The organism is Devosia sp. 63-57 (assembly GCF_001899045.1).
Classification (GTDB): Bacteria; Pseudomonadota; Alphaproteobacteria; order Rhizobiales; family Devosiaceae; genus Devosia; species Devosia equisanguinis.
The window spans coordinates 1,874,225-1,931,895 of record NZ_MKUY01000005.1; the positions used below are offsets into that span (position 1 = coordinate 1,874,225).

At 63.9% G+C, this 57,671-nt stretch carries 46 protein-coding genes (2 of these 46 running past the window's edge); 17 read left to right on the forward strand and 29 right to left on the reverse strand.

Features of this window, described 5'->3' with window-relative positions; genetic code table 11:
• A protein-coding gene (locus BGO80_RS17260) for an MFS transporter (RefSeq protein ID WP_126151943.1) crosses the window boundary here: on the reverse strand, window positions 1–1,180 show its 5' portion. Its footprint begins 215 nt before the window's first position; 1,180 of the gene's 1,395 nt are visible here — the first part of the coding sequence; its start codon is at window positions 1,178–1,180; its stop codon lies beyond the left edge, outside the window.
• A 275-nt stretch (window positions 1,181–1,455) separates the two neighbouring features.
• Between BGO80_RS17260 and guaB the strand changes: the two genes are divergently transcribed.
• From guaB to guaA, 7 genes are all read left to right on the forward strand, one after another.
• Window positions 1,456–2,958: an IMP dehydrogenase gene (gene guaB / locus BGO80_RS17265; protein ID WP_126151944.1), complete on the forward strand. Its 1,503-nt coding sequence runs from the start codon at window positions 1,456–1,458 to the stop codon at window positions 2,956–2,958.
• Window positions 2,959–3,061: 103 nt separating this feature from the next.
• Window positions 3,062–3,481 (forward strand): hypothetical protein, encoded by a 420-nt coding sequence (locus tag BGO80_RS17270; RefSeq protein WP_286722577.1) that lies wholly within the window; start codon window positions 3,062–3,064, stop codon window positions 3,479–3,481.
• A gap of 136 nt (window positions 3,482–3,617) precedes the next feature.
• Window positions 3,618–4,112 (forward strand): cytochrome b, encoded by a 495-nt coding sequence (locus BGO80_RS17275; protein WP_286722579.1) that lies wholly within the window; start codon window positions 3,618–3,620, stop codon window positions 4,110–4,112.
• A 289-nt stretch (window positions 4,113–4,401) separates the two neighbouring features.
• Window positions 4,402–4,836: an MAPEG family protein gene (locus BGO80_RS17280; RefSeq protein WP_286722581.1), complete on the forward strand. Its 435-nt coding sequence runs from the start codon at window positions 4,402–4,404 to the stop codon at window positions 4,834–4,836.
• 3 nt (window positions 4,837–4,839) lie between these two features.
• Window positions 4,840–6,126 carry an RsmB/NOP family class I SAM-dependent RNA methyltransferase gene (locus BGO80_RS17285; protein ID WP_286722582.1) on the forward strand — a complete coding sequence of 429 codons (1,287 nt, stop codon included), beginning with the start codon at window positions 4,840–4,842 and terminating at the stop codon, window positions 6,124–6,126.
• A 91-nt stretch (window positions 6,127–6,217) separates the two neighbouring features.
• Window positions 6,218–6,709 (forward strand): TspO/MBR family protein, encoded by a 492-nt coding sequence (locus BGO80_RS17290; protein ID WP_286722583.1) that lies wholly within the window; start codon window positions 6,218–6,220, stop codon window positions 6,707–6,709.
• Window positions 6,710–6,765: 56 nt separating this feature from the next.
• A complete protein-coding gene (guaA, locus tag BGO80_RS17295; RefSeq protein ID WP_286722584.1) occupies window positions 6,766–8,337 on the forward strand; it encodes a glutamine-hydrolyzing GMP synthase in 1,572 nt (523 codons plus the stop codon).
• Window positions 8,338–8,394: 57 nt separating this feature from the next.
• Here the strand turns inward: guaA and BGO80_RS17300 are convergent, their stop codons facing one another.
• The 8 genes from BGO80_RS17300 to BGO80_RS17335 all read right to left on the reverse strand — a co-directional run bounded on the left by BGO80_RS17300 (window position 8,395) and on the right by BGO80_RS17335 (window position 17,707).
• Window positions 8,395–8,784, reverse strand: coding sequence for a RidA family protein (locus tag BGO80_RS17300; RefSeq protein WP_126151223.1), 390 nt, complete (start codon window positions 8,782–8,784; stop codon window positions 8,395–8,397).
• Window positions 8,785–8,848: 64 nt separating this feature from the next.
• Window positions 8,849–9,574: a GntR family transcriptional regulator gene (locus BGO80_RS17305; RefSeq protein ID WP_126151224.1), complete on the reverse strand. Its 726-nt coding sequence runs from the start codon at window positions 9,572–9,574 to the stop codon at window positions 8,849–8,851.
• 85 nt (window positions 9,575–9,659) lie between these two features.
• Entirely contained in the window at window positions 9,660–10,826 is a 1,167-nt protein-coding gene (locus tag BGO80_RS17310) for a pyridoxal phosphate-dependent aminotransferase (RefSeq protein ID WP_286722587.1), read from the reverse strand.
• 43 nt (window positions 10,827–10,869) lie between these two features.
• Window positions 10,870–12,153, reverse strand: coding sequence for an NAD(P)/FAD-dependent oxidoreductase (locus tag BGO80_RS17315; RefSeq protein ID WP_286722589.1), 1,284 nt, complete (start codon window positions 12,151–12,153; stop codon window positions 10,870–10,872).
• 2 nt (window positions 12,154–12,155) lie between these two features.
• Window positions 12,156–13,112: an ABC transporter permease gene (locus BGO80_RS17320; protein ID WP_126151227.1), complete on the reverse strand. Its 957-nt coding sequence runs from the start codon at window positions 13,110–13,112 to the stop codon at window positions 12,156–12,158.
• Entirely contained in the window at window positions 13,109–14,047 is a 939-nt protein-coding gene (locus BGO80_RS17325) for an ABC transporter permease (RefSeq protein WP_126151228.1), read from the reverse strand. Before BGO80_RS17325 ends, BGO80_RS17320 begins: the two co-directional genes overlap by 4 nt.
• Complete coding sequence (locus BGO80_RS17330) at window positions 14,044–15,891, reverse strand: dipeptide ABC transporter ATP-binding protein (protein ID WP_286722592.1); 1,848 nt, start codon at window positions 15,889–15,891, stop codon at window positions 14,044–14,046. The genes BGO80_RS17325 and BGO80_RS17330 overlap by 4 nt, the downstream gene beginning before the upstream one ends.
• Window positions 15,892–15,967: 76 nt before the next feature.
• Entirely contained in the window at window positions 15,968–17,707 is a 1,740-nt protein-coding gene (locus tag BGO80_RS17335; RefSeq protein ID WP_286722594.1) for an ABC transporter substrate-binding protein, read from the reverse strand.
• A 309-nt stretch (window positions 17,708–18,016) separates the two neighbouring features.
• Between BGO80_RS17335 and BGO80_RS17340 the strand changes: the two genes are divergently transcribed.
• Both BGO80_RS17340 and BGO80_RS17345 read left to right on the forward strand, forming a co-directional pair.
• Window positions 18,017–19,264 carry a metal-dependent hydrolase family protein gene (locus BGO80_RS17340; RefSeq protein ID WP_286722596.1) on the forward strand — a complete coding sequence of 416 codons (1,248 nt, stop codon included), beginning with the start codon at window positions 18,017–18,019 and terminating at the stop codon, window positions 19,262–19,264.
• 37 nt (window positions 19,265–19,301) lie between these two features.
• Entirely contained in the window at window positions 19,302–21,368 is a 2,067-nt protein-coding gene (locus tag BGO80_RS17345; RefSeq protein WP_286722598.1) for a S9 family peptidase, read from the forward strand.
• Window positions 21,369–21,389: 21 nt separating this feature from the next.
• On the opposite strand, the gene BGO80_RS17350 is transcribed toward BGO80_RS17345, so the two are convergent.
• The 9 genes from BGO80_RS17350 to BGO80_RS17390 form a co-directional block, all read right to left on the reverse strand.
• Window positions 21,390–22,778 (reverse strand): amidase, encoded by a 1,389-nt coding sequence (locus tag BGO80_RS17350; protein WP_286722600.1) that lies wholly within the window; start codon window positions 22,776–22,778, stop codon window positions 21,390–21,392.
• Window positions 22,775–24,286, reverse strand: a complete 1,512-nt coding sequence (locus tag BGO80_RS17355; RefSeq protein WP_286722602.1) for an aldehyde dehydrogenase family protein — start codon at window positions 24,284–24,286, stop codon at window positions 22,775–22,777. The genes BGO80_RS17350 and BGO80_RS17355 overlap by 4 nt, the downstream gene beginning before the upstream one ends.
• 104 nt (window positions 24,287–24,390) lie before the next feature.
• Window positions 24,391–25,437: an AraC family transcriptional regulator gene (locus tag BGO80_RS17360; protein ID WP_126151234.1), complete on the reverse strand. Its 1,047-nt coding sequence runs from the start codon at window positions 25,435–25,437 to the stop codon at window positions 24,391–24,393.
• 59 nt (window positions 25,438–25,496) lie between these two features.
• On the reverse strand, window positions 25,497–26,489 hold the full coding sequence (locus tag BGO80_RS17365) for a sugar ABC transporter substrate-binding protein (protein WP_286722605.1): 993 nt from the start codon (window positions 26,487–26,489) through the stop codon (window positions 25,497–25,499).
• Between the two features lie 90 nt (window positions 26,490–26,579).
• On the reverse strand, window positions 26,580–27,611 hold the full coding sequence (locus BGO80_RS17370) for an ABC transporter permease (RefSeq protein WP_286722607.1): 1,032 nt from the start codon (window positions 27,609–27,611) through the stop codon (window positions 26,580–26,582).
• The gene (locus BGO80_RS17375) at window positions 27,608–29,152 is read right to left on the reverse strand and encodes a sugar ABC transporter ATP-binding protein (RefSeq protein WP_286722610.1); all 1,545 of its coding nucleotides are present in this window, start codon (window positions 29,150–29,152) and stop codon (window positions 27,608–27,610) included. The genes BGO80_RS17370 and BGO80_RS17375 overlap by 4 nt, the downstream gene beginning before the upstream one ends.
• Window positions 29,149–30,798: a GMC family oxidoreductase gene (locus BGO80_RS17380; protein ID WP_286722611.1), complete on the reverse strand. Its 1,650-nt coding sequence runs from the start codon at window positions 30,796–30,798 to the stop codon at window positions 29,149–29,151. The genes BGO80_RS17375 and BGO80_RS17380 overlap by 4 nt, the downstream gene beginning before the upstream one ends.
• A 131-nt stretch (window positions 30,799–30,929) precedes the next feature.
• Window positions 30,930–32,543, reverse strand: a complete 1,614-nt coding sequence (locus BGO80_RS17385; RefSeq protein WP_286722613.1) for a GMC family oxidoreductase — start codon at window positions 32,541–32,543, stop codon at window positions 30,930–30,932.
• A 13-nt stretch (window positions 32,544–32,556) separates the two neighbouring features.
• Window positions 32,557–34,038, reverse strand: a complete 1,482-nt coding sequence (locus BGO80_RS17390) for an aldehyde dehydrogenase family protein (RefSeq protein WP_286722615.1) — start codon at window positions 34,036–34,038, stop codon at window positions 32,557–32,559.
• Between the two features lie 170 nt (window positions 34,039–34,208).
• On the opposite strand from BGO80_RS17390, the gene BGO80_RS17395 reads away from it, so the two are divergent.
• The 6 genes from BGO80_RS17395 to BGO80_RS17420 all read left to right on the forward strand — a co-directional run bounded on the left by BGO80_RS17395 (window position 34,209) and on the right by BGO80_RS17420 (window position 41,782).
• Complete coding sequence (locus tag BGO80_RS17395; RefSeq protein WP_286722617.1) at window positions 34,209–35,120, forward strand: LysR substrate-binding domain-containing protein; 912 nt, start codon at window positions 34,209–34,211, stop codon at window positions 35,118–35,120.
• 95 nt (window positions 35,121–35,215) lie between these two features.
• Window positions 35,216–36,403, forward strand: a complete 1,188-nt coding sequence (locus BGO80_RS17400; RefSeq protein ID WP_286722619.1) for a thiolase family protein — start codon at window positions 35,216–35,218, stop codon at window positions 36,401–36,403.
• Window positions 36,400–37,641: an SDR family oxidoreductase gene (locus BGO80_RS17405; RefSeq protein WP_286722622.1), complete on the forward strand. Its 1,242-nt coding sequence runs from the start codon at window positions 36,400–36,402 to the stop codon at window positions 37,639–37,641. The genes BGO80_RS17400 and BGO80_RS17405 overlap by 4 nt, the downstream gene beginning before the upstream one ends.
• A 2-nt stretch (window positions 37,642–37,643) precedes the next feature.
• A complete protein-coding gene (locus BGO80_RS17410) occupies window positions 37,644–38,429 on the forward strand; it encodes a cyclase family protein (protein ID WP_126151243.1) in 786 nt (261 codons plus the stop codon).
• 2 nt (window positions 38,430–38,431) lie between these two features.
• Complete coding sequence (locus tag BGO80_RS17415; protein ID WP_286722624.1) at window positions 38,432–40,105, forward strand: AMP-binding protein; 1,674 nt, start codon at window positions 38,432–38,434, stop codon at window positions 40,103–40,105.
• Between the two features lie 45 nt (window positions 40,106–40,150).
• The gene (locus BGO80_RS17420; protein WP_286722626.1) at window positions 40,151–41,782 is read left to right on the forward strand and encodes an AMP-binding protein; all 1,632 of its coding nucleotides are present in this window, start codon (window positions 40,151–40,153) and stop codon (window positions 41,780–41,782) included.
• A gap of 87 nt (window positions 41,783–41,869) precedes the next feature.
• Here BGO80_RS17420 and BGO80_RS17425 read toward each other — a convergent pair whose 3' ends face one another.
• From BGO80_RS17425 to BGO80_RS17435, 3 genes are read right to left on the reverse strand one after another with little or no spacing between them, the layout of a single operon-like run.
• Entirely contained in the window at window positions 41,870–43,048 is a 1,179-nt protein-coding gene (locus BGO80_RS17425) for an amidohydrolase (RefSeq protein WP_286722628.1), read from the reverse strand.
• A gap of 28 nt (window positions 43,049–43,076) precedes the next feature.
• Window positions 43,077–43,358 carry a hypothetical protein gene (locus tag BGO80_RS17430; RefSeq protein ID WP_286722630.1) on the reverse strand — a complete coding sequence of 94 codons (282 nt, stop codon included), beginning with the start codon at window positions 43,356–43,358 and terminating at the stop codon, window positions 43,077–43,079.
• Between the two features lie 48 nt (window positions 43,359–43,406).
• On the reverse strand, window positions 43,407–45,410 hold the full coding sequence (locus BGO80_RS17435; RefSeq protein WP_286722632.1) for a primary-amine oxidase: 2,004 nt from the start codon (window positions 45,408–45,410) through the stop codon (window positions 43,407–43,409).
• A 216-nt stretch (window positions 45,411–45,626) separates the two neighbouring features.
• Between BGO80_RS17435 and BGO80_RS17440 the strand changes: the two genes are divergently transcribed.
• Window positions 45,627–46,595 carry an MBL fold metallo-hydrolase gene (locus BGO80_RS17440; RefSeq protein WP_286722634.1) on the forward strand — a complete coding sequence of 323 codons (969 nt, stop codon included), beginning with the start codon at window positions 45,627–45,629 and terminating at the stop codon, window positions 46,593–46,595.
• A 2-nt stretch (window positions 46,596–46,597) separates the two neighbouring features.
• Here the strand turns inward: BGO80_RS17440 and BGO80_RS17445 are convergent, their stop codons facing one another.
• From BGO80_RS17445 to BGO80_RS17470, 6 genes are all read right to left on the reverse strand, one after another.
• Window positions 46,598–47,641, reverse strand: a complete 1,044-nt coding sequence (locus tag BGO80_RS17445) for an AraC family transcriptional regulator (protein WP_286722636.1) — start codon at window positions 47,639–47,641, stop codon at window positions 46,598–46,600.
• 215 nt (window positions 47,642–47,856) lie between these two features.
• Entirely contained in the window at window positions 47,857–49,242 is a 1,386-nt protein-coding gene (locus tag BGO80_RS17450; RefSeq protein WP_286722637.1) for an ADP-ribosylglycohydrolase family protein, read from the reverse strand.
• A 19-nt stretch (window positions 49,243–49,261) separates the two neighbouring features.
• Window positions 49,262–50,185, reverse strand: coding sequence for an ABC transporter permease (locus tag BGO80_RS17455; RefSeq protein ID WP_286722638.1), 924 nt, complete (start codon window positions 50,183–50,185; stop codon window positions 49,262–49,264).
• Window positions 50,182–51,246: an ABC transporter permease gene (locus BGO80_RS17460; RefSeq protein ID WP_286723074.1), complete on the reverse strand. Its 1,065-nt coding sequence runs from the start codon at window positions 51,244–51,246 to the stop codon at window positions 50,182–50,184. The genes BGO80_RS17455 and BGO80_RS17460 overlap by 4 nt, the downstream gene beginning before the upstream one ends.
• A complete protein-coding gene (locus BGO80_RS17465; RefSeq protein ID WP_286722640.1) occupies window positions 51,246–52,775 on the reverse strand; it encodes an ABC transporter ATP-binding protein in 1,530 nt (509 codons plus the stop codon). The genes BGO80_RS17460 and BGO80_RS17465 overlap by 1 nt, the downstream gene beginning before the upstream one ends.
• Before the next feature lie 18 nt (window positions 52,776–52,793).
• Window positions 52,794–53,903, reverse strand: coding sequence for a BMP family ABC transporter substrate-binding protein (locus tag BGO80_RS17470; RefSeq protein ID WP_353744215.1), 1,110 nt, complete (start codon window positions 53,901–53,903; stop codon window positions 52,794–52,796).
• A gap of 209 nt (window positions 53,904–54,112) precedes the next feature.
• On the opposite strand from BGO80_RS17470, the gene BGO80_RS17475 reads away from it, so the two are divergent.
• On the forward strand, window positions 54,113–55,063 hold the full coding sequence (locus BGO80_RS17475) for a LacI family DNA-binding transcriptional regulator (RefSeq protein ID WP_286722642.1): 951 nt from the start codon (window positions 54,113–54,115) through the stop codon (window positions 55,061–55,063).
• Window positions 55,064–55,207: 144 nt separating this feature from the next.
• On the opposite strand, the gene BGO80_RS17480 is transcribed toward BGO80_RS17475, so the two are convergent.
• Entirely contained in the window at window positions 55,208–56,728 is a 1,521-nt protein-coding gene (locus BGO80_RS17480) for a TolC family protein (RefSeq protein WP_286722643.1), read from the reverse strand.
• Window positions 56,728–57,671, reverse strand: the 3' portion of a protein-coding gene (locus BGO80_RS17485; protein ID WP_286722645.1) for an FUSC family protein. The gene runs 1,048 nt beyond the window's last position; only the last 944 of its 1,992 coding nucleotides appear in the window; its start codon lies off the right edge, out of view; its stop codon occupies window positions 56,728–56,730. Before BGO80_RS17485 ends, BGO80_RS17480 begins: the two co-directional genes overlap by 1 nt.

Sequence of the window (57,671 nt, forward strand, 5' to 3'; positions counted from 1 at the left end):
CGACGGCGACGATGGCGGTGGCCTGGCTGGCTTCCTCGTCGGAGATGTCGGCATAGCCGATGGCGTTGGAGCCGGTGAAGAACACCGAGCGCAATATCCCGCCGACCAGCAGCACCAGCATCATCAGCGGCACCGGCGTATCAGCATGGAAAAAGCCCTGGGCGGCAATCAACAACCCGCCGAATACCGCCGCAAAGCCCAGCACGCGCGGAAAGCCGAGCCGGGCGAAGACACGTTCGGCAATGAACTTGCTCATGATGGCGCCGATGGCGGAGACGAAGGTGATGGCGCCGGACTGGAAGGGATTGAGCCCGAAGCCGAGCTGCAGCATCAGCGGCAAGAGGAACGGCACCGCGCCCACGCCAATGCGGAACAGCGATCCGCCGGTGATCGAGGCGCGGAACAATTTGTGGCGGAACAGTTTGGGATCGAGCAGGGGATACTTGGTCTTGCGGGCATGCAGGAGGTAGAGCAGCGCGGCAGTAATGCCGACCGCCAGGGTCAGATAGCCATAGATGATTGGCAGGGCCGGCAGGCTGACGACCGACAGGCCGAAGACCATGCCCGAAAAGGCGATGGCGGCGATGAAGAAGCCGACGATATCGACCGGGCGAGGGGTGCGCTCGTCGGGCACTTGCAGAAAGATGCCGGACAGAATGATGCCGGCAATGCCGATGGGAATATTGATCCAGAAGATCCAGTGCCAGCTGAGATAGGTGGTGAGGAAGCCGCCGATCAATGGGCCGGTGACGGGGGCGATCAGCGCCGGCACCGTGAGCCAGGCCATGGCCGAAACCAGCTCGTTGCGCGGCGTGGAGCGCACCAGCAGCAGGCGTCCAACCGGGGTCATCATCGAGCTGCCTATGCCCTGGAAGAAGCGCGACATCACGAAGGTTTCGAGCGAATAGGAGAAGGCACAGGCCAGCGAGCCCATCATGAAGACGACGATGGCCAGGCGGAACACGTTCTTGGCGCCGAAGCGATCGGCCATCCAGCCGCTGATGGGAATGAAGATGGCCAGCGCCACGAAATAGGCGGTAAGCGCCAGTTTCAGCGCAATCGGCTCGGTGCCGATATCGGCAGCGATTGCGGGAAGGGAGGTGGCGATGACGGTGGAGTCCATCTGTTCCATGAACAGGGCCACCGCCAGGATGAGCGGGGTAACGCGGATAGAGGGCATGGGACTGGAAATCAGCGGCCAGAAGTGAGCCGCGACGGCACTATGGATGGCTTTGCGCCACTTGGCCAGTCAAACCTAACGCTTATCGCACGGCCGGGACGCGCTGTCTTCCCGGAAAAAACGCAAGCATTTCCTGCATTGCAGGCGGGTCCGGCCCCTATGCAAGCGGGGTGTCCGGTGCTATTGACCCTCGCCAACCTGAACCCGCGCAGTTCCGTCGCCGGTTCATATTCCAACATATCTGGTTTCTATCAGAAGGCAGGAAGGGTCTGGCCTTGGCGAAGATTATTACCACCATCACTGGCGATGCGGCGCTCACTTTCGACGACGTGCTGCTGCAGCCCGCGCGTTCGGACATCCTGCCCACCGAGACCGACATTTCCACCTATGTCACCAAGGACATAGCGCTGAATCTTCCCATCCTGTCCTCGGCCATGGATACCGTCACCGAAGCCAATATGGCCATTGCCATGGCCCAGGCCGGCGGCATGGGCGTCATCCACAAGAACCTGACCGCGACCGAACAGGCCGAGCAGGTGCGGATGGTGAAGAGCTTCGAATCCGGCATGGTGGTGAACCCCATCACGATCGGCCCCGATGCGACGCTGGCCGACGCACACGCCCTGATGCAGAAGAGCCGCATCTCGGGCATTCCGGTGGTCGAGAACGGCGGCAAGGGTGGCCGCGCCATCGGCAAGCTGGTGGGCATTCTCACCAATCGCGACGTGCGCTTTGCCAGCAATCCCAATCAGCCGATTTCCGAGCTGATGACGCACCAGAACCTGATCACGGTGCGCGAAGGTGTCTCCAAGGAAGAGGCCAAGATCCTGCTGCACCGTCACCGCATCGAAAAGCTGCTGGTGGTGGACGAGGACTATCGCTGCATCGGGCTGATCACCGTCAAGGATATCGAAAAGGCACAGCTCCATCCCAATGCCGTCAAGGACGAGCAGGGACGCCTGCGCGTCGCCGCCGCCTCGACGGTCGGTGATGGCGGTTTCGAGCGCTCGTTGGCGCTGATCGATGCCGGCGTCGACCTATTGGTCATCGACACGGCACACGGCCATTCGGTACGCGTCGCCGAGGCGGTCGAGCGGGTCAAGCGCGAGAGCAATTCGACCCGCATCGTCGCCGGCAATGTCGCGACGGCCGAAGCCACCAAGGCGCTGATCGATGCCGGTGCGGATGCGGTCAAGGTCGGCATCGGGCCCGGCTCGATCTGCACCACGCGCATTGTTGCCGGTGTTGGCGTTCCTCAGCTCGCCGCCGTCATGGCGTGCGCCGAAGAAGGCCACAAGCAGGGTGTTCCGGTGATCGCCGATGGCGGAATCAAATTCTCAGGCGATATGGCTAAGGCCTTGGCCGGTGGCGCTTCTTGCGTCATGGTCGGCTCGCTGTTGGCCGGTACCGACGAGAGCCCGGGCGAGGTCTATCTCTACCAGGGCCGCTCCTACAAATCCTACCGTGGCATGGGCTCGGTCGGCGCCATGGGCGCAGGTTCCGCCGATCGCTATTTCCAGCAGGATGTGCGCGACCAGATGAAGCTCGTGCCCGAGGGCATCGAGGGCCAGGTGCCCTATAAGGGGTCGGTCGGCGCCGTGCTGCATCAGCTGGCAGGAGGCCTCCGCGCCTCCATGGGTTATACCGGCGCGCACACGCTCAAGGATTTCCGCGAGAACGCCACTTTCGTGAAAATCTCTGCTGCCGCTCTGGGTGAAAGCCATGTCCACGACGTGACCATTACCCGCGAAGCCCCGAACTATCGCAGCGGCCGCTAGGTTGACCGAGGCCGGCGCCCAGTGGGGCCGGCCTTGTTTCCGTGCGAATCCGCTGACATGACGTGTGCCGTACAAGCACCTGTCATCTCTCGGAATTCTGCTCATGCCCGTATGCGCCCGCGCTCTCGCCCTCTTCGCCATGCTTCCTCTTGCGGCCCCGCTCGTCGCGCTGGCCAATGACGACCCGGCCTGGCTCGCCCAGTGCGACGCCGCGGGCACCTCCCGGATCGAATGTCTGAGCGTGCATCTGCAAGCGCTCGAAGACGATCAGGTGCAGGTCCTCGACACCCTTCAGACCGCGCTGGGCAATCCGGGACCTGATGGGACCGATTTCGCCGCCGCCCGCGCGCTGCTGGATACGACGCAGACCACCTGGTGGGATTTTGCGCAATCGGACTGCCGCATGCTCGACCTGGTGATGGGCGATTTCGGCGGCATGGGCGGAGAGGCGGGCTTCTGCCTCATCGAACACTATGAACACCGCAATGCCCAACTCGAACGCTGGGTGGCGCGTCTGGAATAGTGCCTCGCCCATTCAATTATCCAGCCCGTGACAGCGCCGGATGGTTTTGTGCTTTCACCCCTACCAAGAATTAACAATGCTTCTGTGCAAATGGGTGTAGCATCGCCAGTGTTGAGAACAGGCACTGGAGACGATTATGGCTAGGCGCGAAGGCTATGCGGCACCGCAAATATTGATGCACTGGGTGATTGTTCTACTGGTCATGGTGCAATTGGTTGTCGCCGAAAGCATGACGGAAACCGTGGATGCCTTGGAGGAGGGTGGGCAGGTCGCCGCCTCTGTGGCCACCGGTGCATCCATTCACTACTGGGTCGGCATCGCCATTCTCGCGCTCATGCTGGTCAGGCTGGGCATGCGGCTCACCTTTGGCGCGCCGGTCCACGCTCCGGGTTCGCCGCCGGCGCAGAATCTGGCCGCGAATATTGTCCACGGCGCACTTTATGTTGTGTTGCTGGCGGCGCCGATCTCCGGCCTCGTCGCCTATTACGATCTTGCCGATGTGGGCGATGTCCATGCGCTGGTGCGGCCGATCCTGTTGATCCTGGTGCTGCTGCACATTGCTGGCGCGCTGTTCAACCAGTTCGTCCGCAAGGATGGCACGCTGATGCGCATGTTCCGCCCGGCGCCGTAGCCCGACCTTTACCGCGCGGCGCTTGGGCGAAAAGCCCGAGCGCCACTTTTCGCTGTCGCGAAAAACGATTTTCCTATAGGCCCCTAGAGCTTTTAACGTCCAGGTTGATCCAGCTCGCTCCCTCCCCCCTTGAGGGGGAGGGCTGGGGTGGGGGGGGGGCAGTGGCACACCGATGGACCCCCACCCTCAATCCCTCCCCTCAAGGGGGAGGGAGGCGAAAGAGCCCTGAGTCCACCTCAATTTGAAATGTTCTAGCCGTGTCTTCGGACTCTCCACAGGAGCCTCAACCATGACCCTGACCATCAAGCTCATCATCCTTGCCATGGCCGCGCAGGCTTTTTTGTCGATGGGCATATTGGTGCTGTTGGGGCGCGAGCGCGTGCCGAGGATCATGAGCGGGGAGATCCCGGTCGCGAAGATCGCCGTAGAGCGCGATGCCTATCCGCTCAAGGCGCGGCTGCTCTCGAACAATTTCGACAATCAGTTCCAGCTGCCCGTGCTGTTCTATGTCGGCGCCATTCTTTCGCTCTACGCCGCGCCGGGTTGGCCGGAGGCGGGGCTCGCCTGGCTCTTCGTTGCCAGCCGCTATATCCACGCCTATATCCACGTTACCCATAATCGCGTCACTCAGCGTTTCATGGCCTATGTCGCCGGCCTTGCGATCCTGGCGCTGTTCTGGCTATGGCTGGTCGTGCGCCTCGTCATCCTAGCCCCGAGTGTCTGATCCATGCGTTTTCCCGGCCGTCTGTCCGCTGCCATCGAAGTCTTGACCGATGTGGAGCAGCGCAAGCGTCCTGTTTCGGAGGCGCTGAAGGCCTGGGGCATCAACAATCGCTTTGCCGGGGCAGGCGACCGCGCCGCCATCGGCAATCTCGTCTATGACGCACTGCGCCGCCGGGCTTCCCACGCCTTCGCCATGGGCAGTGACAGCCCCCGCACGCTGGTGCTGGCCGTCGCCCTGCGCGATTGGGCCGAGACGCCGGAAAGCCTCAATGCGGCTTTTGCCTCCGATAGCCACGCCCCCGTGCCGCTGAGCGAGGACGAGGCCAAGGGCGCAACGGCCGATCTGGCCGCTGCGCCGGCTGCGATCCGTGCTGATGTTCCCGAATGGTTGGCGCCGTCGCTGGAGCGTGCCTTTGGCGCCGACTGGATTGGCGAGGGGGAAGCCATGACCGGCCGCCCCTCGCTCGACCTGCGCGTCAATGCGCTCAAGGCCGCGCCGGAAAAGGTGATGAAGTCGCTGGCCCGCTTCACGCCGGAGCCGGCTGCCATTGCCCCCTTCGGCCTGACCATGCCGGCCGGTCCGCGTGACGCCCGTACGCCTAATGTCACCACCGATGAAGGCTATCTCAAGGGCTGGTTCGAGGTGCAGGACCAGGGCAGCCAGATCGTCGCCGCCCTTGCCGGCGCGCGCGAAGGCGAACAGGTGCTCGATCTCTGCGCCGGGGCAGGGGGCAAGACCCTGGCCCTTGCCGCGACCATGGGCAATTCCGGCCAGATTTTTGCCTATGACAGCGACCGCGCGCGCTTGGCGCCGATCTATGATCGCCTCAAGCGCAATGGCGTGCGCAATGCGCAGGTGCGAGCACCCAATGATGGTGCGCTCGACGACCTCGTCGGCAAGATGGATCGCGTGGTGGTCGATGCGCCATGCACCGGCACGGGCACCTGGCGCCGCCGCCCCGACACCAAGTGGAAGCTGACACCCGAGCTCCTGGCGCAACGCCAGTCCGAGCAGGCGGCGCTGCTGGTCGAAGCCGCCCGTTATCTCAAATCGGGTGGCACGCTGGTTTATATCACATGCTCGATCCTGCCCGAGGAAAACGACGACCAGATCGTTGCCTTCCGCGCCGCTCATCCCGAATTTACCTCGGTCGATATCGCCGGGGCCTGGCGCAGCGCCCTGATCACCGATCTGCCCGAGGGCCTCGCGACCCCAGCCGGCGGCCTCTGCCTCACCCCCCGTCGCACCAGGACCGACGGGTTCTACGTGCATCTGCTGCGCAAGGCGTAGCGCGGAGGTTACCGGTCTGCTGTGCGCCGCGGTGAACCACCCCAGCCTGCGCGACGTTATGGTGTCAGAATGCTGACACAGGAGCGTCGCCATGCACGCCACCACCACAGACTACCGCGCCCCCCAATCCTGGGTCGCTCTTGCCGTCTTTCTTGTCCTGGTCATCGGCATCGGGGCGCTGATCGGTACGCAGTCCGTCCCCGGCGCCTGGTATGAGCAACTGACCAAGCCGCCGCTCAATCCGCCCAATTGGGTATTCGGCCCGGTCTGGTTCGCGCTTTACGTGCTGATCGCCATTGCCGGTTGGCGTGTCTGGGTGGCCGCGCCGACATCGAATGCCATGAAATTCTGGGGCGGGCAGATGCTGCTCAATTGGGCCTGGTCGCCCATCTGGTTCCTGGCACAGCAGCCCTGGCTTGCCTTTGCGGCGCTCGTCGCCATGTGGCTTTCCATTGTCGGCTTCATCTTCACCAGCCGCCGCCACGACACGCTCGCCCCCTGGCTCTTCGTGCCCTATCTCGCCTGGGTGAGCTTTGCGGGCTATCTCAACCTGTCGATCGCGCTGCTCAATCCGGGCGCATAGCAATCTTGCCCCACGTCGCACTTGCGGAATCCCCATGGCGGGGCTAAAGCCTCGCCATGCTGCACCCAGACACCGCCCCCCGCACCGACACCATTCTCATCGTCGACTTCGGATCGCAGGTCACGCAATTGATTGCGCGCCGCATCCGCGAAACCGGCGTGTATTGCGAAATCCATCCCTTCCAGTCGGCAGGCGCAGCCATGGCAGCGCTCAATCCCAAGGGCGTTGTGCTCTCGGGCAGTCCGGCCTCGACGCTGGACGAGAACGCCCCCACCATCGACCAGTCGATCCTCGACGCCAATGTGCCGATCCTGGGGATTTGCTATGGCCAGCAGGCTTTGTGCATGGCGCTGGGTGGCAAGGTCGAAGCCGGCCATCACCGCGAATTCGGCCGGGCCGAGCTGACCCTGCAAAAGGCCAACGCGCTGACCGAGGGCGTCTGGGATGTCGGCACCGAGCACCAGGTCTGGATGAGCCATGGCGACCGCGTCGTCGCGTTGCCCGAGGGCTTTGAGGTCGTCGGCACCTCGCCGAATGCGCCCTTCGCCATGATCGCCAATGAGCAGCGCCGCATCTGGGCCGTGCAGTTCCACCCGGAAGTCGTGCACACGCCCGACGGCGCCAAGCTCTATGCCAATTTCGTGCACAAGATCTGCGGCATCCAGTCGACTTGGACCATGTCCGCCTATCGCCAGAAGATGATCGAAAAGATTCGCGATCAGGTCGGCTCTGGCCGCGTCATCTGTGGTCTTTCCGGCGGCGTCGACTCTTCGGTCGCGGCGGTGCTGATCCACGAAGCCATCGGCGATCAGCTCACCTGTATCTATGTCGATCACGGCCTGATGCGCCTGAACGAAAGCGAACAGGTCGTCACCATGTTCCGCGATCAGTTTAATATCCCGCTGGTCCATGTCGATGCGTCGAAGAAATTCCTCGGCGAGCTCGAAGGCCAGTCCGATCCCGAAACCAAGCGCAAGATCATCGGGCGCCTGTTCATCGAAGTCTTCGAGGAAGAGGCTAAGAAGCTCGGCGGCGCCGAATTCCTGGCCCAGGGCACGCTCTATCCGGACGTCATCGAATCCGTCTCCTTCACCGGCGGCCCCTCGGTCACCATCAAGAGCCACCACAATGTCGGCGGCCTGCCCGAGCGCATGAACATGCAGCTCGTCGAGCCGCTGCGCGAACTGTTCAAGGACGAAGTGCGCGTGCTCGGCCGCGAGCTGGGTATTCCGGACAGCTTCATCGGCCGTCATCCCTTCCCGGGCCCGGGCCTGGCCATTCGTTGCCCCGGCGGCATCACGCCGGAAAAGCTCGATATCCTGCGCCAGGCCGACGCCATCTATCTCGACGAGATCCGCAAGTCCGGCCAATATGACAAAATCTGGCAGGCCTTCGCCGTGCTGCTCCCTGTCCAGACCGTCGGCGTCATGGGCGATGGCCGCACCTATGAATTCGTCTGCGCGCTGCGCGCCGTGACCTCGGTCGACGGCATGACCGCCGATTTCTATCAGTTCGACATGAACTTCCTCGGCAAGACCGCCACCCGCATCATCAACGAAGTCCGCGGCATCAACCGTGTCGTCTACGACGTCACCAGCAAGCCCCCGGGCACGATCGAGTGGGAATAATCCGGGCCGCCGAAGCGACCCGGCCTGCCTGTAAAGCGGCAGTTACGACTGGCTGGATTACTGACCGCGCTTGCGGGCAGTCACTTCGATCTCAACCTTGATTTCCTCGACCGGGAAACCGCAGATGATTGTTGTGTTGGTCGGCCGCGGGTCTGAGAAGGTCTCGCCCAGGACCTTTGAAACGGTCATCACGTCAGCACGGTCGGCGACATAGACATTGAGGCGCACGATATCGGCAAGGCTGGCGCCACCCTCTTCAAGCGCCCGGGCAATGGTGCGCAGCGACTGCCGCGTCTGCTCTTCCGGATCGAACGAGATCGAACCATCGGGATTGTGCCCCGCTGTGCCCGAGACGAAAACCCATTCGCCATCGACCAGCGCGCGCGAATAGCCGGCCAGTTTCTCGAATTTCGATCCGGATGAAATGGCGCGGCGGTCCGTCGACATATTTTCGTGCTTTCTTGTTTGGGCCTAATCGCCCCATGGCAGGGCTGGTCGGCTCGTTCTAGCTCTAGGGCGCGTCGCTGGTGGAATCTTCGGTTGCGAGAATATCGAGCAACAGGTCTTGCGAGGCGCGGATATCGGCTTCGCAGGCCTCGCCAAGCCCATTCCAGTCACCATTCTTGATCGCCGTGATCATCGCGGCATGCTGGTCGGTGAAACCCGAACGATGTTCAGTCTTGAGCAATTCGCTCATCCGGTCCGAAAGAAAGCGCACATAAGGCCCGGATCGCAGCCAGAGATTTTCGATCTGGCTCAACAATACGGAACTGCCGGCAGCGCGGTAGATGTGGAAATGGAAGGCGCGGTTGGCCGCCGTCATTTCGGTATTGTTTCCGGCACTGGCACTGGCGCGGTGGTGCTCGAGAATTTGCTCGAGCCGGGCAATATCAGCAGGGCTGAGCTGCGGTCCCGCAATGCGCGCCGTGGCGCCCTCGACGATCATCCTGGCCAGGGTGATATCGCGCAGCTCCGGTGCTGTGATCGCAGGGACATAGGCGGTGCCGGACGCAGAAATGCTTAGCGCATTTTCCGATGCCAGCCGACGCAGCGCCTCGCGCACAGGCATATGCGAGGTGTGAAACCGCTCAGACAAAGACGCGATGGTGAAGGCTTTTCTGGCTTCGAAAGCGCCGGACATCAGGGCATCGCGCAATTGCTCATAGACCAGATCATGCACAGTCTTGCGCGAAGAAACGGGTTTCAGCTCGCCGGTCGAGAATTTGCTTTCCAGCAATCGAATACCCTTTCCCACGCACGAACGCCCCTTAGTCTTTGCTAGTATGATCAAAGGACACTATCCGCAACACGGAAATGCCCGATCAACCGAGCTGCCGAACAAAGCCCGCCATGCGGTCCATTGCCCGGTCGATGTCGTCCAGCGACAGCGCTCCGAAGCAGATGCGAAGGCGGCCTTCGCCGGCCGTGCCATAGAAACTGCCGGCTTCCACCACTACCCCGGCTTCGTCCATCAGCCGCTCGGCCAGGGTTTGCGCCGACAGGCCGAGTTGCGACACATCGGGGAAAGCATAGATGGTTCCCTGCGGCCAGGCGCAGGTCACGCCGGAAATCTGGTTGAGCCGGGTGACCACGCGATCCCGCTTGGCGCGGTCGTCGGCGATGAGTTCCGCCAGGATCGCGGGATCACCGGTCAGCGCGGCCAGGGCGCCTTCCTGGATAAAGGTGTTCACATGGGTCACGTCATTGGCTGTGATCTTGAGGATGGCGCCAACCGCTGCCTTGGGCGCAGCCAGATAACCGATGCGCCAGCCATCCATGGCATAGCTCTTGGTGAAGGCAAAAAGCGTCACCGTGCGTTCGGCCATGCCGGGAAGCGACGCGATCGAGATGTGTTTGGCGCCGTCGTAGACGATTTCCTCATAGACCTCGTCGGACACCACGATCAGATCATGACGGATCGCGATATCGGCCAGGGCCAGAAGTTCCGCGCGCGTATAGACGCGACCGGTCGGATTGCACGGATTGATCAGCACGATCATCTTGGTGCGGTCGGTAATGCTGGCCTCGATCCGCGCCGCGTCGATGGCGTAGTCGTTGGCGGCGTCGAGCGGCACGGGCACGGCAATGCCCCCGGCCAGTTCGATCTTGCCGATATGCTGGGGATAGTAGGGCTCGAGCAGGATGACCTCGTCGCCATCGTCGATAAAGGCCATGAGCGCGGCATAGGAGCCGTGGGTCAGGCCATTGGTGACGACCACCTGGTCGGGCGTGACGTCCATGCCGTTTTGCCGGGCCAGCTTGGCGGCGATGGCCTGGCGGAGCGGCAGAATGCCGGGAAGGTCGGAATAATGGACCTTGCCCGCCTGGATGGCAGCGATGGTGGCATCCTTTATGTGCTGTGGCGTGTCGGCGGAGGGCTTGCCCAGCTCCATATGAATCAGGTCCTCACGGCCGCTCGACGCGGCGCGCGCATACATGCCGAAGGACTTTTTGGACGTGGCGGTAATTCGGCGGGAGAGCTGCTTCATAACTATAGGTCCTGGCGGCGATCTCTGCCGCTCAACTGTTCGATCATTTGGCCAGCATGTCCTTGAGCCGCGCCTGGACGAGCGCGGCCGAGGCGACCATGGGCGTAAACTGGTGAAAGGGGAGAGGGCGCAGCGGGCGGGTTGGAATGGGCAAGGTCTCGAGGCTTTCGCCCAGCGCGGCCCGTGCCAGCACGCGGCCGAGCTGCGCGGTCATGGCGATGCCGCGGCCATTGCAACCGATGCCGCCGAACCAGTTTTCGCCCAGCTGGTAGAGACGCGGCAGGAAATCCGGCGTCATCGCTGCAACGCCCGTCCACACCACTTCGGGCGTCACGGCCTGCGGCAGCGCGAGCTCTTCGCTGAGCCGCTTTGCCACGGCCCGGCCCAGCCTGTCGAAGGCGCCAAAGGGAATGGCCGCCATGCCCCCGCTGATCAGGCGATTGTCGCGGTCCAACCGATAGGTGAACAGGTTTTGCCGCGTATCGCCGACCGGGCGACCATCGGGCGCAATGCGTTTGACCGTCGTCGGGTCGGCGGGGGTGGTGGCGATCTGGTAGACCCGCAGCGGCACGGTTGAGCGTCCCATGCGGGAAGCCACGCCGCTGGTGAAGGCATTGGTGCATTGCAGCACCGTCGTTGCCATCACGCTCGCACCTGAGCGCATGGTGAGGCGCCAAAGCCTGCCGTCGCGGTCGACTCGATCGACGCAACTGTTTTCATGCGCGGTACCGCCCCGGCGCCGCACGCCTTGCAGCAGTCCGCGCAGATAATCGAGCGGGTGGATGGTGCCGCCGTCTTGGTCGAGCAGCGCCCCGGAATAGATGTCCATGCCGGTCTGTTCGCGGGTCGCATCCGCGTCGAGGAACGATACCGGCCGGCCCAGCTCCCGCCACAGCGCCGCGCGGTTGCGGAGCATGTCGGCGCTCGCCTCGCCATAGGCGGGGTTGAGCCAGCCGCTCTGGCGCGCATCGCAGGCGATGTTGTCTTCCGCGATGGTGCTGAACACGGCGTTGGCGCCATCGCCCACAAGACTCAGCAAGGCGTTACCCCGCTCAGTGCCGAGCCTGGCACGGACGGCATTGGGGTCGGCCTTGGCGAAATTGGGGACCACGAAACCTGCATTCATGCCGCTGGCCCCGGCGCCGATCTGGCCGGCCTCCAGCACGGCGACAGAACGGCCGGCAAGCAATAGCGCGCGTGCGGCGGTGAGACCGGTAAAGCCCCCGCCGATAATGGCGACATCCACCGAATGCGGCAGGTCGGTGTCGGTCTCGGCACCGAGCCGCGCCGTGCGGGTCCACAGCGTATCCTGGAGAGGTGTGGTCATGGTCAGGTCCGGATCCGGGGATCGAGCAGGATGTAGAGGAAATCCACGATCAGATTGGCGATGACGATGAAGAAGCCTGCCAGCATGACCACGCCGATGATCACCGGGCGGTCCTGGGTCTGCACCGATTGCACGGCAAGCGAACCAATGCCCTGCAGCCCGAAGACCTGTTCGGTGACCAGCGCGCCGCCGAGCAGGGCCGCGATATCTGCCCCGAGCTGGGTCGATAGCGGCGAGAAGATCGATCGCACGCCATGCTTATAGACAACCTTGCGCTCGGAAAGTCCCTTGGCCCGGGCGGTGCGGATATAGTCTTCGCCCAAAACCTCGAGCAATTGACCGCGTGTGAGGCGCGCATAGATGGCGGCGGAGGTGAAGGCCAGGGTGAACCAGGGCAGCATGAGATGCCACGCCCATAGCCCCGGATTGGGCAGGAACGGCCGGTAGCCGCCCGGTGGGAACAGGGTGAAACCGGCCTGCCGCGGCACGAAATAGAGAAAATACAGCGCCGCCATGCCGAGAACGAAGGAGGGGAAACTCACCCCGATCAGGACGAACCCCTGACCCAGCCGGTCGGCCAGGCTGCCGGGTCGCCGCGCCGACATGATGCCGATGGGTATGCCCATGCAGAGCCAGAGAATGACCGCCCCGACACAGAGCGAAATCGTGGCAGGCATGCGGTTGCTGATGAGATCGAGCACCGGCTGCTGGTTGCGATAGGAATAGCCGAGATCACCGCTGAGGCTGCGCCCGAGAAAACTCATATATTGCTCGATGATTGGCCGATCGAGGCCAAGGTTCTCGCGCACCTGTGCAACCTGGGCCTCGGTTGCCCTTTCCCCTGCCACCACGCGCGCGGGATCGCCCGGCGCAACGAAGAACAGCGTGAACACGAAGCCGCTGAGCATGATCAGGACGAGCGCGGCGAAGCCGATGCGGCTGGCGATGAAGCGGATCATGGCGCAGTCCCCACGGCGGTCTTTTTCTTCTTTTGCACCTTGTGCCGCATGCTGGCGGGGTCGAGCGCATCGCGCAGCGCATCCCCCAGGATGTTGAACGAGAGCGTGGTGAACAGCAGCGCCAGGCCGGGAAACAGCACCAGCCACCAGGCGAACATGTAGATCGAATTGTTCGCCGCCTCGGCCAGCATGCCACCCCAGCTCGGCGCCGGCGGAACGATGCCCAGGCCGAGGAAGGACAGTGTTGCCTCGAAGATGATGGAGGTCGGCACCATCATGGTCGTGTAGATGATGATCGGCGCACCCAGATTGGGCAGGATGTCGGTCACCATGATCGACAGATGCCCGGCACCCATCGATCGGGACGCGAGAACGAATTCGCGCTCCTTGAGCGAGAGCACCTGTCCGCGGATTACCCGGCCCATCGTCGTCCATGAGAAGAACACGATGACAGCAAGGCTCAGGGGCAGGCTGGGACCGAAAACCGCCACCAGCGACAGCATGCAGAGCAGCACCGGGATACTCATCACCAGATCCATGAGCCGGCCCAGCACGACGTCGATCCAGCCGCCGAAATAGCCGGCCACGAGCCCAACAGTAATGCCGATGACGGCAGCCGTGAGCGAAGCGAGAACGCCTATGGCCAGCGAGATGCGGGCGCCATAAGCGAGCCGGACCAGGACGTCACGCCCCAGTTGATCGGTGCCGAAGAGAAATTCGCCGCTGGGCGGCACGGGCAGGCCGGTGGGTGTGAGGCCAGTGGTGAGGAACTGCGCGACCGGGCTATGGCCGGTCAGGGCCGCAATGGCATCGGCGCCCAAGGCAGCTGCGGCCAGCAGCACGATGAAGACCAGCGCGACGAGGCCGGCGCGGTCAGCCAGCAGCCGCCGCATCGTCAATTCGAACGAACCGCGTTGTTTGACTTCGGCGCTCATGGCGTGGCCCCCTGTCCGAGGGCGTCGGCAAGGCCGCCGCCTGTTTTTCGATAGTGCGGGTCGGCTGCGGCGAGCAGTTCGCGCGTATAGGGGTGCTGCGGGTTGTGATAAAGCGTTTCGGTCTCGCCACGCTCGACCACCTGTCCCGATTTCATCACCATAATCTCGGAGCTGACATGACGCACCACGGCCAGATCGTGGGAGATGAAAAGGTAGGACAAGCCCATTTCCCGCTGCAGCTTGCCGATGAGGTTGAGAATCTGCGCCTGGATCGACACGTCGAGTGCCGAAACCGGTTCGTCGAAAATGATGATCGAGGGCTTGAGCGCCAGCGCCCGGGCAATCCCGATGCGTTGGCGCTGGCCGCCGGAGAACTCGGCGGGAAACCGGTTGTAGTGCTCGGGGTTGAGGCCGACGATCTCCATGAGCTCGCGCACCTTGTTCTTGCGCTCTATGCCATGGGCGATGTTCTGGATGCGGAAAGGATCGCCGATGATCGAGCCGACACGACGGCGCGGATTGAGTGATCCGAAGGGGTCCTGAAACACCATCTGCACGCGCTTGCGCATTTCAATCCAGCGCGCGCGATCAATGTCGACCACGCTCTCGCCTTCGATGGTGACCTCACCCGATGTCGGGGGCAGGAGGCCGGCAATGATGCGGGCCAGCGTTGACTTGCCGCAGCCGCTTTCGCCGACGATGCCGAGCGTCGTGCCGCGCGGCAGCTCGAGGCTGACGCCCTTGAGCACTTCAAGATTGATGCGCCTGCCGAACAGTGAGCGGCCGCCATAGGTCAGCCGAACATCCTTTGCGCTGACCACGATATCGCGTTGCGCGACAAGAGCTGCGGGCTCCGCTGGCACCGGGGCGAGCGCTGCCGCGGTATTGGAAGCCTTGTCCTCCAGCCAGCACAGTGACTGCGTGCCATCGGCGAAGGTTCTCAAGGGTGGGCGCTCTTGCCGGCAGATATCCATTGCGGCTGGGCAACGCGGCGCAAAGGCGCAGGCCTTCTGCTCGAGCAGCAGGCTCGGTGGCTGGCCAGGAATGGACGGCAGCGCGCCGCGCTTTTCCTGGCTGGGCGAGGAGCGCAACAGGCCGAGCGTGTAGGGGTGGGCCGGCGCGGTCAGCACAGCCTCGCCGGGACCGAACTCCATGCGGTTGCCCGCATACATCACCATGGTGTGGTCAGCGATGGAGGAGAGCAGATCCAGATCGTGGGTGACCATGATGATGGCCGTGCCGAATTCGCGTCGCATCTGGTTGAGAAGGCTGATGATCTGCGCCTGCACGGTGACGTCCAGTGCCGTCGTCGGCTCGTCGGCGATCAACAGGGCAGGGCGCAGCACAATGGCCATGGCGATCATGACACGCTGGCGCATGCCGCCTGAAAACTGATGCGGATAGTCGTGGACGCGTTTTTCCGCATCGTGGATGCCGACGCGACCGAGAATGTCGATGACTTCCTTGAGTGCTTCCGCCTCGCTCACCTTGCGATGGGTGCGGATGGCTTCGACGATCTGTGCACCGATCGTGTAGAAAGGATGCAGGCTGGAGAGCGGATCCTGCGAGATCATGGCAATTCGATTGCCCCGCAGCTGCTGCATGGCGCGCGCTGGCAGGTCGAGCAGATTGCGGCCCTCGAAGAGAATTTCGCCTGAAATGAGTGCGCCTGGCAGCAAACCCATGATCGCCTGGGACAGGACGCTCTTGCCAGAGCCGGATTCGCCGGCAATGCCGAACAGCTCCTCCGCGCCCACATCGAAGGAGACGTCGCGGGCGGCGTGAACGAATCCATCCCCGGTGGGGATGTCGATGCTGAGGTTGCGGACGGAAAGAACGGTCATAAGCAGATAGGTCGCCGGGGGGCTGCGGTGAGGAGGCCGGACAAGCCGGCCTCCGTCGATTGGGGATAAGGCGCGATCAGCGGCTCAGCCACACATTGGTCCAGTCGCCATTGCCGCCAGCGGCATAGGGCAGGAAGTTCTGAACGGCAGCGCCGTGGTAGAGCACGGTGGTCTGCGAGATCAGAGGCACGGTCGGGGGATTGGCCATGACGATCTCGTCGACCTGGTTCCAGAGCTTGCCGGCTTCCTCTAGGTCCGACGTTGCCAGGGCGCGCGCCGCCACTTCATTGGCCTCTTCGTTGTTATAGTCCGAGAAGTTGAAGGTGCCGTGGGTGCCGTCATAGGTGTATTGCGGCTGGAAAATCGAGCGCGCAGCACCACCCGGCCAATCCGGCGACCAGCCCGACGGCACCAGATCCCAGACACCGTTGAGGGCGTTGTCGAAATTGGTGATCAGGCGCGGATAGAAATCCGAAGCCGGGGTCGGCACCAGTTCGATCTTGAACCCGGCGGCCTCGAGACTCGCCTGCAGTACCTGGGCTTCGGCAGCGCCGTTCCCCGCATTGCGGAACGGCATCTTGAGCGACAGCCCATCGGGATAACCGGCTTCGGCCAGCAATGCCTTTGCCTTGGCGGGATCGCCTTCGCTGTTCGGCGTCGGATAGGGTGCAAAGTCGTGGTGGCCCAGGATGCCGAGCGGGAAAATGCCGTTGAGCGGGGTGGCGAATTCAGGCCCGCCCAGCTGCTGCACGATGGCCGCCTTGTTGACCGCATAGTTCAGTGCCTGGCGCACCAGTGGATTGCGCAAGGCCCCGTCATTGTTCTCGGAAACCGTGTTGATCCAGATCATGCGCGAGGCGCCTTCGGCCAGCGTCGAGATCTTTTCATCGCCCTGCATCGTTAGCATCTGCACGGTGACCGGTGGCACATTGATGTCATAGAGCATGTCGCCGTCGCCGGACTGCAACTGCTGCATGGCCGCATCGGGCTGAACGCCAGCAACGACTTCGATCGTATCGACATAGGCCTTGCGCAGCGGATCGCTCTCGGCGGTCCAAGCCGGGTTGCGCACCAGCGTGACCTGCGTATCAGGCACATAGGAGTCGATGGTATAGGGGCCGCTGGAGATGAAGTTCTCGCGGTATTCCGGGCTGTCCGGCAGATAGTCCAGCACTTCCACCGGGGCCGGGGTCGTGACGGGCAGGGTCAGCAGATAGATGAAATCGTTGGCCGCGTATTTGAGGCGGAAGACCACCGTGTCGTCAGACGGGGTTTCGATACCCGCGACATCGCCGGACTCGATAAAGGCCTTCATCGCCTCGACGGTCGGCTCCACCTTGGCAAAGTCAGCGCAGAACTCGGCATAGCCCACGATCAGGTCCTCGAAATAGGACACGGCGGGGTTCGGCAGCGAGGGATTGCAGATGCGCATGAAGCCGCGCTCGATATCGGCCGCCACGATCTGGCGCGCGCCATCCGGGGCGTCCCAATTGGCGCCCTGGCGCAGCTTGAAGGTGTAGGTCAAACCTTCGTCGGTCGGCACGGGAACGCTGTCCGCCAGGTCGGCCTGGGGCGCGATCTGTTCCTCAGCATCATTCGATGCGGCAAAATTGATCAGCTGGCGCGTGACGGCGCGAAAAAAGCTCCCGGTATCGGCGGTGGCCGGCGGGACCGTATCGAAGCGGTCGACTTCGGCCGTGCCCAGAATGCGCAGGGTGCCGCCGGTCTGGGCGTCTTGCGCCATGATGCCGGTGGAGCTCAGCAAGGCAAGCGTGAGCCCGGCCAGGGCCATCCTGGCAGATGTGCGGTATGTCATGTGTTCCCTTTCTGCCAATGCGGCAGTTCCCTTCAACCTCGAAATTTCAGGCGCGAACTTACCCCTTGCGCGCCGGAAATATCAGTCTGAGCATTTGATCAAACGATGCGATACTAGGAGCCGCGCTCGGCAGATGTCAACGCGGTCGCCATCGGAAAATCACAAGGTGATCGGCCTGATCACAGAAAAATGCCACTTTGTGATTTTTTGATCAAACGCCTTTACAGCGCTCGGCGATGGCGACACATTGGCGCCGTACAGGGACCGGGAAGCGGTCACTCAGCGCATGCTCGTCCGGAGGAAAGTCATATGTCAGCCATCGCTTTAACCAATGCCACGCTGTTCGATGGCGTGAAGGACGAGGCCATTCCGGGCATGAACGTCCTCGTCGTGGACGGCCGCATCGAGGCGGTGACCGACCAGTCCATAACCGGCAAAGCCGTCACCGAGTATGATGTCGGCGGGCGCACGCTCATGCCCGGGCTGATCGACGCGCATGCGCATGTTTTCGCAATCAACCTGGTGGCCGAACACGACCGCAATATTCCGCTCACCGAGATGACCGCCCGCGCCGTTCCGCGCATCCGCAAAATGCTCGACCGTGGCTTCACCAGCGTTCGCGACGTTGCCGGCGGCGATGTGGGCATCCGCAATGCCATTGCCCAGGGCTTCATTCCCGGGCCGCGCCTCTTCGTGGGTGGACCGGCGCTGAGCCAGATCGGCGGCCATGGTGACCATCGCAGCACCACCGACGAGAGCCTCGACATCGACCTGAATTCGAGCGCTTTCTACTTTACCTGCCGCATTGTCGAAGGTGTCGACAATCTCCGCAGCGTGGTGCGTAACGAATTGCGCAAGGGCGCCGACCACATCAAGGTTCTGGCCTCCGGCGGGGTGGGGTCGCCCAATGACGCCATCGAAATTCCTCAATACAGCGAAGAAGAATTGCGCACTGTGGTGCGCGAGGCAGCGGTGCGCGGCAAATATGTCTGCGCCCACGCCTATGAAAGCGCCGCTATCGCACATTCCATCCGGGCAGGGGTGCGCACCATCGAACACGCCAACCTCATCAACCGCGAAACCGCGGCCATGGTGGCCGCTGCGGATGCCTTCGTCGTGCCCACGCTGGTCGCCTATGAGGTGACCGCCCAGCATGGCGAGCGCCTGGGGCTGTCGCCCTATGTCATGCAGAAGCTCAATATGGTCAACGATGCCGGTATCGTCATGCTCGGCCTCTGCGAAGATGCCGGGGTGAAGCTCGGTTTCGGCACCGATCTGATGGGCGACATGGAATTTGCCCAATTGCAGGAGCTGACGATCCGCGCCCGGGTGCAGCGTCCCGTGGATGTGCTGCGATCGGCGACTTCGGTCAATGCGCAGATCGTGCAGCGCCCGGACCTGGGCGTGATCGCGCCTGGCGCCACCGCCGACATGCTTGTGGTCGATGGCGACCCGCTCAAGGACATTTCCGTGCTTACCGCGCCGGAAAAGAACCTGCGCATGATCATGAAGGACGGTCAAATCTACAAGACCGACCTGGCCGCCAAGGCCGCCTGAGCCGTTCTTTTTGTTGCCCGATCCTCGAGTGCCGACCATGACCAGCCAAGCCCCTGCCGACCTGACATTTGAAATGCTGTACAGTGAACCCAGCATCATCGGCACGCTGCCGATCGGGCAATGCTGGTCGGCCGATGGCACGCGCCTGGCTTTCCTTTGGAACGATGGCGGCCACACTTTTCGCGATGTGTGGATCTGGGATGGCGCGAGCCAATCTCGGCGGCGTTTGACGCATCTGGGGGAGGGGCGTACCAGCGGCGAACCACAGGGTATTTCCGAACTCGCCTGGATCGGCGAGGGACGGTTGGCCTTCGTGCTGGGCGGCCAACTCTACGCCGTGGACGCGGTGGGGCAGGTGCTGCCTCTCGCCATTGGCACGCCCAATATCCATACCCTGGCCGCCGCGCCTGACGGCGCGTCGCTGGCATTCCTGTCGGGTAACGCCTTGCTGGCGCTTGGCACCGAAACCGGCGCGCAGCCTCAAACGCTGGTGTCGGGCTCCACCTTTGTCGGCGTCGAGTCTTTTCACTGGACCGAAGATGGCCGCCTCTGCTTCGTCGAGGCGGATGATACCAATACCCGCAAGATCGAGATCGCCTATGATGCGCGCGGCGAAGCGCGGCGGGACCGGTTTGTCCGCGCCTTCCCCGGCGATCTGCTGACCCGCCGTCGTGTGGGGCTGGTTGACACCAAAGGCGGCGCGCCGACCTGGTTTGAGCGGCCGGACGCCGAAGACGCAATCTGGGGTTATGGCGTGTCGCCGGATGGTCGTTCGCTGTTCATCAGCAGCAGCGATCTCTCCATCAAGCATCACACGATCTATCTCTACGATACGGCTTCGGGCACGCGCAGCACGGCCTATGCCGCCCATGACCCCGCAAAGATCCGGCCGGACTGGCAGGTGGCATTCTCGCCGAACGGCGAGGGCCTGATCGTTCTCACCGATCGCGATGGCTACAATCACCTGCATCTGCAGCCCAAGGCCGGCGCGGCACTTCAGCCATTGACCGCGGGCCCTTGGGAGGTCGCAGAATTCTTCATCGACGCCGCGGGCGGCACCATCTACTTCATGGCCAATGCAGCCCACCCCGCCGAGCGGCACCTTTACGCGGTGCCCTTGTCGGGTGGCGAGGTGACGCGGATCACCGGACCGGCCGGCATTCACGTTCCGACTTTTGCCCGCGATTTCAGCGCCTTCGTCGATCTTTTCAGCGATGACATGACGCCGCCCGAACTCTTCGTGCAAACCTTGATCGGCAAGACCGATCCCGTTCCAGTGACGCAGTCCCCGCTGCCGGCCTTCGCGCAACGGCAATGGGCTGAGGTGCGCTATGTGAAGTTCAAGAGCCATGTGGACGGCGCGGAACTCATGGCGCGTGTCATGATCCCCCAAGCTTTCCAGCCCGACGGCACCCATCCGATGGTGGTCGGCTCGGTCTATTCCGATGGGCTCCTGAACCAGTGGGGCGGCCGGGCTGCACACCCAAGCTGGGGCATTGACCAATATCTCGCGGCGCGCGGCTTTGTCGTCGTCAGTCCCGAAATCCGGGGAAGCTTCGGCCGTGGCCGCGAGTGGAACCGCGCCATGCTCAACAGCTATGGCACCCAGGATATCGAGGACATCGCCGACTGCGTCAAAACCCTGACCGATCTCGGCTATGCCGATCCCAAGCGTGTTGGCATCTGGGGCTCGAGCTATGGCGGCCTCATGACGCTGATGTCGCTGTTCAAGAAGCCCGGTTTCTATGCTGCCGGCTTTGCCGGGGCACCGGCGACCAATGTCTGGCACGCCTATCCCGAACAGGGCTGGATCATGGGCCTGACCGAAGGCGAGGACTTTATTGACCGCTATCGCAAACAGTCGGCCCTGTTCCACAGTGCCGGGCTCAAGGACCCTCTGACGATCCTGCATGGCACCAAGGACGAAGTGGTGCTCTACGCCGACACCTTGGCGCTGGTCGAAAAGCTCATCGCACAGGGCAAGAGCTTTGAACTCGTCACCCTGCCGGGCACAGGCCACGCCTGGGCCAAGCAAGACCGCACACTGACCCGCTTCGCCTATGGCAAGCTGGCCGCCTTCTTCGAGCGTCACCTCAAGGCATAAGAGGCGGGGGGCGGCAGGACGCTAGGGCAGGGCAAACCGCCTATGATGCTCCGTCACCTTCTGGAGGGCGTGTGCAGCATTCAGCAGCATGGGCTCTGCCAGCGGCTTTGCCACCAGCTGGATGGCATAGGGCAGGCCGTCCGGCGTAACGCCGCAGGGCAGGGTGATGGTGGGCACGCCGGCCATGGAGAAAGGCGAGGTGAAGCGGTGGAGCGCGAACATGGTTTCGTTGTCCATGGCTTCCACGGCGGCGCGGGTCGGCGGTGCCGTGGGAATGGCCGGCACGGCGATCAGATCAACATCGGCCATGGCATGGGCCAGCCGCCCCGCAAATTCCGTACGGTAGCGATAGGCCCGCTGCAGCCGCTCCACCGGCAAAGCGCGGCCGGTTTCGATCGCAAGGGCCAGCGGCTCTGAATAGGTCTCGCGGTGTCGGGCGAAATTCTCCGCATGCACCAGCGCCACATGCGCCGTGCAGATATCGTACCAGCGGTCGACCAGTTCGGGTTCGGGGGCCAGCGAAAAATCGGAAATGCGCGCGCCAAGCCCAGCATAAATGCCAAGGGCATTCTCGATGGCGTCGAGCAGGCCGGCCTCAACCCCCTGCGCCAGCCACTGCCGCGGAACCCCGATCCTGAGCCTCGAAACCGGTTGGCTGAGCTGTGCCACATAATCGGGAACGGGGGCGACCAGGGTGGTCGGGTCTGCCGGATCGGCGCCGGCGACGACACCCAGCATGATGGCGACGTCCTCGGCAGAACGCGCGATGACCCCCACGTGATCGAGCAGGCCCGCCAGTTCGAAAGCGCCATGGCGGCTGATGCGGCCCCAGCTCGGCTTGAGGCCGGTGACGCCGTTGACGGCGCTGGGCATGCGGATGGAGCCGCCGGTGTCGGAGGCCATGGACGCATAACCTAGGCCCGCTGCCATCGAGACGCCGCTACCGCCCGACGAAGCGCCACCCCAGTGCTCAAGGCTCCAGGGATTGAGCGGCTCGTTGAAGGGCGGCACATATTTTCCGAATACGCCTTCGGCGAGGTTCACCTTGCCCACGATCACCGCACCAGCCGCCTGCAGTCGGTCGATGATGGTGGCATTGGTGGCGGCGCGGTGGTCGATGCGACTGGGCATGCCGGCAGTGGTCGGGACACCGGCAATGTCGAACATGTCCTTGACGTTGACGGGTACGCCATGGAGCGGGCCGAGCAAAAGCCCCTCGGCGCGTGCTGCATCCGCCCGGTCGGCCGCAGCCAAAGCCGCCTCGGGCATAAGGGTAATGAAGGCATTGGTGCGCTCGGCCAATGCCGCGGCACGCGCGAGAATATGCTCGGCCAGGGCCCGGGCGGTGAGTTCACCCACCCGCAGGCGCTGCGCGATTTCGGCGAGGGACTGATAGTGGAGCGGCGTCATGGCAATTCGGCATAGTGGTGGACGGAGGCCTTGATCTTGGTATGGGCCAGAACTGAGGCTTCGCTGAGATCGGCGCCCATGCCGGAATTTTTCCAGCCGCCGAAGGGCAGGGCAACGTCGAGCGCATTATGCACATTGACCCAGATCGAGCCGGCCTCGAGCTTGCGCGTCATATGATGCACCCGGCCAAGATCATTGGTCCAGATGCTGGCGCCGAGGCCGAATTCCGAACCATTGGCCAAGGCGAGCGCCTCGGCATCGCTGTCGAAACTGGCGGCGACGAGGACGGGCCCGAAGATTTCCTCGCGCACCGGGGTCATGTCGGGGCGCACATCCGTCAAGACGGTGGGCGGCACATAGCTGCCCGGTCCCTCGATCGGCGTGCCGCCAACCACGACCCGGGCGCCTTCTGCAGTGCCGGCGTTGATAAGGTCATGAATGCGGCGTTGCTGGGCTCGCGTGACGACCGGCCCCATCTGTGTCGCCGGGTCGAGCGGGGAGCCGATGACGATGTTTCGCGCGATCTCGGCCACGCCCTCGATGACCTGATCGTAGAGAGATCGGTGCACATAGAGGCGCGAGCCGGCGCAGCAATTCTGTCCGTGATTGGAAAAGATGGCCCAGGCGGCGGCGGGAATGGCGCGTTCCAGCGGCGCATCCTTGAACAGGATCACCGGAGATTTGCCGCCCAGTTCGAGACTGCAGCGCTTGAAGGCGCCAGCGGCATCGACGGCGATCTGCCGGCCGACGGGGGTGGAGCCGGTGAAGGTCACCATGTTGACATCCGGGTGGCGCACCAGCGCGATGCCGGTCTCGGCGCCGCTGCCGGTGACGATATTGATGACACCCTCGGGAATGCCGGCCTCAAGCGCCAGTTCGGCAAAGCGCAGGGCGCTGAGCGGGGTCTGCGGCGCGGGCTTCAGCACTATGGTGCAACCGGCTGCCAGCGCTGGCGCGATTTTCCAGACCGCGATGCCGAGGGCGACATTCCAGGGCACGATGGCGCCGACGACACCGATGGGTTCACGGAAGGTGAAGCCCGCCATTTCTCCGTCGGGAATGTAGGGAATGGAGAGGCGCGCCGTCTGGCCTTCGAGCTTGGTGGCCCAGCCGGCCATGTAGCGCAGGAAATGTACCGAATAGCCGACATCGACGCCGCGCGTATTGGCCAGCAGGCGCCCGGAACACAGGGTCTCGATTTCGGCGATCTCGGTTTCATACCGTTCGAGCAGGTCGGCGAGCCGCAGCATGGCCAGTTCGCGCTCATTGGGGCGCATGCGGCCCCAGGCTCCGTTGAGAGCGGCGCGGGCCGCGCGCACGGCGGCATCGACATCCTCTGCCGAGGCATCAGCAGCGCGAGCGAAGGACTGGCCCGTGGTCGGGTCGCTAAGGTCGTAGCTGGCTGCGGCGGCATGAGCCTTGCCGCCAATATGCATGGGGTGCGACCGGTCGAGATAGGCCTGCGCCGCCGTTCCGAGAGCCGAAAGATCGTTTTCCAAGCGGGGCATGCAAACCTCCTCCAAGTGATAGTTCGAGGAGTGTGCCGCGGCCCCGTCCGATGCGACAGGCGACGGCGGCAGCCTGTAGCCCGCCAGCGCAAAATTGTGGTGCCTCAACGCCCTGGGCTGCGCATCATCTCGGAGGGCAGGGCCCCGAAACTGGCGCGGAAGTCGCGGGCAAACTTGCTGAGATGATAAAAGCCATAGGTGGTGGCGATATCGGTGACGGTGCGCGAGGTCTCGGCCGCCTTGAGAATTTCCGCCCGCGCCGCCTCCAGCCGCATGGTCTTGTGCAGGCCCAGTGGGGTAGTGTCGCGGAACCGCCGGAAGCCGGCATGAAGCGAACGCCGGCTGACACCGGCGACGTGGACCAGATCGTCGATGCCGATATCATCGGTCAGATGGGCGCGCATGAATTCCTCGGCGCGGCGGATATAGTAGGGAATGGCGGAGCGCTGGTCATCGCCGAAGCGGTCCGACAGGCTGTTGGGCAGCGACAGGATCAGCGACACCAGCGCCATCTGGAACGAGCGCTGGACCATGGGCTGTTTCAAAAGCCCGTCGCCCATGTCGAGCGCCTGGCAGATCGAGCCCAGCGTGCTGAGAAAAAGGCGTGGAGCCGGGCCGCTATTGACCGCGTCGAGATCAAAATGCAGCGCATCGGGACAGCTGTTCTGCAACTCGGCACTGGCGGCGTGAAGCAGCACGGACATGGGGATTTGCAGGGTCAGCTGCTGGTAATCCGCCGACATCGACGACATCAGCGGCTTGCGTGGCTCCGCCAAGTAGATCATTCCGGGCCGGATCTGCGTCGTGGCCTTACCCTGGGACATTTCGGCACTGCCCGACAGCGGTATCTTGACCAGCAAATTGCTTTCGAGCTTGGGCGCCAACACGTCGACGCCGGATGCATCTGACTTGTAGGCGATGAAGTGCAGGTTCAGCTTGTGCAGCTTGGCGCTGTTGTGAACGAGGTGCAGCTTGCGGCCACGACCGCGCAGGGAAAGGTCGTGCGGGGCGATGAGATTGGTCAGGTAGGTGCGGGCCTCATCCAGCGAACAGGCCTTCACCGGCGATTGCGTGGTGAAGGGGGAGCTGGCAAAGGCGCTGAAAAGGACGGGCGTTGCCGCCTGTGAATTCAGGTTGACGGCTATGGTCATCGAGCGGCCTCCAATTCCAATCAGGGGGCGCCCGGCGGACGATCCGCCGGGCGAAGGCGTCAGTCCACCAGGGGGATATTGTCGAGAGAATAGGGACGCTCGAGCGGAGCCACCCAGGTGTCGATATTGTCCGAGGTGAACAGCGTCGACTTGACCGTCAGGTCGGGATGCTCGCCAGTGGGATTGTCGATGGCGTTCTTCATCGCCAGGGCCACGGCCCAGCCGGTGGCATAGCTGTCGGGGTCCCAGGTGCCGGTGATGCGGCCATCGCGAACGGCCTGGATGGCGTCGTCGTCACCATTGATGCCGAAGATCATCACGCCTTCCTTGGACTGGCCGCCATAGATCGGCTTGCCGGAAGAGGCCAGCGCGGCGGAGATTCCCAGGGCGCTCTGGTCGTTATAGGCCCAGAACACCTGCGCATCGGGGAAGCGGAGGATTTCGTCGGCGGCCAGGGTCGAGGCGTTGGCAGCGGAGTCCTTGGTGTTGTCGACCTGGTCGATGATTTCGAGACCGGCGGCCTTTGCCGCGTTGGTAAAGCAGGTGACGTTGTTCTGGATGGACGGGACCGGAGGGCCACCCATGACGATGACCTTGGCCGCCGGGGCGCGCTCGGCGATCCAGGCGGCCTGCTGGTCGTAGGCGCCACCTTCGGTGCAGAGATTGGCGGCCCACCAGACCGAGCTGGTCACGCCTTCGCCGCTCGAATTGACGCCGATCACCGGAACGCCCTGGGCATTGGCGCGCGAATAAGCGCCGGCCACGGCGTTCGGGTCGAGCGACCAGGAGGCGAATGCCTTGACGCCAAGGGTGAGCAGGGTGTCGACATGGGAAACCTGGCGGTCGGCCGAGAGGTTGGCATCGAGCAGGCGCCACTGCCAGCCCAGATCGGCGGCAGCCTTCTCCATGGCCGCATTGATCACCTGCTGGCCCGGTTGGGCCGCGATGGGCGAGATGTAACCGATGGTGATGTTGTCCTGGGCGAAGCTCGCCGGGGCGGACAAGGTCGCCATCAATGCCGCCGCAGCGGCCAACACGATAGAACGTTTCATTGCAGTTCCCTTCCTTGGGTAGTCTGTTTTAGGCCCTTTCCCTCAGGGCCATCGGGTCCACACCCCTCGTGGACGCACCTTCCGCCGGGGTCAGCTTCCAGTGCTTTGCCTTTTGCGGCGCAGCAGCTGGCGCATCCCGCCCAGCCACACCGCGAAAATGAGAATTCCGCCGCTCACCATGCCCTGCCAGAACGAGGATACGCCGCTGAGCGTCAGCCCGTTCTGGATCACGCCCAAGAACAACACGCCGATCATGGTGCCGAAGACGCCACCCTCGCCGCCGGTAAAGGCCGTGCCGCCGATAAGCACAGCGGCCAGCACGGTCATCAGCAAGGTCGGATCGATCTCGGCCGAGGCCGAGGTCAGCCGGCCCACCTGGACAACGCTGCCCAGGCCGGCCGCGAGGCCGGCGATGACGAAGACGAAGAACATGACGCGCTTGACGTCGATGCCGTTGAGGCGTGCCGCTTCCATATTGGCGCCAATGGCATAGAGCGAGCGGCCGAACGTGGTGTAGCGCAGTACGCCGCCGGCGATGAGCAGCAACGCCACGTCGAAGATGAGGATCATCGGCACCGCGCCGATATTGCCGTTGACGAAGGCATTGATCGGGGCAAATCCGGGGGCCGAGAAGACGCTGACGCTGACGCCGTCATTGATGATCAGCGCAAAGCTCTGGAACATGGACAGCGCGCCCAGCGTCACCACGAAGAAGGATATCTTGAAATAGCTGATCAGCGTGCCGTTGATGGCGCCGAGAAAGGCGCCGAACAGGATTGCCGCCGCCACCGCGACCGGGGTCGCCAGTCCGGCCGCCAGCAACAGGCCGAAGATCATGGCGCTTGCAGCGGTGGCGCTGGCTACCGACAGGTCGATGCCACCGGCGATGACCACATAAGTCGCGCCCAGCGCCAGGATAAACACCACGCTGTTGGATTTGACGATGTTCATCAGGTTCGGCCAGGTCAGGAAGACCGGCTGGGTGACGGCGAGAAAGGCGGCGACCAGCAAAAGGCTGACCAGCGCGCCGGTGTAGCGGTTCTGCAGGATGCGGCCGACGAGTGAGGGCGTCGCCGTGTAGCGGCCGTGGCCGTCTGCCTTGGCAATCGATTGTGCGGTCATGCTGACGCTCCGATGTGCTGAGAGGGGTGATGGTGCCGGTCGGCGCCGGCAACGGCGACATGGGCGATGGCTTCCTCGTCCGCCGAGGCGCGGTCGAAAATCGTTTCGAGACTGCCCTCGAAAAATACGGCGATCCGGTCGGCGATGCCGAGCAGCTCAGGCAGTTCGGAGGAAATAACGATGACGGCGGCGCCGGCCTCGGCGGCATCCTGCAGCATGCGGTAGATTTCGCTCTTGGCGCCGACATCGATGCCACGGGTGGGTTCGCTCAGCACCAGGACGTCAGGGCGACGCACGAAGGTGCGGCCCAGAATGACCTTCTGCTGATTGCCGCCTGAAAGCGTGCCGATGGCGGGGGCGGACGACCCGGTGGCGACCCGATATGTCTTGATGGCCGCGTCGACCTGCGCCTGTTCGCCCCGCAGGTTGAGCAGGCCGCCGGCGCGGCCGATACGGTCGAACCAGGCCAGCGAGAAGTTTTCGAGAATGCTGCGGACCAGCAAAAGGGCCGAAGCCTTGCGATCATCGGGCACGAAGCCGATGCCGGCGCGGATGGCCCGGCGCGGATCGCCGAGACCCACGCTGCGCCCGGCGACATGGACCGTGCCCGTGGCGGGAATGGCGCCGCCAAGGGCTAGACCGAACTCGGCCTTGCCGGAGCCAACAAGGCCGGCAACGCCAAGGATTTCGCCCCGGCGGACGCTGAGGCTGGTGGGGCGCAGCGATCCCTGTGGCGTGGCCAGGTCGGCAATTTCTATGACTGTATCGCCCGCCGCGATAGCGCGCTTGCCGTAAAAATCCTGGATTTCTCGGCCGACCATCAGCCGGACAAGCTGGTCTTCGTCGGTTTCCGGCAGCGGCACGCTGGCAACGAACAGTCCGTCGCGCAGTACGGTGGCGACCGAGGCGGCGCTATAAATTTCGGGCATGCGATGGGTGATCATCACCACGGCCATGCCGGCGTCGCGTTCCTTGCGCACCAGCTCGAGCAGGCGCGCCGTGGCCGCCTCGGAAAGCGAGCTCGTGGCCTCGTCGAGGATGAGTACGCGGGCATTGGACGAGAGCGCGCGGGCGATCTCGATCTCCTGGCGGATTTCGACGCTGAGATCGCTGACCTTGGCGCGAGGCGAGACATGCACATCCAGCCGTTGCAGCGCTGTCTCTGCGTCCCGCTCCAGTTGCGGCCAGTCGACGAGACCGATGCGGTTGCGGGGCAGGCGGCCGAGGAAAATGTTCTCGGCGACGGTCAGGGTCGGCGCCAGGGTCAGCTCCTGGCTGATGATGACGATGCCCATGGCGATGGCGGCGGCCGGGGAGGCGATGACCTGCTCGCGGCCATCCACGAAGATGCGACCGCCATCCGGCTGGATCATGCCCGACATCACCTTGGCCAAGGTGGACTTGCCCGAGCCGTTCTCACCGGTCAGAGCATGGACCTCGCCGGCCCGCACCACGAAATCGACGCCTTGCAGCGCCTTCACGCCCGGATAGGTCTTGGAAATGCCTTCGAGGCGCAGGATGGGTTCGGCGGCTTGGCTCATGCGGCTTGCCCCTGAATTGTCGCGGCGGCCTTTTCCGCGATCATGATGGTGGGGGCATTGGTATTGCCCGAAATCAGGGTCGGCATGATGGAGGCATCCACCACGCGCAGCCCCTCGACGCCGCGGACACGCAGCTGCGGATCGACAACGGCCATGGCGTCGGTGCCCATCTTGCAGGTGCCGACCTGGTGGGACACGCAGCCGCCGTTCTGGACCAGGTAGTCCTCGATTTCCTGGTCGGTCGCGGTCGCCGAGCCGGGCAGGTGCTCTTCGATGACAAAATCGGCCAGCGGCTTGCTGGCGGCCATGCGGCGGGCGAGCTTGAGGCCTTCGACGGCGATGCGGCGATCGCGCTCGTCCGAGAAATAGTTCGGCTCGAGTCGCGGCTGGGCATGCGCATCGGCGGAGCTGAGCGTGATCTGGCCGCGACTATTGGGCCGAACCGGGCAGAGGAAATTGGCAAAACCGGAAAACTTGAACAACCCGTCCTCGTAATAGCCGCCGCTGAACGTCTGAAACAGGAACTGCAGATCCGGCGTGGCGCTGTCGGGCAATACGCGCGCAAAGAGCGCGGCCTGGCCGGCCGGCACCGAGAGCGGGCCGCGGCGCATCAGCAGCCATTGCAGGCCGACCTGCAACTGCCGGAAGCGGCTCATCATCACATCGTTCATGGTGATGGCACGATTGCACTTCCAGGTGATTTGCCCGCCATAATGATCCTGCAGGTTCTGCCCCACGCCGGGGAGATCGAGGACCGGTGCAATGCCGTGCTGCGCCAGGTGCCCGGCATTGCCAATGCCCGAGAGCATGAGCAGGTGCGGAGACTTGACCGAGCCGGCCGAGAGAATGACTTCGCGGTTGGCCTTTGCCGTGACCATGCGGCCCTCGTGGCGGAATTGCACTCCGGTGGCCTTCTGGCGCTCGAGCAGCACCTTTTCGGTCATGGCGCGGGTGAGGACGGTGAGGTTGGGGCGGCGCATGGCCGGGCGCAGATAGGCCGTGGCCGCGGATTCGCGCCGACCGTTGCGCACCGTGGCTTGGAAATAGCCGGCGCCTTCCTGACGCGCACCGTTGAAATCATCATTGCGCGGAATGCCCTGGCTTTGTGCCGAACCAATGAAGGCGTCGCAGAGGGGATTGCGCTCGCGCAGATTGGTAACCCGTAGGGGGCCATCGGCACCGTGATAGGCGTCGGCGCCGTTTTCCTGGTTTTCCGCTTTCTTGAAGAAGGGCAGCACGTCCTGATAGGACCAGCCGACATTGCCGAGCTGGCGCCAGTGATCGTAGTCCTCGGCCTGGCCGCGAATGTAGATGAGGCCATTGATCGAGGAGGAGCCGCCCAAGACCTTGCCGCGCGGCCAGTAGATCGTGCGCCCGCCCAGGGCAGGATTGGCTTCGGTCTGGAATTTCCAGTTCACGCGCTCGTCGACGATCGTCTTGCCATAGCCTATGGGGATGTGGATCCAGAAGCTGTCGTCCTTGCCGCCCGCTTCGAGCAAAAGCACACTGTTGCGGCCGCTTTCGCTCAGCCGGTTGGCAAGGACGCAGCCGGCCGATCCGGCGCCGACGATGATATAGTCAAAGCTCTGACCGTCTTGCACGGTTCTGTCTCCACTTTTGGAACACCGGCCGGGGCAGGCCAGCATTCCCCCTCTCATTCCTGCCGCCGGTTCGCCGCCGGCAGGTCGTCGGGCGCCCTCACGCCCAACTCAGCTTAGTGTCGGGGTTTTGCGCCCCAATATCCCCTCAGTGCAGCCGGCCCCTTCGCCGGCGGCATTCAGAGGCTCTGCCGGCGGATCATGTCCGCGGCCTTTTCCGCGATCATGATCGTCGGTGCATTGGTATTGCCCGAGACCAGTGTGGGCATGATCGAGGCATCGACGACGCGCAGGTTCTGCACGCCGCGCACCTTCAGCGTTTCGTCGACCACGGCCATGGCGTCCTGGCCCATTTTGCAGGTGCCGACCTGGTGGGCGATGGAGAGCCCCGTCTCGCGGGCATAGGCCAAAAGCTCGTCATCGCTCTGCACTTGCGGGCCAGGCGAGTATTCGGCCACGATGTGGGAGCGGATCGCCGCCTTTTCCGCCACCTTGCGGGAAATCCTCATCGCATCGACGAGGATACGCCGATCCGCTTCGGCCGCCAGATAGTTGGGCTGCATGGAAGGGCTGTCCTTGGCGCTGGCCGAGCGCAGCTTCAGCGTGCCGCGGCTTTCCGGACGCACCGGGCAGACGACATTGGCAAAGCCCGAAAACTTGTGCAGGCCGGCGTCGTATTCGTCGTGGCTGAAGGTCTGGAACAGGAACTGGATATCGGGTGTCGTCGCCTGCGGGCCCGACTTGACGAAGGCGCCGACCTGCGCGGCCGAAATGGTCAGCGGCCCCTTGCGGAACAACAGATATTCGAGCCCCGCCTTCACCTGCCGCACCGGGCTGGTCATGATGTCGTTGACCGTCAGCGGCAGCCGGCTTTTATAGGTGATGATGGCGCCGTAATGGTCCTGCAGGTTCTCGCCCACGCCCGCCACGTCGGCGACGACCGGAATGCCGAATTCAGCGAGATGAGCGGCAGGGCCGACGCCCGAAAGCATCAGCAATTGCGGCGAGGCAATCGAGCCTGCCGAGAGGATGACCTCGCGGCGCGCCCGCACGATCACGCTGCGGCCACCCTGTTCGTACTGGACGCCGACCGCCTTGGTACCCTCGAAGATGATCTTTTCCGCCGCGGCCTTGGTGACGACGCGCAAATTCGGACGCTTTGACGCCGGATGCAGATAGGCGACGGCAGCCGAGCAGCGCCGGGCATTGCGCGTTGTGATCTGGTAGTAGCCAATGCCTTCCTGATTGGCGCCGTTGAAATCGTCATTGCGCGGAATGCCGGCTTCTACAGCGCTATCGATGAAAGCGTCGCAGAGCGGGTTGCGCTCCCTGAGGTTCGACACGGCCAATGGGCCGTCGTCCCCGTGAAATTCGTCGGCGCCGTTTTCCTGGTTTTCCGCCTTCTTGAAATAGGGCAGCACGTCTTCATAGGACCAGCCGGCATTGCCCAATTGACGCCAGTGGTCGTAATCGCCGGCCTGGCCCCGCACATAGAGCAGGCCATTGATCGATGAGGAGCCGCCGAGAACCTTGCCCCGCGCCCAATACATCGGGCGGTCCGCGATTTCGGCGCCCTTTTCGGTCTCGTAGCGCCAGTTGAGCGAAGGATCGACGATAGTCTTGCCATAGCCGATGGGCACATGGATCCAGGGGTTCCAGTCGCGCCCGCCCGCCTCGAGCAGGGTGACGGAGGTCGCGCCATCTTCGGAGAGTCGCGCGGCGAGCGTGCAGCCAGCGGAGCCGCCGCCCACGATCACATAATCGGTTTCAAAGCTGGTTGTGGTCACGTTCAATATCCGCCCGGTCTCAATAGTCGCCTGCCAGGCGCATCACCACGGCCTTGGGTTCGGTAAAGGCGTTGATCGCCTCGGTGCCGAACTCGCGGCCGAGCCCCGACATCTTGGTGCCACCAAACGGCACGGCGAGATCGAGGATATTGTGGGTGTTGAACCAGACGGTGCCGGCATCAATCTCCTCGGCCAGCAGGTGCGCGTGGTCGAGATTGCGCGTCCAAATGCTGGCGCCTAGGCCGTAGGGTGTATCGTTGGCAATCGCCTTGATCTCGCTACGAGCGCTGAACGGAATGGCGCAGACCACAGGCCCGAAGATCTCCTCGCGGATCACCTGCATGTCCGGACGCACATCGGCCAGCACGGTCGGCTCGAAGAACCAGCCATCGCGATCGGGACGATTGCCGCCGGCAACGACGCGAGCACCCTCTGAACGGCCGCTCTGCACAAGGCCGGAAATGCGTTCGAGCTGGCGCGAGGAGACGATGGGCCCCAATTGCGTGCCTTCTTCGTGGCCGGGGCCGAGGCGCAGTCCACGGGCGATCTCGGCAACGCCTGCCACCACTTCCTCATAGACCGGCTCCTCGATCAAGAGGCGCGAGCCGGCGGTGCAGACCTGTCCCGAATTGCCGAAAATGGCATTGGCGGCGCCGGGGATGGCGCGGCTGAGATCGGCATCGGCAAGAATTATGGTCGGCGACTTGCCGCCAAGTTCCAGGGTGACGCGCTTCATGGTCTTGGCCGACGCGGCGAGGATGCGCTGGCCGGTGGCGGTCGAGCCGGTAAAGGCGATCTTGCGCACCAGCGGATGATCGACCAGTGCCGCGCCGGCATCGTGGCCATATCCGGTGACGATGTTGACGGCACCCTTGGGGAAGCCGACCTCATGGATCAACTCGGCGAGCCGCAGCGTCGTCAGCGAGGTTTCCTCGGACGGCTTGAGCACCACTGTGCAGCCAAAGGCGATGGCGGGGGCGATCTTCTGGATCGCCTGGCCCAGCGGGAAGTTCCAGGGGGTGATCCCGCCCACCACGCCCACCGGCTTGCGCTCGGTATAGGCGCGATAGATGCCGCCATCGTCGAAGAAGGGCGAGAGGGTGATGTATTCGCCGGCGGTCTTGGAGGCCCAGCCACCGAAATAACGCAGAGCGTCGATGGTGAAGGCAAGGTCCACATAGCGTGATGTCGCGTAGGGCTTGCCGTTATCGTAGGTTTCGAGGCGCGCCAGTTCGTCGGCATGCTCCTCGACCACGAGGGCCAGTTTTTCGAGCAGACGCCCGCGATCCAGTGGGCGCATACGTCGCCAGGCGGTGCTTTCGAAACAGGCATGCGCCGCTTCCACCGCGCGGTTGACGTCCTCGACGGACGCCGCAGCGAGTTCGGCAATCTGGTTTTCCGTGGCCGGATTGAAGACCGGGATGGTCTTGCCCGAGCTGGCTTTGACCCACTCGCCGTTGATGTAGAGATCGGTGCGGGGCAGGCTCGGAGCCTGGTTCATTGCATTCACGTCTGTGTCCCTCCGGTCTTCCCGGCGGCGTGGCGACGCTTTTCCCTCACGTCGTCATGCAGATGCCAGAAAACTCCTTTAAGCCTGAATGATCCCCAGATTGGGCGTGACTTCCAATACAATTGTATGCTCCTTTTGATGCCGGAACGGTATCGGACAGCATGAATCTACGTCAAATCAGGTATTTCGTGGCGGTCGCGCAGACCGAGAATTTCCGCCGCGCCTCACAGCTCCTTCACGTGGCGCAACCGGCGCTCAGCCGGCAGATGACAGCGCTTGAAGAAGAGCTTGGCGTCGAGCTTTTCATCCGCCTGCCGCGCGGCGTGCGGCTCTCAAACGCTGGGCAAGTGATGCTGCAGCGCTGTCAAACTCTGCTCGACAATCTCGACGGCATTATCGAGGAGGTACGCGGCGTTGGTCGGGGGCTGGCCGGTCATCTCAAGCTTGGCTTTATCGAAGTTGCAGCGCTTTCCGAAATCATGCCTGCTTCCATGCGCACCTTCGGCGAAAAGGTGCCGGATGTGCAGCTCGAACTGCACTCCATGGCCAGCCTGACCCAGATCGAGGAGATCCGCGCGCGGCGGCTTGATGGCGGCTTTCTCTACAACCCGCCCAGGGGCGACGCCGACGTGGTCTCGATCCGGCTCGAGCGCCATCCGGTGTTTCTGGCCGTCCCCAATGTCTCGCCGCTATCGCAACGCCAGTCGGTGAGTCTTGGCGAGCTCGAACGGGAGAAATTCATCTGGTTTCACCGTGCCGCCAGCCCGCAATATCACGACCAGCTGGCCGAGGCGATCCGTGCGGCGGGTGTCAAATACAATGTCATCCACCATTCCGAGAGCGAAGCGGTGATGCTGGCTCTTGTCCGCATGGGACTGGGCATTGCCTTTGTCAATGCGCGGCAGGCGCGGCGCCGTCCAGATGGGGTAATGCTTATTCCGGTTGAGGACTTGCCGGTGCTCATCGACCTGCATTTCGCCTGGCGGGTTGACGAGATTTCGCCCGCCTTGCGCCGCCTAATCGCGCTGCTTGAGACACTTGCGGAACTGCCGGAGCCGGGCGGTCCCGCTTAGCCCGGAACGGCAAGGTCGAGGCTGCGCTAGTGAGCTAGTCCGATTGTTCCGCGCCATGGTCTAGGTGACGCTACCAGTCACTAACGTGGTGAACCATGCCCGCGAACCGGAACGGGAAGCGGCGGCCATATGAGGACATATATGCCGTCGCCCCGGTCAGTCTGACCTATCAACGCTATTCGACCCGGCCCGCCCAGTGGTGGATCGGCGCGGTGCTGCGCAATCTGGCTTCGGCCTCGGGCATCCCGCATACCGCATTCGATGGTCTTAGCATTGCCAGCTTCACGCTCGGTCCTGATCCGGCCATCGCCATGACGCAGCATTTCGGCATGACGACCCGTTGGATCGACAGCATGGCCATGGGCGGCGCGTCGGGGGTTGCCGCCATCCGGCGCGCCGCGCGGGCGCTGGAGGCAGGGGATGTCGATATCGTTGCCTGCATCGGCGCTGATACCAATTACACCGATACCTTCCGCGAACTGCTCGCCGGCTTTTCCCGCTTTTCCCAGGATGCGGTCTATCCGCATGGGGCAGGGGGCGCCAATGCGAGCTTCGCGCATCTGACCAATGCCTATATGGACCGCTTCGGGGTCACGCGCGAGGATTTCGGCCGCATCTGCGTGTCCCAGCGCCAGAATGCCTTGCGCAATCCGCGCGCCATCATGAAAAAGCCGCTGACGCTTGACGGCTACCTTTCGGCTCGGCCCATCGTCGATCCGCTCGGCCTTTTCGATTGCGTCATGCCGGTGGCGGGGGCCGAGGCGTTTCTGCTGATGCGCGGCGACACCATGCGCCACCATGGCCTTACCGGAGCGCGCCTGCTCTCGAGCATCGAGCGGCACAATGCCTTTCCCGACGACCCCGTGCAGTATCGCGGCGGCTGGGCGCTGGATGTCGAAGAACTCTACGGAATGGCGGGCGTCGGACCATCCGACATCGACGTGCTGCAGACTTACGACGATTACCCGGTGATCGTGATGATGCAATTCGAGGATCTGGGCTTCTGCGCCAAGGGCGAAGGCGCCGCCTTCGTGGCCGGCAACGACCTCACCATCGGCGGCAGCTTCCCTCACAATACGACAGGCGGACAGCTCTCCGCCGGCCAGGCCGGCGCCGCAGGTGGGCACCTGGGCATTGTCGAAACCATACGCCAGGTCACCGGCACGGCCGCAACCACGCAGGTTGAAGGCGCGCGGCTGGGCATGGCGTCGGGTTTCGGCATGATCAACTATGATCGGGGCCTCGCCTCTGGCGCCGTCATCTTTGCGGGGGACGACGTATGAGCATGCAACGCCCGCGCCCGCCGCGGAAAAATCCGCTGGCCCGCACTACGGCGCCCTTGCTGCCACCGGCAACGCGCAGCCGGGCAGCCCAAGGCCTCACCCGCGCCGCTGCGCGTGGTGAGTTCGCATTGCATACCTGCACAGGGTGCGGAACGGTCAGCTACCCGGCGCGCGAAGCCTGCCCGAAATGTCTATCCGATCTCGTGGTTGCTCCGGTCGCTCGCGGCGGCACGGTGCTGTCCATCACCACTATCGAGATCAGCGGTGAACCCTATTTCCGCCGCCTCCCTCCGGCCCGCCAGGCGCTTATCGCGCTTGACTGCGGACCGACTATCGTCGCCGAAGCGCGGCGCGACTGCGTGGCCGGTATGCGCATTCGCGCCTCCCTGCAATTGGATAAGGCGGGCCAGCCCGTGATCTATGCCCGTCCCGAAAATGGCGATCCCGACAGCGACACCGATCCGCATTGGCGCGAACTGGTCGCCGATCCGCTGCACCGGCGCTGCCTCATCACCGATGGCCGCAATCCGGTGACCTTGCCTCTGGCCAAGGCATTGCTGGGCGCCGGGGCAGCCAAGGTGGTGGTCGGCATTTCCGAGCGCTGGAAGCCCTTTGCCGATGCCGGCAAGCTCGAGGCGCTGGGGGCGGTGGAACTGGTCGATCTCGACCTGGCCGACGAGCGCTCGGTGGCGGGGCTGGCGTCCGACTATGCGGCCAAGACCGATATCCTCGTACACAACGCTTTGCATCTGCGGCCCGGCAGCCTGTTTTCGGGTGGCGAAGTGCTCAAGGCGCGAGACGCTATGGAAGTGAGCTATTTCGGCGCGCTGCGGCTGGCGCAGTATTTCGGCCCGGTCATGCGCTCGCGCGGCGCCGATGGCGACAACAGCGCCGCGGCCTGGGTCAATGTGCTCTCGATCTTCGCGCATCTGAGCTGGCCCGGTTATGCCGCCTATGCGGCGACGCAGGCGGCAAGCCTTTCCTTCTCGCAGGCCTTGCGTGCCGAAATGCGCGGCAGCGGCGTGCGGGTGCTGGATGTGTTTTCGGGTCCCATGGAAATCGACTGGCTGGAGCATCTGCCACCGCCAAAGGTTCAACCCGCCGCCGTCGCCCACGAAATCGTCGCGGCGCTCAAGGGCGGCGAGGAAGAGCGCTGGGTCGGCGAGGTGGCCAAGGACTTCCGGGACCGTTTCAGCGCCAATCCCAAGGAAATAGAACGCGACCTCTGGCGGCAATGAGCATGAGCGAAAATCAATCCCTATTGGCCCAAATGGCCATGGCTTTAGCCGGCGGCAGCATGCGCGTCGTCGATCTCAGCCAGACGCTGGAGCCGGGTGCGCCGACCATCGTCATGCCGCCGGAGCTGGGCCAGTCCTGGCCGGTGCGCATCGAGCCGATCTCGCGATATGACGAGAATGGCCCGGCCTGGTACTGGAACAATATCAGCTTCGGCGAGCATACCGGCACGCATCTCGACGCCCCAATCCACTGGATCACCGGGCGTTACCTGCCGCAGAACACCGTCGATACCATGCCGGCCAGCCTCATGGTGGCGCCGGCTTGCGTCATCAACTGCTCCGCCGAAAGCGCCGCCGATGCCGATTTTCTGGTGACAGTGCCCTTTGTCGAGGCCTGGGAGGCGCGACATGGGCGCATTGCGGCCGGGAGCTGGGTGCTGTTGCGCACCGACTGGTCGCTGAAGCGCGGCGCTGCCTATGCCAATCTCGATGAGACTGGTGCACACACGCCGGGTCCGGACGCTGAACTGATGCGCTGGCTGGTCGAGGAGCGCGACGTGCTCGGCGTCGGCACCGAGACCATCGGCACCGATGCGGGGCAGGGCGGTCATCTCGATCCGCCCTATCCGGCCCACCATTATCTGCACGGTGCCGGCAAATTTGGCCTGCAATGCCTGGCGCGTCTCGATGAACTGCCGCCCACGGGCGCCCTGATTATCGCGGCCCCACTCAAAATTCTTGGCGGCTCGGGCAGCCCGCTGCGCGTCATCGCGCTGGTCGAGGTCTGACCATGGCAGAGCTGCTGACCCCGGAAGAAAACGCCGCCCTAGGTGAAACCTATCTCTTGGCCGGCACGGTCTTTGGCCTGCTCGAGGCCCAGGCCGCGCGCTACCCGCAAAATGACTTGTTCGTCCTGCCGGCAAAGGTACAGGCGCTTTGGCAGGAAGCGGCGGCGAGCCTAAGCTATGCTGATGTGCTCGCGCAGGTGCTGCGGCTCTCTCATGCCTTTGAAGCGGCAGGCTATGTCGCCGGTCAGCGCGTGGCGCTGTCGCTGGAAAACCGGCCCGCCCATTTCCTTCACTGGCTGGCGCTCAACCGGCTCGGCGTCAGCGTCGTGCCCGTCAATCCCGATCTGCGCGGCGAGGAAGTCCACTATCTCCTCAGCCACAGCGGCGCTGTCCTGCTGGTCCGGCTCCAAAGCCATGCCGAACGCCTCGACGATGTGGCCGCAGAGCTGGGCATTCCGGTGATGGCGCCGGGCGCCCAGGTCTCCGCCTCACGAGGCTCTGTCGCCGGCGGAGTGCCTGGCCTCGAACAGGAAGCAGCCCTGATATACACCTCCGGCACCACCGGCCGGCCCAAGGGCTGCATGCTGTCCAATCGCTTCTTCCTGAACTGGTCGTGGTGGTACGCAGCGCAAAGCGGGCTGATATCGCTGCGGCCCGGGCAGGAGCGGCTGATGAACCCGCTGCCGGCCTTCCACGTCAACGCCATGGGCCACAGCTTCATGGGCATGTTGGGCAGTGGCGGCGCGCAGATCATCATCGATCGTTTCCATCCCCGCGACTGGTGGGATACGGCGCGCGAAACCGGGGCCACGGCCTTCCACTATCTCGGCGTCATTCCCGCCATTCTGCTGCAGCTGCCACCCGCAGACGCGGATCGCGCCCACCAGGTGCGTTTCGCACTGGGCGGCGGCGTGCACCCTGATCACCATGCCACCTTCGAAGCCCGCTTCGGCGTGCCGCTGCTCGAAGGCTGGGCCATGACCGAAACCGGCGGCGCGGGCACGCTCTGCGCCGCCTTCGACCCGCGCAGCATCGGCGAACGCTGCATCGGCTCGCCCGATCGGTCCGGCCCGCCGCTCGCGGTGCGCCTTGTTGATGACGATGGCAACGAGGTCACTCCCAGCCAGCCCGGCGAGCTCCTGCTCCGTTCCTGCGGCGCCTCGGCACGCGAAGGCTTCTTCTCCGGCTATCTGCATGACGCTGAAGCGACCGAAAAGGCTTGGTCCGGCGGCTGGTTGCATACTGGCGACGTCATGCGACAAGACGAGAGCGGCCGGCTCTATTTCGTCGATCGCAAGAAGAACATTATCCGCCGATCCGGCGAGAATATCGCCGCCGCCGAGGTGGAAACCGTGCTTGCGGCCGTCCCTGGCGTTGCCCAGGTGGCGGTTATTGCCGCCCTCGACCCGCTGCGCGGCGAGGAAGTCCTGGCGGTGGTGGTGCCGGGCGAGGGGGAGACGGAGGCTCTGGCCGAAGCTCTCTTCGCAGCCGCCGCCGAGCGCCTCGCCTATTACAAGGTGCCAGGCCTGCTGCTGTTCGTACCGTCGCTCCCGACCACTTCGACCCAGAAGGTCCAGCGCGAAAAGCTGCGCGGCCTGGCGGAAGCGCCATTGTCCCAACCCGGATGCCTGGACTGGCGAGCGCGCAAGCAGGGCCTGCGCAGCGCCACACACTAAATCAGTCGACGCGGTCGAGCCGACCCGTCAGTGCGAGACCATTCGATGACCACGCCATTTTTTCTCTTCGCCGACGCAGCAGCTGCCCGACCCGATCAGGTCTTCCTGTCGCTGCCAGCAGCCGCCAAGCTGGATTATGCTCCGGGCGGATTTCAAATGAACTATGGCGAACTCGAAAAGGCCGTTGCGGCACAGCGCGAAGCCTATCGCCAAGCCGGGTACGGCGCGGGCCACGTCGTGGCCATTTCGCTCGATAACCGCCCCGAATTCTTCGTACATTTCCTGGCGCTCAACAGCCTCGGGGTGGGCATCCTGCCGCTCAATCCTGACCTGCGCAGCGAAGAACTGGCCTACCAGTTCTCCATCGCCGAGCCGGAACTGATGGTGGCGCTGCCGGTCTATCACCACACCGGCATCGAGGCCGGACTGCTAGCGGAACGGGTAATCGGGCCGGATGGCATCGTGCCGCCCGCCTTCAAGCCGGCGAGCCGGTTCGAAGGCCGGCCCGCCGACCCCTGCGCGTTTCTTTTCACCTCCGGCACCACCGGCAAGCCTAAATGCTGTGTGCTCTCCAACGACTATTTCGTGCGCCTGGCCCAATGGTATGTCGGTGCCGGCACTGGCGGTGCTCTGCGAGTGGGCGAGGAAGTGATCCTCACGCCCCTGCCGATGTTCCATATGAACGCGCTGGGCTGCTCGGCACTGGGCGCCATCATCCTGCAATCCACCCTCGTGCCGCTGGATCGCTTTAGCGCCTCGCGCTGGTGGCCCAGTGTCGCCGAATCCGGCGCGACGCTCATCCACTATCTCGGCGTCATGCCTGCCATTCTCCTCAAGCTCCCGGCCTCAGAGCATGATCGCAATCATCGGGTGAGGATCGCCTTCGGTGCCGGCGTTGACCCGCTGCATCAGGAAACCTTCGAGCGCCGCTTCGGCATCGCGCTGACCGAAGCCTGGGCCATGACCGAAACAGGCGGCGGCGCCACGACCTCGACGGCCGGGGGTGACCGCCATGTGGCGCAGCGCTGCATCGGCTATCCGCATTCGGAAATGGACTACCGTATCGTCGATGAACAGGGCGCTGATATCAGCGAGGGCGAGCCGGGTGAACTGGTGGTCCGCGCCACCGGTGATGATCCGCGTCGTGGCTTTTTCACCGAATATCTCAAGGATCCGGTGGCAACGGCCGAGGCCTGGATCGGTGGCTGGTTCCATACCGGCGACGTCGTCCGTCGCGGTGCCGATGGCGCCCTATTTTTCGTCGATCGCAAGAAGAACATCGTCCGCCGCTCGGGCGAGAACATTGCCGTGGTCGAGGTCGAGGGCGTCTTGCAGAATCTCGATGTCGTCGCCGGCGTCGCCGTGGCGCCCGTGCCAGACGAATTGCGCGGCGAGGAAGTGATGGCGCTCGTCATCCTCGGGCCCGGCCAGCAGGATCGAGATCCCAATGAGGTGGCGCGCAGCATTGCCCAGGCCTCCGCCGCGCGGCTCGCTTATCACAAGGTGCCGGGCTATGTGGCGTTTGTGGACACCCTGCCGACCACGGCCACCCAGAAACTGCAGCGCGGCGAGATCAAAAGGATCGCGCAGACCCTCGTGTCCGATGCATGCACCATCGACTTGCGAGACTTTAAGGGCGACCTGCGCCGGCTTGAAAGCGCGGCCAAGAGCGCCTGATCCACTCGATCGGCGCTCACCGACAGACAAAAGAATATGCGGCACGCTACGGGATCAACCCATAACGGGCCGCAGGATTTTCGGGGTTCAGCCGTGCTTGAGCAGCGCCAATAGCGCGTTGACTGACAGCCGCACGCCGTTATCGAGCGCGTCCTCGTCGATATCAAAGCGCGCATCGTGATGAGCCGCGGTAATGCCCTTGGCCCGATTGCCGGCGCCGACCAGGATGAAGCATGACGGCGCGACCTGGCCGAAGGCAGAAAAATCCTCGCCCGGCATGATCGGATCGCGCTCTTCCACCCGCTCTGTCCCAAACAGATCGCGCGCCGTGGTCGCCACGATGGCGGCGGTCTCGGGATCGTTGATGACGGTATCATAGACGCGGGTGTAGCTGTAGTCGCAGGTCGCGCCATGGGCAGCGCAAATGCCCACGGCGATCTCGCCGATCCGCCTTTCGATAAGGTCGCGGACTGCGGGATCGAACATATTGGTGCCGCCGCCGATCACCGCCGTCGCCGGGATGACGCCCACCGATTGACCGGCGTGGAATTCGGTCACGCCGACCACGGCGGCTTCCACCGGGTCGATCCCGCGCGCCACCAGATGCTGCAGATTGGTAACGATCTGGCAACCGATGGCGATGGGGTCGACGGCGCGATGCGGTGCGCCGACATGCCCGCCAACGCCCTTCACCTCGATGCGGAAGATATCGCAGGCGGCCATCATGCGGCGCGGATTGATGTGCAACTGCCCCACCTCCAGCGGCGACCACAGATGCAGGCCGATGACCCGGTCGACACCGTCCATTGCGCCGCCTTCGATCATGCCCTTGGCGCCGCCCGGTGGCGTTTCCTCGCCATTCTCGAACAACAGGCGGATTTCCCCGGCAAAGTTGTCGCGCAATTGCGCAAGCACCGTCGCCGTGCCGAGCAGCATGGCCGTGTGTCCGTCATGCCCGCAGGCATGCATGACGCCGGGATTGCGCGAAGCATAGGGCGCGCCGGTCTCTTCGGTGATGGGCAGGGCGTCGAAATCGGCACGGATGGCAATGGTCGGACCGGGGCGATTACCCCTCAGCCTGCCCACAACGCTCGTGCCGGAGGGGCGCGAAATCTCGATCCCGCCGATCTCCTCCAGCCGCGCGACGATGAAGGCGGCGGTCTCGTGCTCCTCGAAAGAGAGTTCGGGATGCGCGTGCATATGGCGTCGCCAGGCAATCACCTGTTCACGCACCCCATCCAGCAACTTTTCGATATGGTCGTTCATCTGGGACCTCCTTGTTCGCTCATGGATTTCAGCTGCCCGCTGCTCTCCCCAGAGCCAGGCAGCCGATTTGATGCATATTGCCCAACAGCGCGCCGGGCGGCTGTCCCAGCGCCATTTCGATTATGGCGGTCGAAAACACGGCCAGCAGGACCGTGGCGGTCCCGATTTCCAGCCATGCCAGCCGGCCTATTGCCGGCGCGACATGCTGGCGGGCACACCGGTGCCCCCCGGCCACTGCTGCGCGCGGCGCAGGACGCAGTGTCGTCCAGGCCAGCTTGAGCGTCAGCAAGAGGGTTGCGCAGCAGATCATCACGTCATCTCCGAAAAGCGCCGCCTGCGAGGCAGGCGGCGTATGGCGCTACTCCTTGGTCCCGGTTGGCCCGTGGCAGCAGGCTTCCCCGCCACCGGACCGTGAGTGGTGGCCCTTGGTCGCCGGCGGGATGGTCATGGCCGGGCTGGTCATGAAGAAATTGTTGGGCTTGAGCGTAAACCCCGCATATTCGACCGGCATGATCGGGAAGTCTTCGGGCTTGCACACATGGGTGTGGCCGAAGCTGTGCCAGAGCACGATGTCCTGGTTCACGATGCTACGCTTCTGCCTGACATAGACCGGCAGACCACATTCGCCGCCATGCTGGTTGGGATAGTCGCCGCTGGCGAAGCGTTCCTCGGGGGCATAGGGCGTTACCCAGATATGCTTCTGCGCAAAGCCGGCCCGCTTGGCCACCGAACTGGCCGGGTCGGCGAGGAGCGTGGGGGAGGGCATGACCACCACCTTGTAGCCAGGATGGTTGCCGACCTCGTTGGTGATGTTGGGATTGATGACCTTCCAGTAGCGGCCGGTGGCGCCAGCGGCATTGCGGGCGGCGTCCGCCTCGTTCTCCAGCAGTTCGCTGGCCACTTCGAACACATTGCCATAGGGGTTCTTTTCCCCCAGCGGCACGCTGCGATAGTCATGCTGGGTAACGCTGTTGCCAGTGCCATCGATGGCCATGTGCAGCCGTGCGTTGAAGAAGTGCTGATGGCTTGGACCGCCCAGGTCGGGCGTGATCATGCCGCCATATTTGTAGCGCTCGCCGGCTTCCAGCGCCGCCGTCTGCACGATGCCCGTGAGCTTGGCCTCGAGCTGCACCGTCCCGTCCTGGTAGAGATACCAGTAAAAGCCGTAGTCGTAATTGCCCACCGTGGCGAAAAAGCTGATCACCAGTCGCCGGGAGCGCCGGGTTTCGCTGACATTGCTGCGGAATTCATTGTGCTTCCAGAGGATGCCGTAGTCTTCCTCATGCATGCAGATGGCATTCTTCATCACGAAGGGCTGGCCGAAATCATCGCTGGCCGGCACGTCGAAATAGTGGATATGCCCAAGGCAGTCGCAGCCCAACTCCAGCTGATTGGCCAGCTTGCCTAGACCGAATTCGCCGGCGTCGAAGGCGCACTTGGCAAAATGCTGCGGCGTGGGATCGGCATAGGGCACCGCCATTTCGGTGATGCTGGCCCGATAGATGATCGGACGCACGCGCCCCTCATTGCGGAAACCGAGCTGGCTCAGCACCACGCCTTCACGCGGGGTGAAGCCTACGCGGAATTCCCAGTCCTGCCAGGTGACTTTCCAACCATCGACCGTAAAGCTCGGGCCTTCGGGCTGTACGATCTCGAGCGGCTTGAGGTCGGTGCGGGGGGCACCCAGCGCCGCAGTCTCGTAATTATACTGCTTGCGCGGGATTGGCACATTGCGGCCATCGTCCTCGAGCGAGATGATCGCGCCTTCGATCAGGTCGACGACCGCCACCAGCCCTTCGACCGGGTGGGCATAGGCATTGTCTTTCTCATAAGCCCGATAATAGGTAACCGCGCGCAGGATGCGCCGGCCCTTATAGGGCTCGAAATCGAAGTAACCCGGCGAGATCGGATCGACCTGTACGAGATCGATCTCCGCGTCAGTTAGGCCGCGACGCTTCAGCGCCGCGCGCCAGTCGGCATTGGCCTTCACGATCTCTGCGGCGCGATGAAAATCCTCGACCAGGATCGGCGGCTGACCGTGCTCGTGGTCGGTCTTTATCGACTTGCGACTTTCCAGCACGCCTCTGCGCAAATCGACCACTGCCTCAGTGGCCGCACCGGTGCTGGTATCGAGGGTCACCAGCAGCGCCCGGCGGGGAAAATCCGAACCACCAGTGAAGGCCTCGACCTCGCTCTTGACCGGCTCGAGCAATTCCACCCAGGGAAAGCGCAATGCCGCGGCGTCGGCCGTGTCCGCGCGCACGATATTGCAGGCCTGCCGGATTTCCTCGATGGTGAGGGGATCGAGAGGATGAACCGCGCCGGTCGGCGTCGATTTGGTCTGTTCGTGTGCGTTCAGCATGCCATCACCTGCTTTGTCGTCTTGAACGTGAGACTGGCATGAGCTTCTGGCGGCGCTGTAGGCAAGTTCGGCCAAAATCTTTGCAATTCCGGCCACCGAGGCAGATTCTCGGTCGGACGGCAACGAGCGCTGGACCGCTTGCGGGGGCGATGGTACCAGCCAAGCGAAAAGCTGCCGCACACTGCCGGCGGTTGGGCCGGAAGGATGGGCCGCTGCATGCCGCTGACAATCGAGCACCGCCTGCGGGAGGCCGGCGTCGAGCGCGTGATGCTGCCCATGGGCAAGGCCAATCCGGACCTGCAGCATGTCAACGCCTGGCGCATCGGCCCTTCGGTCCTGGTCGATACCGGCAAGGACGATGCCGAAACCCGCAATGCCTGGCAGCATGCCGGCGGGCTGGGCGGCATCACCGACATCGTCTGTACCCATGGCCATCCCGACCATATGGGGCTCGCCCACCATTTCGAAGCGGCATACGGCGCCCGCATCCAAGCGACGACCCTGGAACTGGATGCTGTCCGGCTTGGCTTCAATCGCGCGCCTGACGCAAAGGCCGGCCTGCGGCGGAAATTTCTGCTCGATATGGGTGGCTTGCGCAGCGGAGCCAGCCCCACAACGCCTCTCGGTGGCAGCCCCACCAGACCGCCAGTCGCTCCGCTCACGCTTGAGGACGGCGACCGCCTCGCGTTTGAGGGCGGAGCCTGGCGCGTGCAGCTGGGGGGCGGGCACTCGCCGCGACCGGCCCTGTTCATCAATGACGCGCATGACCTGGTCATCACCGGCGACCAGATACTCCCCGACACTGCGCCCTATGTCGGCGTCTCCTTCGGCGCCCCCGATGCCGACCCCATGTCCGACATGATCGCGTTTCTCAATGCATGGACCCACGTGAACGCCGATTGCATCGCCCTGCCGGGCCATGGCGCGCCGTTTACCGATCCCGGCCGGCGGGCCCGCGCTCATCTTGCGTCCTATGAGCGTCGGCTGGCGCGCGTCTGGGCCGCAGCGGAACGCCCCTTGACCTGTGCCGATCTCCTGCCCAGCCTGTTCCGCGTCAGTGCCGGGAGCCCAGTGCTCGACATCCACTACACCATGGCAGCAGCACTGCTGAACCACTTGGTTGCGGCTGATAAAATGCAGCGCTGGCGCGATGCCGATGGCCCCCTTCTTTACCAGCAGCGCTGAGGCTAGTGGCCGGCCTGGGCAAAGCGCATCGGCGACATGCCGGTCCAGCCCCGGAAGGCCCTGCAGAACGCGGCGGCATCGGCATAGCCAAGCCGGGCTGCTGCCTCAATCAATGGCATATGGCCGCCGCGCAACAGGGATCGCGCGCGCAGGAGGCGCTGTTGTTGCACAAGGTCGCGAAAGCTGGTTCCGGCTTCCTCCAGATGTCGACGCAAGCTGCGCTCGGACGTGTGCATTTCCAGCGCCACTGTGGCGATATCGAGCGGCGCCCGCCCCATACGGCGATTGATGATCGCCACTGTGGCCTCGACAATTCCGGTGGTTTCAGACGCGCCATTGTCCTGTCTCATCAGATCGACCAAGTGCCGCTCCAAGACTTTCGCACCCCCGCCTGCACCGTGACCGAGCGGCCGTTCAAGGTCCGAGTTGGCGACGACCAGGCGGTTCGCATCGCACGACCCAAAGACCGGCGCATCGAAAAAGGCGCGCAGCGGCCGCTTGTCGGCAGGCAGGACATGCTCGAATTCCACCGTCTCCGGCGACCAATGGGCAAAGCCGGCCTGGCGTCCCAGCGTCACCAGCGCAGCAAGCGTCAGCTCTGCGTCCTGCCGGCGCGGCCAGATGCTCGGATCGTCGATGACATAGGTGTAGTGCGTGACGTCCTCATGCCGCTCGATGAGGAACCGCGTATTGATCTGCCACAGGCCCTGAAAGCCGCCATAGAGCTCGAACACCTCGCGCAATGTGCCGGCATTTGCCAAGAGAGCGCAAAAGGGCCCGAGGCTACGCTGATCGAAGCGCCGTCCGATATCGAAGCCGAGATAGGGGTTGTTGGTCTGCTCGGCTGCGTCCTCCAGCAATTCGGTGTGGCACCGGAGCGGCACCCAGGCGTAGGGGGACGCGATGTCGGAGGAGGTCAGGCCATGGCGTCCAAGCGTGGCGCCTATCGGCTGGTGCAGCCGCTGCAACTCGTTCAGGGTAGGTTCGAGGAAAAAGGCACGAATGGCAGACTGGCCATGCATCTTGCCAATAGTCTCACCGCGCATATCCGTCTCCCCGACTGCGCCGAGGCGAATTTTGATCGCGCTTCGGCAGGACCGATACACAAAGGATAAGTGCACTGGCATTGGCGTCTAGCCTTGGAGCGCAACCATGACGGCCAGACTGGGGAGCGAAGCCGATCGTGAGCGGCGGCTGGCACAAGCCCAGATTGGGCCAAGAAGCTGCGGTTAGCGCCATGCCAACCGCAGCGCCGCGATGATCAGCGGCCGATTGCGGCCGCTTCCAGGGTTTGTTGGACGAGGTCGTCAAAGGCGATCTTTGCCGGGCGGCGCATATAGGTGACGATGTCGTCCTTGATCAGCGGTGCGTACCAGCGTTCCGCAATCACGCTGCTGCGCTTCTGGATGCCCAGCACGCAAAGCATCTGCGCGGCATTGCAGTCCACGTCGTGGCCGATGCCGCAGATGATCTCGAGTGTCCGATCGAAATCGCCCTCCCCGAACCACAGGGCCACCACTTGGGCTGCGGCATTGGGATAGACGTGGATCCAGTTATATTCGATATATTCCGCATCGCACTTGGCCCAGGCCGTCTGCCAGTCAGAAGAATTGCGGCACGCATCGAGCGCGAAGGCCAGCACGGCGCCATATTCGGTCGCGGTGGAGAACAGCGCGCAGGTTGAGACCAGCAGGTCCTGTGTGTCCGAAAGCGTGTAGGCACGCGCGGCAAGCACGGCGTTGAATACCTCCCCCAGGATGCCATTGCCGGCGGCGGATACTTCCGCGTCGATATAGGCAAGGCGGGCGGCTTCGCGGGCGCGACCCGGCGCAACCATGCCGCAAATGGTGCCGCGCATCTGGCCGCCGATCCATTCGTCGAACGGGTTTTCGAGCCAGCCGCTGACCGGCGGCATGATACCGCGGCGGATATTGTTGAGCGCAATGCCTTCCGCCGACCAGCCCATGGGGATCATGCCGGTCCAGCGCGCCGCAATATCGGCACCGGTAATGGCAGCGCCCTTTTCGCGATAGGCCTCGAGGAAAGCGAGCTCGAACGTAATGTCGTCGTTATAGGTGTTGGGTTCGCGCACATAGTCGCGGATAGGGCCGAAGACGTCAGCGATATTTTCCGCCGTATAGCCCTCGAGCGCCGTACCCGCTGCCGCGCCGACCAGCTGCCCCAGCCAGGCCGCGCGGGTCTGGTCGGCAAAGTCGGCTCCGGCGACATCGACGGCCTCGTCTTCGGGCCAATTGGTCGCTGCGTCGAACTCCGCCCAGCTCTGGTAGCGCAGGGTCTTTTGAGAGGCATGCTCGGGATCGGGCTTGGCCGCCTGCATGATGGCGCGCAGGCGCATATCGATCATGTAAAGCTGTTCGAAATCGGCCGCATCGACCGCCTTGAGGCCATCGGCGAGCAAGTCATGGTACGGCGCGAGGACGTAGCCCTTGCTTTCCAGCGACTGCAAGGCGCCGGCCATCAGGCATTCGGGCGCGGCCGAGCCTGGCACATTGCTCTTCCAGAACATGGCCAGCATCGCATCGCCAGCAGCCATCACGGCGCTGGCGTCCCAGGTTTGCTCCTCGGCGCTGCGCACCACCGGCTTGGTGTTGCGCAGGAGGTCGCGGGTAAGTTCCCAGGCTTTCATTGGTCTCGTCCTTGATGGTTCAGGAATGGGTGCGGGCCTTGGCCTGTCGGCGCGCGGCATAGACGGTGAGCACGATCACCGGCACGATATAGGGGATCATCTGCATGAGCTCGTTGGGCAGTCCGAGGGCCTGCATGGTGATGGCAGTCGTTTCGGCGACGGCAAGCACGGCAGCAGCCGCAAATGTGCCCCAGGCCGTGCCCATGCCCATCACCTCGGCGGCGATGGCGATGAAGCCGCGGCCGGCCGTCATGTTCTGGGCGAACCAACTCACATAGCCCATCGAGAGATAGGCGCCGGCGGCGCCACCGAACGCGCCGGAGATCATGAGCGCGAAAAGTTGGGTGCGATTACGGGATATGCCCGCCGCGGCAGCCGCCTTGGGGTCGGCACCGACGGCGCGGATATGCAGTCCGAACGGCGTCCGCGCCAGCATGATCGAGACAAGCGGCACGCAGGCAATGGCCAGGTAGGTCAGCATGTGGTGACCCGAGAGCAGGCTGCCGAGAACGGGAATGTCCCGCAGCAGCGGAATATGGATGGAAGGCAGGACGCCGCTTTGCAGGGCGCCGGACATGCCCTTGTCTCCGGTGGCCAGGAACAGGCCCAAGGTCGTCGCCGAGGCCGCAGCCAGGTTGAGCGCGATGCCGGTGATGATGAAATGCGTCCCCAGTCCATTGATCGCCAGGGCCATCAGCGCGCCAAGCGCAGCACCACAGGCGATGGCGGCAAGGAGCCCGATCATCGGCGTGCCGGTCCAGGCGCTGGCCAGCACTCCGACCAGGGCACCGGACAGCATCATGCCTTCCATGCCGATATTGAGCACGCCGGCACGGTCGGAAATGAGCACGCCAAGAGCGGCGAGCAGCAGCGGAGTCATCACGCGCAGCACGGTGGCGAACAGTGCCGGATCGGAGATCGAGGACCAGATGGCGTCGCTCATAGTGCCTGCTCCTGGCCCTTGATGTCGCGGATCAGCCGCAGGAAGGCGGGATGGCGGAAAATGGCGGTGGCGGTGACCACCAGCATAATGGCCGCGGTGACGAGGCCCACCACTTCGCTCGGGACAGCCAGGTTGCGGGCCAGCATGTCGCCACCCACTTGCAGATAGGCGAGGAACAAGGCGGCCGGGATGACGAGGAAGGGGTTTTCGCGCGCCAGGATGGCGATGGTGATGCCGGTCCAGCCGTGGCCGGGCAGGGCGGTCCAGGAAAAGCGGTTGTAGAGCCCGAGCACCTCGATGGCGCCCGCCATGCCGGCCACGAGCCCGCCAATGATCTGTGCGCGCATGACGAGAGCGCCGCTATTGAGGCCCAGATGCTGGGCAAATCCGGGGCCGGCGCCGACAATGCGCAGATTGAGGCCGCCCCGGGTACCATAGAGCCAGATGCCGCCAATGATGCAGGCCGCGAAAGCCACGATCACACCGGTATGCAAGCGCGTCCCTGCCATGAGGCGCTCAAGGGTGAAATCGCCCGGCAACCGGTAGGACATCAGCGCCCCGGCATTGGGATCGCGCAGGTAGTAGTTCAGGATGAAGATGCCGGCATAGAGGAAGGCGAAGTTGAGCACGAGCGAGTTGACCATTTCGGAGGCGCCGAAGCGGACCTTGAGATAGCCAGGCACCGAGCAGGCGAATGACCCGACCAGCGCGCCGACGAGAATGGCAATGGGGGCAGCAATCATGCCGGTAAGGGGCAGGAACAGGGCCGCCGCCGTGGCGGCAATGCCACCCAGGAAGAAGCTGCCCTCGACGCCCAGGTTGAAACTGCCGGCCCGGAAGATCAGTGTCGCGGCAAGGCCTGTCAGCATGGTAGGCGTGGCGAGTTCCAAGACGTTGCCAAGATGGCGCATCGTGCCAAAAGGCCCGAGAAGAAAGAGGCCGAGGACCTGCGCCGGGTCGGGTTGCGACAACGCGACGGGAACCAGGACGGCCAGGATCACCACGGCGATGACCAGTGCTGTCAGAGCAAATTCTGTAAGGCCGGCAAGGGCTGAACGGATCATGCGGCCTGCTCCAGTCCGAGCATGTAGGGGCCCAATGCTGCCGGGGTCAGGCCGGCATCATTGGGCAGGTCGGCCACGATGCGCCCATTGAAGAGCACCACAACGCGGTCGGCCAATCTCAGAAGTTCATCGAGGTCTGCGGTGACCAGCAGCACGGCGGCGCCCGAGCGGGCGACGGCATCGATGCGGGAATGCAGGAATGCCGCCGACGCCACGTCGATACCGCGGGTCGGCTGATCGGCGATGAGCAGGCGCGGCGAGCCGGCCAGTTCGCGAGCCGCGATCAGCTTTTGCGCATTGCCGCCGGACAGGGAATCCAGTCTTTCGGTGATGCCACGCATGCGCACGGCAAACGTGCGAACCATGGCACCGACATGCTTGCGGATCGCGCCGCGCCTGAGGAAGGGGCCCCATTGCAGGCCGCGGTCGCCATCGGTGCCGGCAATGGCATTGTCGATCAGCGTCAGGCTGGGTGTGCCGCCCTGGGTGAACCGATCGGCAGGCAGATAGGCCAGCCCGGACTTTCGCCATTCGGCGATGCTGGCCTTGTCCATGGCCTGCCCGTCGAAGCGGATCGAGCCGGTGCTTGCCCGCATCTGCCCGCTCAGCAGAGCCACGAGGCCCCGCTGGCCTGAGCCATCGACGCCGGCAATGCCGACGATCTCGTTGGCGCCGATCTTCAGTGAGATATTGCTCAGTCGATCGGCAGTGTCACGTGTCTGCGTCGTCACATCAGCGATCTCCACCAGCGGCGCACCGCCGGATGCGCCAGCCTCGCGGCGGACGATCTCGATATCGCGGCCCATCACCATGCGGGTGATTTCGGCATCGCTGACCTCGGCCAGCGGCAATGTCGCGACCACACTGCCGGCGCGCAGCACCGTGACCATATCGGCCAGCGCGCGCACTTCGTGCAGCTTGTGCGAGATGAACAGAATGGTGATGCCGGTGTCCCTCAGGGCGCGCAAGCGGAGGAACAATTCTTCGATTTCCGGCGGCGACAGCACGGCAGTCGGTTCATCAAGGATGAGCAGGCGCGTTTGGCGCGCCAGCGCCTTGAGAATTTCGACCTTTTGCTGAGCCGCGACCGAAAGGGTTTCTATGCGCGCATCGGGAGCGACATCGAGCTCGTAGCGGTTGCTCAGCTCGATGACCTGCTCCCGGGCGCGACGCCGGTCGATGAAGACGCCCGCACGCGGTTCGTGACCCAGAATGATGTTCTCGGTCACGGTGAGTGGCGCGACCAGCGAAAAATGCTGGTGCACCATGCCGATACCGTTGCGGCCGGCAAAGTCGGGTGCCGCCGTGTCGACGGCGGCACCGTCTAGAAGAACCTGTCCGGCGCTGTGGGGCTCAAGGCCGAACAGGATCTTCATCAGCGTGGATTTGCCCGCGCCGTTTTCGCCGCAGATGGCGTGGATCGACCCCTTGCGAATGTCGAAAGTGGCATCATTGAGGGCCACCGTGCCGTTCGGATAGGTCTTGGAGACCTTCTCGAACACAACGATCGGAATGGGCGACGTCATCTGCACAATCGTCCTGGTTTATGGGCGAACGCTGTCACGCGTCGCGGCAATGGCGGCGCTATCCATGCCGAAGGCCGTGGGCACCTGGATTTCGCCCGCCGCAATGGCGGCCTTGGCGGCTTCGATTGCAGCAACGGTTTCGGGCGATGCCAGTTTTTCAAAGTTGCCGGTTTCGACGATGCCGACAGCGCCTTCCGCCAGGCCTACGGTTTCGGCGGTGCCGAAGGGCAATTTGCCCTCGCGGTACATTTCATAGGCCCGCACCAGGCTGACATCGACATTCTTGAGTACCGAACTCACGACGCGGCTGGCCAGCGCCGGATCGCTTTCGGCGAAAATGGCCTCCTGGTCGGAGTCGACGCCGAGGACATATTGGTTGGTTTCTGCAGCAGCCGATACCTGGCCCAGCCCGGCCTGCGAGGCGGCAATGAAGCCGATGCCGACGCCGGCGCGGTACTGCGCCAGACCGAGTTCCTTGCCCTTGGCAGCATCGGTGAACGAGCCGGCATAGGAGACGGAAACCTTGATGTCCGGGTTCACCGACTGCGCACCGGCAATATAGCCGATGAGGAAGTCGTTGATAACCGGAATATCCATGCCGCCGAGGAAGCCGAGATTCTTGCCCGTGCCGTCCGGCAGACCATTCTGCAGCAGGCTGGCGGCGAGAATGCCACCGAGATAGGAGCCCTCGTTCTGCTTGTACTGTATGGAATAGACATTGGCATAAGCGCCGCCGTCATAGGGGAGGGAGGCGTCGAAGAGAATGTACTTATTGTCCGGATAGAGCTCGGCCACGTCGCCCAGGGTTTCCGACAGCGAGAAGGTGCCGCCGATGATCAGGTCCCAATCCTGTTCCGAGACTTCAAGCAGTGCCGGTTCCCAACCGGTCGGATCGTCGCCGATCTCGAGAACGCGGGTTTCGACATCGTCGCCATAGGTGGCCTTGATCTGCTCAAGGCCGCGATTGGCCGAATCGAAGAACGACTTGTCGCCCAGGGCGCCGTTGATCAGCAGCAGGATCTTGTCCTGCGCCATGGCGCCTGCCTGCGTCGCGACGAGCAAGGTCGCCGCGCTGACCAAGCCGAGAAGCGCGCGGCGCGCATGAGTTCCGTTTGTCGCCTTGACCATGATGAACCTCCCCTGGTGCTTTTGGCATTCTCTTGAAACGGCCGCATAGCAGTCGTTTAATCGTGTAAATGATAAGTCGGTGGCCCGGGGTTCTGTCAAGGGGCGTCGTGACGAACATTCAACCAGACTTGGCGACGCGGGATTTTTCCGCCAAGGGGTATCAGCGGGGTGATGCAATGAGCCGACGACGAAGTCCAACGATCAAAGATGTGGCGAAGGCGGCGGGCGTATCCTCTGCCACCGTCTCCTACGTGCTGAACGGGCTCAACAAAGTCACCCCGGAAGTGGACGCTCTGGTGCGTCGTGCCGCCACCGAGATCGGCTATTCCCGCAACAATGCCGCGCGCGCTCTCAAGACCGGTCACCATCATCTGATCGGCTGCATTCTGCCCACGCTCACCAGCCCGGTCTTCCCCGAGATAGCCCAGGCCGTGCAGCGGCGTGCCGCACACCATGGTTATGCGACGGTCGTGGTCGATTCCGGCAACGAGCCCATGCGCGAGCTCGAAGTCATCGAGACCTTGGGGCGGCATGGCATTGATGGCGTCGTCGCGCTTTTGCATCCGAGCTTTCCCCTGGCGACACCGCCGCAATTACCGATGGTTTCGCTGGACGCGCCATTCCCTGGCCTCGATGGCGTCATGGCCGACCACATTACCGGCGGCCGGCTGATGGCGGAGCATGTGGTTGGGCTTGGCCACCGCAGGGTGGGACTCCTGTCGGGATTCCAGGAGCACACCAGTAATCGCGAACGCCGCGATGGCTTCGTGCAGGGAGCCGGGGAACGACTGGATCTGGTCTGGGAAATCCAGGTCGATCTCGTGCCGCAGCTGCCGGACGCTGCGGTGGCCGCGATCGCGCGACGCGAGGTCAGCGTCATCGTCTGCGTCAATGATCTCGTCGCCATCGCTGCACTCAGTGCCTTGAAAAGTCTGGGATTGAGCGTGCCTGATGACGTGTCAGTCATCGGCTTCGATGACATGCAGTGGAGCAGCTGGCCGTTGATCAGCCTGACCACGGTGCGCCAGCCGCTCAACGTTCTGGGCGAACGGGCCGTGGACCTGCTGGTTGAGCGGATATCGGGCACCAGCATGCCGATAACGGTTGAACGGCTGCCCGTTGAGCTGGTGGTGCGCACCAGCACAAGGGCCGTCGACTAGCGGCAACCCCGGCATTTGTGCCTCGACTAGCGGCACCCCGGAGGCGCCTGGATCATTTCAAACCGAGGCGGGTTCAGGGCAATTTCGCCTCTCTCCCTCTGGGGAGGGGATGCTAGAGCCGCTTTAACACCATTTTGAAACGCTCTAAAGCGAGCCGGCGCTGGTCATCGTCCCCGTCGCGAAGGCCAGGGTTGCGGCGGCCGCGAACGCGTTGCTGCGGGCCTGAGCCTGGGCATATTGCGCTTTGAGCAGGCCGGTCTGTGCGACGCTGACATCCGCCAGTGTGCCCAGTCCGTTCTGATAATATTCAAGCGCCGCGTCGTAATTGGTGCGCGCGGCGGACACCAGTTCGCTGGCGGCGGCATGGCCGGATAGGCTGGTGCGCAATACGTCATAGGCGACCACGATTTCCTGCGCTGCCGTATTCTGCAACCGGGCAAAATCCTGCTGCGACGCCGCCGCATTGGCGCGGGCGGAATCGAGCCGAGCATCGCGCATCCCGCCATCGAAGATGGGCATGGTGACGCCAAGCAGCAGCGCTGCATTGGGCTGGTTGACCTCAAGGTTCGCCGAGGACGACAGGCGCGAGTCGCTGACCGAATAATTGCCGATCACCCGGTTTGCCGTCGCCGACACCGCGATCTTGGGCAGGAATTCCGCCTGTGCCGCCAAAATGCCCTGCTCGCTGGCCTTCATCTGCGCGAAGGAGGCCTGCACATCGGGCCGCCGCTGCAGCGAGGTGACGATCAGGCTATCGAGATTGGCGGGCACCTGGCGGGGCAGGGGCTTGCCACCCAGATCCTGCACCTTGATGCTGGTGGTGGGGGATATTCCCATGGCCCCGAGCAGCATGGAATAGCTGCCGCGTTCATGGCCGCTGGCCTGGGTCAGGTCGAACTGGGCCTGCGCCACCTGCTGCTTGGCCTGCGCCACCTCCATCGTGGTGGCCACGCCCTGCTTGAGCCGCGCCTCGGCGGCGCTTAACACCACCTTGGCATTGTCGAGAGCCTCGCGGTCGATACGGCTTTGTGCCCTTGCGGCGCTATATTGATAATAGGCGTTGGCGACGTCGAAAATCAGCTTTTGGTGGGTGGCGTTGAAGCCCACATTGGCCACGAACGACAATTGCTGCGCCGTAGCCAGCGCCGCGTCGCGCGCACCGAAATCGAACAGCAGCCATTTGATCGCCAGCGATGGCACGAGCTGTCCACCCGATGTGGTGATGGTGCCATTGGGCACGCTGATGATCCCGGCATCGAGGCCCGGTGCGGTATTGGAGGTCACCGCATAGCCGGCCAGCACATCGGCGGTCAGCACCGGCAGATAGGTGGCCTCGGCAACGCCGGTGGCCGCTGCAGCTTCTCGCGCACGCTCCCAGGCGGCCCGCGTCACCGGGCTCGACAATTGCGCGATATTGATGAGCTCGGGCAGGCTGTAGCTGCGTGAAGAATCCAGCTTCGGGGTTGCGATGGCAATCGGCATGGTCGGGTCGGCGGCCACGCCAAAATCACGGCTGCCGGTGTCGACGGCCGCTTGCCCCGCCGTGCCCTGATAAGGCGTCGTGGCGCTGGCCGGCGCCAGCTTCAGTGCCGAGCTCGAACAGGCCGCCAGCCCAAGAGCCATTATGGCCAGTGTGCCGAGGCGTATCAAACTGCGTCCGCCCATCACATGGCCTCCAGCGTCGTGGCAAAGCCCTCGAGCAGTTTGCGATGGGTATGGCCGGCCGCAACCAGATCGCTCCGCCAGGGCGCCCGGCGGGGTGCGGTTTCGGCCAGATGCTCAAGCCGCCCCAATGTCTGGAAGGAATGGTGCAGCGCGTTTTCAAGCATGGTCCGGGCCTCGGGTTCGGGTTTGAGGATAGCCTCTGACGCCACCGCCAAAAACCCACTGCTGGACGCTTCCTGTACAAGCGTTGCCGCTTTGACACGGCGGGGCGCGCCGAAGAGGTAGCGTGGTTCGGCACGCAAGGTCTGCAGCCGCGCAATGTCAGGCATGGCCCGGTAGCCGGCGTCGAGGATGGCGGCGGCATGGGGCAGGATGGGCGAGGACGCGCGCAACCGCGACGGCTCGAAGGCAGAAAGTCTGGCCAGTCGTCCCGCAGCATCGAATTCTGCAATGGCCGCCGCCAATCCGCCAGCCGAGCGTTTCAGCACCCTTGCCAGTCCGGCGATGCCATTGGCCAGATGGGCGCCGACGCTGCCCGAAACACTGGTCGGCCACAGCCACAGGAAGACGATGGTCACCACCACATTGCCGATCAGAATGCCGAGAATGCGGTTGGTGGCGACGTGGGTGTCGAAGCTCGGCCCGAAGCCGGGCAGCACGCAGAGGAAAAAGGCCAGCGCCATCTGCCAGCCGGCATATTGGATAAGGCTCGATCCATTCGATACCCAGGCCGCCACAAAACTTCCCGCCGCCACCAGCAGCAGCAAATGCCCGATATCGGTCATGTAGGGCATGAGGAACACGATGCTGGCAATGCCCATGGCCGCACCGACCAGGCACCCGATAATGCGCAGGCTTGCCTTGTGCAGCGTTTCCCCGGTCGTCCCCAGCGCCACGTAGAAGCAGGTGATCATTGCCGTATGGATTTCGAACCAGCCGCCGG

What these genes read in the sequence shown, in the direction of transcription:
- BGO80_RS17280 (WP_286722581.1), top strand. Translation starts at nt 4,402, where the DNA reads ATGACCCTGACCATCAAGCTCATCATCCTTGCCATGGCCGCGCAGGCT.
- BGO80_RS17405 (WP_286722622.1), top strand. Translation starts at nt 36,400, where the DNA reads ATGAGCATGCAACGCCCGCGCCCGCCGCGGAAAAATCCGCTGGCCCGC.
- BGO80_RS17455 (WP_286722638.1), bottom strand. Translation starts at nt 50,185, where the DNA reads ATGAGCGACGCCATCTGGTCCTCGATCTCCGATCCGGCACTGTTCGCC.
- BGO80_RS17470 (WP_353744215.1), bottom strand. Translation starts at nt 53,903, where the DNA reads ATGGTCAAGGCGACAAACGGAACTCATGCGCGCCGCGCGCTTCTCGGC.
- BGO80_RS17285 (WP_286722582.1), top strand. Translation starts at nt 4,840, where the DNA reads ATGCGTTTTCCCGGCCGTCTGTCCGCTGCCATCGAAGTCTTGACCGAT.
- BGO80_RS17320 (WP_126151227.1), bottom strand. Translation starts at nt 13,112, where the DNA reads ATGATCCGCTTCATCGCCAGCCGCATCGGCTTCGCCGCGCTCGTCCTG.
- BGO80_RS17345 (WP_286722598.1), top strand. Translation starts at nt 19,302, where the DNA reads ATGACCAGCCAAGCCCCTGCCGACCTGACATTTGAAATGCTGTACAGT.
- BGO80_RS17395 (WP_286722617.1), top strand. Translation starts at nt 34,209, where the DNA reads ATGAATCTACGTCAAATCAGGTATTTCGTGGCGGTCGCGCAGACCGAG.
- BGO80_RS17430 (WP_286722630.1), bottom strand. Translation starts at nt 43,358, where the DNA reads ATGATCTGCTGCGCAACCCTCTTGCTGACGCTCAAGCTGGCCTGGACG.
- BGO80_RS17325 (WP_126151228.1), bottom strand. Translation starts at nt 14,047, where the DNA reads ATGAGCGCCGAAGTCAAACAACGCGGTTCGTTCGAATTGACGATGCGG.
- BGO80_RS17355 (WP_286722602.1), bottom strand. Translation starts at nt 24,286, where the DNA reads ATGCCCCGCTTGGAAAACGATCTTTCGGCTCTCGGAACGGCGGCGCAG.
- BGO80_RS17330 (WP_286722592.1), bottom strand. Translation starts at nt 15,891, where the DNA reads ATGACCGTTCTTTCCGTCCGCAACCTCAGCATCGACATCCCCACCGGG.
- BGO80_RS17335 (WP_286722594.1), bottom strand. Translation starts at nt 17,707, where the DNA reads ATGACATACCGCACATCTGCCAGGATGGCCCTGGCCGGGCTCACGCTT.
- BGO80_RS17290 (WP_286722583.1), top strand. Translation starts at nt 6,218, where the DNA reads ATGCACGCCACCACCACAGACTACCGCGCCCCCCAATCCTGGGTCGCT.
- BGO80_RS17365 (WP_286722605.1), bottom strand. Translation starts at nt 26,489, where the DNA reads ATGAAACGTTCTATCGTGTTGGCCGCTGCGGCGGCATTGATGGCGACC.
- BGO80_RS17270 (WP_286722577.1), top strand. Translation starts at nt 3,062, where the DNA reads ATGCCCGTATGCGCCCGCGCTCTCGCCCTCTTCGCCATGCTTCCTCTT.
- BGO80_RS17450 (WP_286722637.1), bottom strand. Translation starts at nt 49,242, where the DNA reads ATGAAAGCCTGGGAACTTACCCGCGACCTCCTGCGCAACACCAAGCCG.
- BGO80_RS17435 (WP_286722632.1), bottom strand. Translation starts at nt 45,410, where the DNA reads ATGCTGAACGCACACGAACAGACCAAATCGACGCCGACCGGCGCGGTT.
- BGO80_RS17275 (WP_286722579.1), top strand. Translation starts at nt 3,618, where the DNA reads ATGGCTAGGCGCGAAGGCTATGCGGCACCGCAAATATTGATGCACTGG.
- BGO80_RS17390 (WP_286722615.1), bottom strand. Translation starts at nt 34,038, where the DNA reads ATGAACCAGGCTCCGAGCCTGCCCCGCACCGATCTCTACATCAACGGC.
- BGO80_RS17360 (WP_126151234.1), bottom strand. Translation starts at nt 25,437, where the DNA reads ATGACCATAGCCGTCAACCTGAATTCACAGGCGGCAACGCCCGTCCTT.
- BGO80_RS17315 (WP_286722589.1), bottom strand. Translation starts at nt 12,153, where the DNA reads ATGACCACACCTCTCCAGGATACGCTGTGGACCCGCACGGCGCGGCTC.
- BGO80_RS17375 (WP_286722610.1), bottom strand. Translation starts at nt 29,152, where the DNA reads ATGAGCCAAGCCGCCGAACCCATCCTGCGCCTCGAAGGCATTTCCAAG.
- BGO80_RS17465 (WP_286722640.1), bottom strand. Translation starts at nt 52,775, where the DNA reads ATGACGTCGCCCATTCCGATCGTTGTGTTCGAGAAGGTCTCCAAGACC.
- guaA (WP_286722584.1), top strand. Translation starts at nt 6,766, where the DNA reads ATGCTGCACCCAGACACCGCCCCCCGCACCGACACCATTCTCATCGTC.
- BGO80_RS17440 (WP_286722634.1), top strand. Translation starts at nt 45,627, where the DNA reads ATGCCGCTGACAATCGAGCACCGCCTGCGGGAGGCCGGCGTCGAGCGC.
- BGO80_RS17340 (WP_286722596.1), top strand. Translation starts at nt 18,017, where the DNA reads ATGTCAGCCATCGCTTTAACCAATGCCACGCTGTTCGATGGCGTGAAG.
- BGO80_RS17420 (WP_286722626.1), top strand. Translation starts at nt 40,151, where the DNA reads ATGACCACGCCATTTTTTCTCTTCGCCGACGCAGCAGCTGCCCGACCC.
- BGO80_RS17415 (WP_286722624.1), top strand. Translation starts at nt 38,432, where the DNA reads ATGGCAGAGCTGCTGACCCCGGAAGAAAACGCCGCCCTAGGTGAAACC.
- BGO80_RS17425 (WP_286722628.1), bottom strand. Translation starts at nt 43,048, where the DNA reads ATGAACGACCATATCGAAAAGTTGCTGGATGGGGTGCGTGAACAGGTG.
- BGO80_RS17445 (WP_286722636.1), bottom strand. Translation starts at nt 47,641, where the DNA reads ATGCGCGGTGAGACTATTGGCAAGATGCATGGCCAGTCTGCCATTCGT.
- BGO80_RS17350 (WP_286722600.1), bottom strand. Translation starts at nt 22,778, where the DNA reads ATGACGCCGCTCCACTATCAGTCCCTCGCCGAAATCGCGCAGCGCCTG.
- BGO80_RS17310 (WP_286722587.1), bottom strand. Translation starts at nt 10,826, where the DNA reads ATGAAGCAGCTCTCCCGCCGAATTACCGCCACGTCCAAAAAGTCCTTC.
- BGO80_RS17370 (WP_286722607.1), bottom strand. Translation starts at nt 27,611, where the DNA reads ATGACCGCACAATCGATTGCCAAGGCAGACGGCCACGGCCGCTACACG.
- BGO80_RS17410 (WP_126151243.1), top strand. Translation starts at nt 37,644, where the DNA reads ATGAGCGAAAATCAATCCCTATTGGCCCAAATGGCCATGGCTTTAGCC.
- BGO80_RS17480 (WP_286722643.1), bottom strand. Translation starts at nt 56,728, where the DNA reads ATGGGCGGACGCAGTTTGATACGCCTCGGCACACTGGCCATAATGGCT.
- BGO80_RS17400 (WP_286722619.1), top strand. Translation starts at nt 35,216, where the DNA reads ATGCCCGCGAACCGGAACGGGAAGCGGCGGCCATATGAGGACATATAT.
- BGO80_RS17380 (WP_286722611.1), bottom strand. Translation starts at nt 30,798, where the DNA reads ATGCTGGCCTGCCCCGGCCGGTGTTCCAAAAGTGGAGACAGAACCGTG.
- BGO80_RS17300 (WP_126151223.1), bottom strand. Translation starts at nt 8,784, where the DNA reads ATGTCGACGGACCGCCGCGCCATTTCATCCGGATCGAAATTCGAGAAA.